Source organism: Pseudomonas sp. B21-047 (assembly GCF_024748775.1).
Classification (GTDB): domain Bacteria; phylum Pseudomonadota; class Gammaproteobacteria; order Pseudomonadales; family Pseudomonadaceae; genus Aquipseudomonas; species Aquipseudomonas capeferrum.
The window spans coordinates 1,936,018-1,989,357 of sequence record NZ_CP087169.1; the positions used below are offsets into that span (position 1 = coordinate 1,936,018).

Annotated in this window: 63 protein-coding genes and 3 tRNA genes (2 of these 66 cut by a window edge); 28 read left to right on the forward strand and 38 right to left on the reverse strand. The window is 61.3% G+C overall.

Going from position 1 to position 53,340, the window contains the following annotated elements; all coding sequences use genetic code 11:
* A protein-coding gene (serS, locus tag LOY26_RS08855) for a serine--tRNA ligase (protein ID WP_033696744.1) crosses the window boundary here: on the forward strand, positions 1-1,083 show its 3' portion. Its footprint begins 198 nt before the window's first position; the window shows 1,083 of its 1,281 coding nt (coding positions 199-1,281); its start codon lies beyond the left edge, outside the window; it ends in the stop codon at positions 1,081-1,083.
* Positions 1,084-2,475, forward strand: coding sequence for a siroheme synthase CysG (gene cysG / locus LOY26_RS08860; protein ID WP_258714606.1), 1,392 nt, complete (start codon positions 1,084-1,086; stop codon positions 2,473-2,475).
* Between the two features lie 34 nt (positions 2,476-2,509).
* Here the strand turns inward: cysG and LOY26_RS08865 are convergent, their stop codons facing one another.
* From LOY26_RS08865 to LOY26_RS08900, 8 genes are all read right to left on the reverse strand, one after another.
* Positions 2,510-3,472, reverse strand: a complete 963-nt coding sequence (locus LOY26_RS08865) for a glutathione S-transferase family protein (RefSeq protein WP_186660138.1) — start codon at positions 3,470-3,472, stop codon at positions 2,510-2,512.
* A 95-nt stretch (positions 3,473-3,567) separates the two neighbouring features.
* On the reverse strand, positions 3,568-4,569 hold the full coding sequence (locus LOY26_RS08870) for a glycosyl transferase family protein (RefSeq protein WP_186660136.1): 1,002 nt from the start codon (positions 4,567-4,569) through the stop codon (positions 3,568-3,570).
* Positions 4,566-4,901: a TusE/DsrC/DsvC family sulfur relay protein gene (locus LOY26_RS08875; protein ID WP_186660134.1), complete on the reverse strand. Its 336-nt coding sequence runs from the start codon at positions 4,899-4,901 to the stop codon at positions 4,566-4,568. The genes LOY26_RS08870 and LOY26_RS08875 overlap by 4 nt, the downstream gene beginning before the upstream one ends.
* Complete coding sequence (tusB, locus tag LOY26_RS08880; protein WP_186660131.1) at positions 4,898-5,194, reverse strand: sulfurtransferase complex subunit TusB; 297 nt, start codon at positions 5,192-5,194, stop codon at positions 4,898-4,900. The genes LOY26_RS08875 and tusB overlap by 4 nt, the downstream gene beginning before the upstream one ends.
* Positions 5,194-5,553: a sulfurtransferase complex subunit TusC gene (tusC, locus tag LOY26_RS08885; protein WP_258714607.1), complete on the reverse strand. Its 360-nt coding sequence runs from the start codon at positions 5,551-5,553 to the stop codon at positions 5,194-5,196. Before tusC ends, tusB begins: the two co-directional genes overlap by 1 nt.
* Before the next feature lies 1 nt (position 5,554).
* Positions 5,555-5,947, reverse strand: a complete 393-nt coding sequence (gene tusD / locus LOY26_RS08890) for a sulfurtransferase complex subunit TusD (RefSeq protein ID WP_033696753.1) — start codon at positions 5,945-5,947, stop codon at positions 5,555-5,557.
* Positions 5,948-6,064: 117 nt separating this feature from the next.
* Positions 6,065-7,444 carry a nucleobase:cation symporter-2 family protein gene (locus tag LOY26_RS08895; RefSeq protein WP_258714608.1) on the reverse strand — a complete coding sequence of 460 codons (1,380 nt, stop codon included), beginning with the start codon at positions 7,442-7,444 and terminating at the stop codon, positions 6,065-6,067.
* 189 nt (positions 7,445-7,633) lie between these two features.
* On the reverse strand, positions 7,634-8,305 hold the full coding sequence (locus tag LOY26_RS08900; protein ID WP_033696755.1) for a Bax inhibitor-1/YccA family protein: 672 nt from the start codon (positions 8,303-8,305) through the stop codon (positions 7,634-7,636).
* Positions 8,306-8,438: 133 nt separating this feature from the next.
* Here LOY26_RS08900 and LOY26_RS08905 point away from each other — a divergent pair.
* Positions 8,439-8,526: transfer RNA gene (locus tag LOY26_RS08905), tRNA-Ser, on the forward strand.
* Positions 8,527-8,717: 191 nt separating this feature from the next.
* On the opposite strand, the gene LOY26_RS08910 is transcribed toward LOY26_RS08905, so the two are convergent.
* Positions 8,718-8,897: a hypothetical protein gene (locus tag LOY26_RS08910; RefSeq protein ID WP_033696799.1), complete on the reverse strand. Its 180-nt coding sequence runs from the start codon at positions 8,895-8,897 to the stop codon at positions 8,718-8,720.
* Positions 8,898-9,105: 208 nt separating this feature from the next.
* On the reverse strand, positions 9,106-9,291 hold the full coding sequence (locus LOY26_RS08915) for a hypothetical protein (RefSeq protein WP_033696800.1): 186 nt from the start codon (positions 9,289-9,291) through the stop codon (positions 9,106-9,108).
* A gap of 399 nt (positions 9,292-9,690) precedes the next feature.
* Between LOY26_RS08915 and LOY26_RS08920 the strand changes: the two genes are divergently transcribed.
* Both LOY26_RS08920 and LOY26_RS08925 read left to right on the forward strand, forming a co-directional pair.
* Positions 9,691-10,044, forward strand: a complete 354-nt coding sequence (locus LOY26_RS08920; protein WP_186663850.1) for an SH3 domain-containing protein — start codon at positions 9,691-9,693, stop codon at positions 10,042-10,044.
* Between the two features lie 426 nt (positions 10,045-10,470).
* A complete protein-coding gene (locus LOY26_RS08925) occupies positions 10,471-10,665 on the forward strand; it encodes a hypothetical protein (protein ID WP_186660127.1) in 195 nt (64 codons plus the stop codon).
* A gap of 132 nt (positions 10,666-10,797) precedes the next feature.
* Here LOY26_RS08925 and LOY26_RS08930 read toward each other — a convergent pair whose 3' ends face one another.
* Positions 10,798-11,703 carry a LysR family transcriptional regulator gene (locus tag LOY26_RS08930; protein WP_186660125.1) on the reverse strand — a complete coding sequence of 302 codons (906 nt, stop codon included), beginning with the start codon at positions 11,701-11,703 and terminating at the stop codon, positions 10,798-10,800.
* A 98-nt stretch (positions 11,704-11,801) separates the two neighbouring features.
* Between LOY26_RS08930 and LOY26_RS08935 the strand changes: the two genes are divergently transcribed.
* Positions 11,802-12,563, forward strand: coding sequence for a TSUP family transporter (locus LOY26_RS08935; RefSeq protein ID WP_258714609.1), 762 nt, complete (start codon positions 11,802-11,804; stop codon positions 12,561-12,563).
* Between the two features lies 1 nt (position 12,564).
* Here the strand turns inward: LOY26_RS08935 and LOY26_RS08940 are convergent, their stop codons facing one another.
* The 4 genes from LOY26_RS08940 to LOY26_RS08955 form a co-directional block, all read right to left on the reverse strand.
* Positions 12,565-13,989: a GGDEF domain-containing protein gene (locus tag LOY26_RS08940; RefSeq protein ID WP_047581866.1), complete on the reverse strand. Its 1,425-nt coding sequence runs from the start codon at positions 13,987-13,989 to the stop codon at positions 12,565-12,567.
* 138 nt (positions 13,990-14,127) lie between these two features.
* Positions 14,128-15,957: an SLC13 family permease gene (locus LOY26_RS08945; RefSeq protein WP_186660121.1), complete on the reverse strand. Its 1,830-nt coding sequence runs from the start codon at positions 15,955-15,957 to the stop codon at positions 14,128-14,130.
* A gap of 138 nt (positions 15,958-16,095) precedes the next feature.
* The gene (locus tag LOY26_RS08950) at positions 16,096-16,482 is read right to left on the reverse strand and encodes a glycine zipper domain-containing protein (RefSeq protein ID WP_033696807.1); all 387 of its coding nucleotides are present in this window, start codon (positions 16,480-16,482) and stop codon (positions 16,096-16,098) included.
* Positions 16,483-16,556: 74 nt separating this feature from the next.
* The gene (locus LOY26_RS08955; protein WP_186663847.1) at positions 16,557-16,745 is read right to left on the reverse strand and encodes a hypothetical protein; all 189 of its coding nucleotides are present in this window, start codon (positions 16,743-16,745) and stop codon (positions 16,557-16,559) included.
* Between the two features lie 224 nt (positions 16,746-16,969).
* Between LOY26_RS08955 and LOY26_RS08960 the strand changes: the two genes are divergently transcribed.
* Positions 16,970-18,121 carry a GGDEF domain-containing protein gene (locus LOY26_RS08960; RefSeq protein WP_258714610.1) on the forward strand — a complete coding sequence of 384 codons (1,152 nt, stop codon included), beginning with the start codon at positions 16,970-16,972 and terminating at the stop codon, positions 18,119-18,121.
* A gap of 10 nt (positions 18,122-18,131) precedes the next feature.
* On the opposite strand, the gene LOY26_RS08965 is transcribed toward LOY26_RS08960, so the two are convergent.
* Positions 18,132-18,434, reverse strand: coding sequence for an RcnB family protein (locus tag LOY26_RS08965; protein WP_258714611.1), 303 nt, complete (start codon positions 18,432-18,434; stop codon positions 18,132-18,134).
* Positions 18,435-18,548: 114 nt separating this feature from the next.
* Between LOY26_RS08965 and LOY26_RS08970 the strand changes: the two genes are divergently transcribed.
* Positions 18,549-18,899 carry a hypothetical protein gene (locus LOY26_RS08970; RefSeq protein WP_186660115.1) on the forward strand — a complete coding sequence of 117 codons (351 nt, stop codon included), beginning with the start codon at positions 18,549-18,551 and terminating at the stop codon, positions 18,897-18,899.
* 55 nt (positions 18,900-18,954) lie between these two features.
* Positions 18,955-19,776 carry a bifunctional 2-polyprenyl-6-hydroxyphenol methylase/3-demethylubiquinol 3-O-methyltransferase UbiG gene (locus LOY26_RS08975; RefSeq protein WP_258714612.1) on the forward strand — a complete coding sequence of 274 codons (822 nt, stop codon included), beginning with the start codon at positions 18,955-18,957 and terminating at the stop codon, positions 19,774-19,776.
* Here the strand turns inward: LOY26_RS08975 and LOY26_RS08980 are convergent, their stop codons facing one another.
* From LOY26_RS08980 to LOY26_RS08995, 4 genes are all read right to left on the reverse strand, one after another.
* Complete coding sequence (locus LOY26_RS08980) at positions 19,777-20,544, reverse strand: SDR family oxidoreductase (protein ID WP_258714613.1); 768 nt, start codon at positions 20,542-20,544, stop codon at positions 19,777-19,779.
* Positions 20,545-20,567: 23 nt separating this feature from the next.
* Positions 20,568-21,635, reverse strand: a complete 1,068-nt coding sequence (locus LOY26_RS08985) for a phosphotransferase family protein (RefSeq protein WP_186663844.1) — start codon at positions 21,633-21,635, stop codon at positions 20,568-20,570.
* Positions 21,636-21,822: 187 nt separating this feature from the next.
* On the reverse strand, positions 21,823-22,140 hold the full coding sequence (locus tag LOY26_RS08990; protein ID WP_186660108.1) for an SCP2 sterol-binding domain-containing protein: 318 nt from the start codon (positions 22,138-22,140) through the stop codon (positions 21,823-21,825).
* A 56-nt stretch (positions 22,141-22,196) separates the two neighbouring features.
* Positions 22,197-22,907 carry a histidine phosphatase family protein gene (locus tag LOY26_RS08995; protein WP_033696819.1) on the reverse strand — a complete coding sequence of 237 codons (711 nt, stop codon included), beginning with the start codon at positions 22,905-22,907 and terminating at the stop codon, positions 22,197-22,199.
* A 198-nt stretch (positions 22,908-23,105) separates the two neighbouring features.
* Here LOY26_RS08995 and sohB point away from each other — a divergent pair, with 198 nt between their 5' ends.
* The 3 genes from sohB to trbK all read left to right on the forward strand — a co-directional run bounded on the left by sohB (position 23,106) and on the right by trbK (position 24,886).
* Complete coding sequence (gene sohB / locus LOY26_RS09000; RefSeq protein WP_186660103.1) at positions 23,106-24,125, forward strand: protease SohB; 1,020 nt, start codon at positions 23,106-23,108, stop codon at positions 24,123-24,125.
* A gap of 154 nt (positions 24,126-24,279) precedes the next feature.
* Positions 24,280-24,353 (forward strand) — tRNA-Cys (locus tag LOY26_RS09005).
* Positions 24,354-24,667: 314 nt separating this feature from the next.
* Positions 24,668-24,886 carry an entry exclusion lipoprotein TrbK gene (trbK, locus tag LOY26_RS09010; protein WP_033696822.1) on the forward strand — a complete coding sequence of 73 codons (219 nt, stop codon included), beginning with the start codon at positions 24,668-24,670 and terminating at the stop codon, positions 24,884-24,886.
* A gap of 262 nt (positions 24,887-25,148) precedes the next feature.
* Here the strand turns inward: trbK and LOY26_RS09015 are convergent, their stop codons facing one another.
* Positions 25,149-26,048 carry a DMT family transporter gene (locus LOY26_RS09015; protein WP_258714614.1) on the reverse strand — a complete coding sequence of 300 codons (900 nt, stop codon included), beginning with the start codon at positions 26,046-26,048 and terminating at the stop codon, positions 25,149-25,151.
* 178 nt (positions 26,049-26,226) lie between these two features.
* On the reverse strand, positions 26,227-27,294 hold the full coding sequence (locus LOY26_RS09020; protein WP_186660099.1) for an SDR family oxidoreductase: 1,068 nt from the start codon (positions 27,292-27,294) through the stop codon (positions 26,227-26,229).
* A gap of 73 nt (positions 27,295-27,367) precedes the next feature.
* Here LOY26_RS09020 and LOY26_RS09025 point away from each other — a divergent pair, with 73 nt between their 5' ends.
* Positions 27,368-27,763: a MerR family transcriptional regulator gene (locus LOY26_RS09025; RefSeq protein ID WP_186660097.1), complete on the forward strand. Its 396-nt coding sequence runs from the start codon at positions 27,368-27,370 to the stop codon at positions 27,761-27,763.
* Between the two features lie 105 nt (positions 27,764-27,868).
* Here the strand turns inward: LOY26_RS09025 and LOY26_RS09030 are convergent, their stop codons facing one another.
* Together LOY26_RS09030 and LOY26_RS09035 are read right to left on the reverse strand one after the other, a co-directional pair.
* Complete coding sequence (locus LOY26_RS09030) at positions 27,869-29,839, reverse strand: acyltransferase family protein (RefSeq protein WP_186660095.1); 1,971 nt, start codon at positions 29,837-29,839, stop codon at positions 27,869-27,871.
* Positions 29,840-30,057: 218 nt separating this feature from the next.
* Positions 30,058-30,267, reverse strand: coding sequence for a DUF6434 domain-containing protein (locus LOY26_RS09035; RefSeq protein ID WP_186660094.1), 210 nt, complete (start codon positions 30,265-30,267; stop codon positions 30,058-30,060).
* Positions 30,268-30,445: 178 nt separating this feature from the next.
* Between LOY26_RS09035 and LOY26_RS09040 the strand changes: the two genes are divergently transcribed.
* Entirely contained in the window at positions 30,446-30,670 is a 225-nt protein-coding gene (locus LOY26_RS09040; RefSeq protein ID WP_186660092.1) for a hypothetical protein, read from the forward strand.
* 341 nt (positions 30,671-31,011) lie between these two features.
* Here the strand turns inward: LOY26_RS09040 and LOY26_RS09045 are convergent, their stop codons facing one another.
* Positions 31,012-31,290 carry a hypothetical protein gene (locus LOY26_RS09045; protein WP_033696828.1) on the reverse strand — a complete coding sequence of 93 codons (279 nt, stop codon included), beginning with the start codon at positions 31,288-31,290 and terminating at the stop codon, positions 31,012-31,014.
* A gap of 507 nt (positions 31,291-31,797) precedes the next feature.
* Here LOY26_RS09045 and LOY26_RS09050 point away from each other — a divergent pair.
* Entirely contained in the window at positions 31,798-31,995 is a 198-nt protein-coding gene (locus tag LOY26_RS09050) for a hypothetical protein (RefSeq protein ID WP_186660090.1), read from the forward strand.
* A gap of 1 nt (position 31,996) precedes the next feature.
* Here LOY26_RS09050 and LOY26_RS09055 read toward each other — a convergent pair whose 3' ends face one another.
* Together LOY26_RS09055 and LOY26_RS09060 are read right to left on the reverse strand one after the other, a co-directional pair.
* On the reverse strand, positions 31,997-32,410 hold the full coding sequence (locus LOY26_RS09055) for a DoxX family protein (RefSeq protein ID WP_033696831.1): 414 nt from the start codon (positions 32,408-32,410) through the stop codon (positions 31,997-31,999).
* A 103-nt stretch (positions 32,411-32,513) separates the two neighbouring features.
* Positions 32,514-32,598 (reverse strand) — tRNA-Leu (locus tag LOY26_RS09060).
* A gap of 213 nt (positions 32,599-32,811) precedes the next feature.
* Here LOY26_RS09060 and LOY26_RS09065 point away from each other — a divergent pair.
* From LOY26_RS09065 to LOY26_RS09080, 4 genes are all read left to right on the forward strand, one after another.
* Positions 32,812-33,096 carry a hypothetical protein gene (locus tag LOY26_RS09065; RefSeq protein WP_186663839.1) on the forward strand — a complete coding sequence of 95 codons (285 nt, stop codon included), beginning with the start codon at positions 32,812-32,814 and terminating at the stop codon, positions 33,094-33,096.
* A gap of 83 nt (positions 33,097-33,179) precedes the next feature.
* Positions 33,180-34,340 (forward strand): nitrogen regulation protein NR(II), encoded by a 1,161-nt coding sequence (locus LOY26_RS09070; RefSeq protein ID WP_258714615.1) that lies wholly within the window; start codon positions 33,180-33,182, stop codon positions 34,338-34,340.
* Between the two features lie 5 nt (positions 34,341-34,345).
* Positions 34,346-35,791: an ATPase domain-containing protein gene (locus LOY26_RS09075; RefSeq protein ID WP_186663838.1), complete on the forward strand. Its 1,446-nt coding sequence runs from the start codon at positions 34,346-34,348 to the stop codon at positions 35,789-35,791.
* 11 nt (positions 35,792-35,802) lie between these two features.
* Positions 35,803-36,165, forward strand: coding sequence for a response regulator (locus LOY26_RS09080; protein ID WP_186660081.1), 363 nt, complete (start codon positions 35,803-35,805; stop codon positions 36,163-36,165).
* A 45-nt stretch (positions 36,166-36,210) separates the two neighbouring features.
* On the opposite strand, the gene csrA is transcribed toward LOY26_RS09080, so the two are convergent.
* From csrA to LOY26_RS09120, 8 genes are all read right to left on the reverse strand, one after another.
* The gene (csrA, locus tag LOY26_RS09085; RefSeq protein ID WP_004375914.1) at positions 36,211-36,408 is read right to left on the reverse strand and encodes a carbon storage regulator CsrA; all 198 of its coding nucleotides are present in this window, start codon (positions 36,406-36,408) and stop codon (positions 36,211-36,213) included.
* 253 nt (positions 36,409-36,661) lie between these two features.
* Complete coding sequence (locus LOY26_RS09090; RefSeq protein WP_186660079.1) at positions 36,662-37,684, reverse strand: DNA topoisomerase IB; 1,023 nt, start codon at positions 37,682-37,684, stop codon at positions 36,662-36,664.
* 57 nt (positions 37,685-37,741) lie between these two features.
* Entirely contained in the window at positions 37,742-38,833 is a 1,092-nt protein-coding gene (gene modC, locus LOY26_RS09095; RefSeq protein ID WP_033696840.1) for a molybdenum ABC transporter ATP-binding protein, read from the reverse strand.
* Position 38,834: 1 nt separating this feature from the next.
* The gene (gene modB, locus LOY26_RS09100) at positions 38,835-39,515 is read right to left on the reverse strand and encodes a molybdate ABC transporter permease subunit (protein WP_186660075.1); all 681 of its coding nucleotides are present in this window, start codon (positions 39,513-39,515) and stop codon (positions 38,835-38,837) included.
* Positions 39,515-40,273, reverse strand: a complete 759-nt coding sequence (gene modA, locus LOY26_RS09105; RefSeq protein ID WP_186660064.1) for a molybdate ABC transporter substrate-binding protein — start codon at positions 40,271-40,273, stop codon at positions 39,515-39,517. The genes modB and modA overlap by 1 nt, the downstream gene beginning before the upstream one ends.
* Before the next feature lie 107 nt (positions 40,274-40,380).
* Complete coding sequence (locus tag LOY26_RS09110; protein WP_186660062.1) at positions 40,381-41,457, reverse strand: nitronate monooxygenase family protein; 1,077 nt, start codon at positions 41,455-41,457, stop codon at positions 40,381-40,383.
* A 51-nt stretch (positions 41,458-41,508) separates the two neighbouring features.
* Positions 41,509-41,679 (reverse strand): hypothetical protein, encoded by a 171-nt coding sequence (locus LOY26_RS09115; RefSeq protein WP_077068364.1) that lies wholly within the window; start codon positions 41,677-41,679, stop codon positions 41,509-41,511.
* A 7-nt stretch (positions 41,680-41,686) separates the two neighbouring features.
* Positions 41,687-41,989, reverse strand: coding sequence for a DUF1883 domain-containing protein (locus LOY26_RS09120; protein ID WP_033696846.1), 303 nt, complete (start codon positions 41,987-41,989; stop codon positions 41,687-41,689).
* Between the two features lie 161 nt (positions 41,990-42,150).
* On the opposite strand from LOY26_RS09120, the gene LOY26_RS09125 reads away from it, so the two are divergent.
* From LOY26_RS09125 to LOY26_RS09165, 9 genes are all read left to right on the forward strand, one after another.
* The gene (locus LOY26_RS09125) at positions 42,151-42,510 is read left to right on the forward strand and encodes a hypothetical protein (protein ID WP_033696847.1); all 360 of its coding nucleotides are present in this window, start codon (positions 42,151-42,153) and stop codon (positions 42,508-42,510) included.
* Between the two features lie 144 nt (positions 42,511-42,654).
* The gene (locus tag LOY26_RS09130; protein WP_258714616.1) at positions 42,655-43,305 is read left to right on the forward strand and encodes a cytochrome c; all 651 of its coding nucleotides are present in this window, start codon (positions 42,655-42,657) and stop codon (positions 43,303-43,305) included.
* Positions 43,302-44,216, forward strand: coding sequence for a c-type cytochrome (locus tag LOY26_RS09135; RefSeq protein ID WP_033696850.1), 915 nt, complete (start codon positions 43,302-43,304; stop codon positions 44,214-44,216). The genes LOY26_RS09130 and LOY26_RS09135 overlap by 4 nt, the downstream gene beginning before the upstream one ends.
* A gap of 102 nt (positions 44,217-44,318) precedes the next feature.
* Positions 44,319-45,680 carry a UDP-glucose/GDP-mannose dehydrogenase family protein gene (locus LOY26_RS09140; RefSeq protein WP_258714617.1) on the forward strand — a complete coding sequence of 454 codons (1,362 nt, stop codon included), beginning with the start codon at positions 44,319-44,321 and terminating at the stop codon, positions 45,678-45,680.
* A gap of 48 nt (positions 45,681-45,728) precedes the next feature.
* Positions 45,729-46,568 (forward strand): UTP--glucose-1-phosphate uridylyltransferase GalU, encoded by an 840-nt coding sequence (galU, locus tag LOY26_RS09145; protein WP_033696852.1) that lies wholly within the window; start codon positions 45,729-45,731, stop codon positions 46,566-46,568.
* Positions 46,569-46,665: 97 nt separating this feature from the next.
* Complete coding sequence (gene gorA / locus LOY26_RS09150) at positions 46,666-48,021, forward strand: glutathione-disulfide reductase (protein ID WP_047581926.1); 1,356 nt, start codon at positions 46,666-46,668, stop codon at positions 48,019-48,021.
* Positions 48,022-48,309: 288 nt separating this feature from the next.
* Positions 48,310-48,873: an alkyl hydroperoxide reductase subunit C gene (gene ahpC / locus LOY26_RS09155; RefSeq protein WP_033696855.1), complete on the forward strand. Its 564-nt coding sequence runs from the start codon at positions 48,310-48,312 to the stop codon at positions 48,871-48,873.
* A 203-nt stretch (positions 48,874-49,076) separates the two neighbouring features.
* Entirely contained in the window at positions 49,077-50,639 is a 1,563-nt protein-coding gene (gene ahpF / locus LOY26_RS09160; RefSeq protein WP_033696856.1) for an alkyl hydroperoxide reductase subunit F, read from the forward strand.
* Between the two features lie 57 nt (positions 50,640-50,696).
* On the forward strand, positions 50,697-50,885 hold the full coding sequence (locus tag LOY26_RS09165) for a hypothetical protein (RefSeq protein WP_186659889.1): 189 nt from the start codon (positions 50,697-50,699) through the stop codon (positions 50,883-50,885).
* A 4-nt stretch (positions 50,886-50,889) separates the two neighbouring features.
* On the opposite strand, the gene LOY26_RS09170 is transcribed toward LOY26_RS09165, so the two are convergent.
* The 3 genes from LOY26_RS09170 to nhaR all read right to left on the reverse strand — a co-directional run.
* Entirely contained in the window at positions 50,890-51,537 is a 648-nt protein-coding gene (locus LOY26_RS09170) for a YceH family protein (RefSeq protein WP_033696859.1), read from the reverse strand.
* A gap of 88 nt (positions 51,538-51,625) precedes the next feature.
* On the reverse strand, positions 51,626-52,837 hold the full coding sequence (sstT, locus tag LOY26_RS09175; protein ID WP_258714618.1) for a serine/threonine transporter SstT: 1,212 nt from the start codon (positions 52,835-52,837) through the stop codon (positions 51,626-51,628).
* Positions 52,838-52,941: 104 nt separating this feature from the next.
* Positions 52,942-53,340: the 3' end of a transcriptional activator NhaR gene (nhaR, locus tag LOY26_RS09180; RefSeq protein ID WP_033696862.1), read on the reverse strand. The gene runs 495 nt beyond the window's last position; the window shows 399 of its 894 coding nt (coding positions 496-894); its start codon lies beyond the right edge, outside the window; its stop codon occupies positions 52,942-52,944.

Below are 53,340 nucleotides of genomic sequence, written 5' to 3' on the forward strand. Positions count from 1 at the left end.
GACATCGCGCCGCTGATGGCCGATGTCGAGCGCATGGCCAATGAGCTGGCAGCCGGCAAGGTCGAACTGGACGGCATCCAGGCTGAACTGGACGCCATCCTGCTGACCATCCCCAACCTGCCGGACGCCAGCGTGCCGGTCGGCGCCAGCGAAGACGACAACGTCGAAGTGCGCCGTTGGGGCACGCCGACAGCGTTCGACTTCGAAATCAAGGACCACGTCGCCCTGGGCGAGGTCAGCGGTGGCCTGGACTTCGAAGCCGCTGCCAAGCTGTCTGGCGCACGCTTTGCCGTGCTGCGTGGCCCGATCGCCCGCCTGCACCGCGCCCTGGCGCAGTTCATGATCAACCTGCACACCGGCGAGCACGGCTACGAAGAACACTACACCCCGTACCTGGTACAGGCACCGGCCCTGCAGGGTACCGGCCAGTTGCCCAAGTTCGAGGAAGACCTGTTCAAGATCACCCGTGAAGGCGAAGCCGACTTCTACCTGATCCCGACGGCCGAGGTTTCGCTGACCAACCTGGTCGCGGGTGAAATCCTCGATGCCAAGCAACTGCCGCTCAAGCTGGTCGCCCACACCCCGTGCTTCCGCAGTGAAGCCGGCGCTTCGGGCCGTGATACTCGCGGCATGATCCGCCAGCACCAGTTCGACAAGGTCGAGATGGTGCAAGTGGTCGAGCCGTCCAAGTCGATGGAAGCCCTGGAAGGCCTGACAGGCAACGCCGAGCGTGTGCTGCAACTGCTGGAGCTGCCGTACCGCGTACTGGCGCTGTGCACCGGCGACATGGGCTTTGGTGCGGTGAAGACCTACGACCTGGAAGTGTGGGTGCCAAGCCAGGACAAGTACCGCGAGATCAGCTCCTGCTCCAACTGCGGTGACTTCCAGGCCCGTCGCATGCAAGCCCGCTGGCGCAACCCGGAAACCGGCAAGCCAGAGCTGGTGCACACCCTCAATGGCTCTGGCCTGGCGGTAGGCCGCACCCTGGTGGCGGTCCTTGAGAACTATCAGCAGGCCGACGGTTCGATCCGTGTGCCTGAGGTGCTCAAGCCGTATATGGGTGGCGTCGAGGTCATCCGCTAAATGGATTACCTGCCACTGTTCCACAAGCTGCAGGGCGGCCGGGTACTGGTTGTCGGTGGCGGTGAAATTGCCTTGCGCAAGGCGCGCCTGCTGGCTGATGCCGGCGCCGCGCTGCGCGTGGTGGCGCCCGAGGTTGATGGCCAATTGGCTGCATTGGCCCGGGAAGGTGGCGGTGAGGTGCTGGTGCGCGGTTATCAGGCGTCCGACCTGGTCGGTTGCCGGCTGGTGATCGCGGCCACCGACGACCCTGGGCTCAACGCTCAGGTGTCGGCCGATGCCCAGTCGCTCAACCTGCCGGTCAATGTGGTGGATGCGCCGGCCCTGTGCACGGTGATCTTCCCGGCCATCGTCGACCGCTCGCCGTTGGTGGTGGCTGTCTCCAGTGGCGGTGATGCGCCGGTCTTGGCGCGCTTGATTCGCGCCAAGCTGGAGGCGTGGATCCCTTCGGCGTACGGCGAACTGGCCGGGTTGGCCGCGCGTTTCCGGCACCAGGTCAAACGCCTGTACCCGGACGTCAACCAGCGTCGCGGTTTCTGGGAAAACGTATTCCAGGGCCCGGTTGCCGAGCGCCAGCTGGCCGGGCAGGGCGCCGAGGCCGAGCGCTTGTTGCAGGCGATGGTCGATGGTGCGCCGGTGCAGCAGGGCGGTGAGGTGTATCTGGTGGGCGCGGGGCCGGGCGATCCGGACTTGCTGACCTTCCGTGCCTTGCGCCTGATGCAGCAGGCCGATGTGGTGCTGTACGACCGCCTGGTGGCCCCGGCCATCATCGAGATGTGCCGGCGTGATGCCGAGCGTATCTACGTGGGCAAGCGTCGCGCCGAGCATGCCGTGCCGCAGGACCAGATCAACCGTCTACTGGTCGACCTGGCCAAGCAGGGCAAGCGTGTGCTGCGGCTCAAGGGTGGCGATCCGTTCATCTTTGGGCGGGGTGGCGAGGAGATCGAGGAACTGGCCGAGCAGGGCATCCCGTTCCAGGTGGTACCGGGTATTACTGCGGCCAGTGGTTGCTCTGCCTATGGCGGCATCCCGCTGACCCATCGCGATTATGCGCAGTCGGTGCGCTTCGTGACCGGGCACCTGAAGGACGGGACCAGTAACCTGCCTTGGAATGACCTGGTGGCGCCGAACCAGACCCTGGTGTTCTACATGGGGCTGGTGGGCTTGCCGACCATTTGCGCCGAGCTGATTCGTCATGGGCGTGCGGCCAGCACACCTGCGGCGCTGGTGCAGCAGGGGACGACGCGTAATCAGCGGGTGTTCACCGGTACCCTGGCGGATTTGCCGAGCCTGGTCGCCCAGCATGAAGTGCATGCGCCGACCCTGGTGATTGTCGGGGAAGTGGTGCAGTTGCGTGAGAAGCTGGCTTGGTTTGAAGGGGCGCAACAAAGCTGAAATCGAACGGGGCCGCTTTGCGGCCCCGGCGTTATCAGCTATTAAGCCATATCCCACGCCCCGCCAAACGCTCCCGATCATGCGCCAGGCCAAAGTCCTGCAGCGGCCCCTTGGGCACGATCCCATTCGGGTTGATGGTCTTGTGGCTCATGTAATAGTGCTTCTGGATGTGCTCCATATCCACCGTCTGCGCCACCCCTGGCCACTGGTATAGCTCGCGCAGCCAGTTTGACAGGTTCGGGTAATCGGCCAGGCGCCGCAGGTTGCACTTGAAGTGCCCGTGATACACCGCGTCGAAGCGCACCAGCGTGGTGAACAGGCGCACATCGGCCTCGGTCAGGTACTCACCGGCCAGGTACCGCTGGCGGCTCAGCAGCGCTTCCAGATGAGCCAGCTCATTGAACACCTCGTCGAATGCCGCTTCGTACGCGTCCTGCGTCGTGGCGAAACCTGCGCGGTATACGCCATTGTTCACCGCCGGGTAGATCCGCTCGTTCAGTGCGTCGATCGTTGGGCGCAACGGCTCTGGGTACAGGTCCAGGCGATTGCCGGTCAACTCGTCGAAGGCACTGTTGAAGATGCGGATGATCTCGGACGATTCGTTATTGACGATGCGCTTCTCTTTCTTGTCCCAGAGCACCGGCACGGTGACACGCCCAGTGTAATGCGGATCATCTTGCGTATAGCGTTGGTGCAGGAACTCGAGGCCGTCGAGGTGATCGCCGCTGGAGCCCTGCTGCTGGTCGAAGGTCCAGCCGTTTTCTTGCATCAGCCAGCTCACCACCGACACATCGATAAGCGGCTCCAGGCCCTTGAGCGCACGCACGATCAGGGTGCGGTGGGCCCATGGGCAAGCCAGCGAGACGTACAGGTGATAGCGGCCGGCTTCAGGCGCGGGCAGGGAGTTGCGGCGCTGGGCGTTTTCGCGTTTGAAGGCGCCGTCTTTGCCTGTTTCATACCACTGGTCGTGCCAGCGGCCGTCGATCAAAAGGCCCATGCTGAGCTCCTCGGAACAAAGTTGTTTGTCGTTGGAGCCCAGTCTAGGGAAAATCGTTCGAACAAATAGCGCAAAGACTCGGGGTCTTTGATCGATTAAATCGATGTGTTGCGTTCGCTCCAGTAACGGCGCGCGGTGGCGAAGGCGTCTTCACGATGCTGGCCAAGGCCGCGCAGGGCCAAAGCCATAGTGGCGACCACCGCCATTTCGCCGTAACTGTCCTCGGCATCACCTTGCCACACGGCAAGCAGCTGCTGCGGTTGCAGGCTAGGCGGTTTGACGTGACGCCGTTCGCTCAGGGCTGGCCACTCTTCATCCCAGGCCTCGCCAGCGCTGGTGCCGTAGAGGTGGCTGATGACGTCGGGGTTGACTTCGATTTCGCCGCCGTCGCCCTTGATCACCACGGCGTGGTCGCCGAGCAGGCGGCTGGCTTCGCGGTGCACCGCCTGGTAGCCCGGGTGGAAGATGCTCTGCAGGCCGCAGCGTGCGCCCAGCGGGTTGAGTACCCGTGCCAGCGAATGAATCGGCGAGCGCAGGCCCAGGGTGTTGCGCAGATCAATCATGCGTTGCAGCTGCGGCGCCCAGTCTTGTAGCGGGAAGAACGCCAGGCGCTGCTGGTCGAGCGCGGTACCGACTGTGGACCAGTCACGGCACAGTGGGATGTGCAGCAGTGCAAGCAGTTGTTCGGTGTACATGCGCCCGGCGGTATGGGCACCGCCACCATGCATCAGGATACGCACGCCGTTGTTGGCCAGGCACTTGGCGGCCAGCAGGTACCAGGGCAGGTGACGTTTCTTGCCGGCATAGGTGGGCCAGTCCAGGTCCACGGCAATATGCGGGGCCTGCAGGTGCGCGCGCAGGGCCTCGGTGAAGCCGGCCAGTTCCTCGGCGCTTTCTTCCTTGTGGCGTAGCAGCATCAGGAAGGCACCCAGTTGAGCGTCTTCGACCTTGTCCTCCAGCAGCAAGGTCATTGCTGTATGGGCTTCCTCGCGGGTCAGGCCGCGCGCGCCGCGCTTGCCTTTGCCAAGTATGCGCACGAATTCGGCGAACGGGTGTTCGGCGGGGGTTTGCAGGGTGAGCGGGCGTGGTTCGATCATATGCAGTTGGTCGGCTTGGGCAGGCCCGCCAGCTTGGCGGCAAGTTTGGCGGGAGTGCCGTTGAACAGGCGGTTCAGGTGCGCGCTGTTGCCCTTTTCGGGCCCCAGCTTGAGGGCGGTGTACTTGATCAGTGGGCGTGTGGCCGGGGAGAGCTGGAATTCCTGGTAGAACTGGCGCAGCAGTTCGAGGATTGCCCAGTGGTCCTCGGTCAACGGGATACCTTCGCGTGCGGCGAGGGCATTGGCAACGGCAGGGGACCAGTCTTGCAGGTCGACCAGAAAACCGTCTTTGTCCAAGGCAATCGCCTGATCACCAACATTGAGGGTACTCATAACCAGCTGTTGACCTTGTCGTAATGCAGTGACAGCTGGACGAATGCGGCGTAGTCCACGGGCGTGGCCAGGTGGTTGGCAACTGCGCGGGCTTGTAGGTCTTCGTCGAGGGCGAACAGGCGCTGGCTGAGGTTTGCGCCCTGCAACAGGCGCTGTGGTTCGCTGCCGGTGTGCAGTGCATAGACCGCATCGCCACACAGCAGCAGTGCATCGTCGGCACCTAGCAGGCGCAGGCAGCTGGCCAGCCGGTTGTCGCCAAAGGGCGAATGGGCAATTACATGCAGGGTCGTCATCAGAGCGTTACCACCTGGTCGAAACGGGCGATCAATGCAGCCAGGGCCGCGTCGTCCAGCACTTGTACGGGCAGTTTCAGGGTGTCGGCTGCCAGGCCGCGCTGGCGCAAGCTGTGGCTGCAGGCGAACAGTGCTTCTACGCCGAACATCGGCAAGGCCTGCAGGTTGGCGCCAAGGTTTTTCTGTTGCAGGGCGGTGGGCTGCTGGCCTGGGGCAAGCTGGAACACACCGTCATCGAGGAACAGCATGCCCAGCGGCAGGTCGAACGCGCCCCCGGCCAATGCGATGTCCAGCGCTTCGCGGGCCGATGGGCCGTTCCAGGGGGCCTGGCGGCTGATGATCAACAAGGACTTGGCCATTTCAATCGCCTCCGAAGCAGATCAGGCGATCGGCACTCTGCGCCGCCTCGTGCAGTTGGCCGAGCCCCGACAGCTCCCAGGGCTTGGGCAGGTTCGCGGCCGGGCGTTGATAGCGGCTGGCCTCGGCTTCGTCGAGCACGCCACGGCGCAGGGCGGCGGCAATGCACACTACAGCGTCCAGTTGGTGGCTGTCGATGAAGGTGCGCCATTGGGCGGCGACATCCAGCTCATCCTGAGGGGTGACCACATTGGCCGAGGCACTGTGTACCCCGTCCTGGTAGAAGAACAGCCGGGCAATCTCATGCCCGCCGGCCAGCACCGCCTCGGCAAAGCGCAGCGCGCGGCGCGAGGAGGGCGCATGGGCCGGGGAAAATACCGCGATAGCGAATTTCATGGACAACTCATGCAAGGGAATGCCGCCATGATAAAGCAAAAAAGCCCATCCCCGCTTATGCAACGGCCTTGTGGCCTTGCGCAAAGGGGTGGGCTTTTCAGCTGAGGCGCCGAATGATCAGGCGCGCTCTTTACTCTCTGGCAGGAACCAGTTCAGTACCAAGGCGCAGATACCGCCGGTAGCGACGCCGGACTCCAGCACATTGCGGATCGCCGCTGGCATGTGGGCCAGAAACTCTGGCACCTGAGCCACACCCAGGCCCAGCGCCAGCGATACCGCGATGATCAGCAGGGCGCGGCGGTCCAGCTGAGTGCTGGCCAGAATGTTGATGCCCGAGGCCGCTACCGCGCCGAACATGACCATGGCCGCACCACCGAGCACCGGCTCCGGTACCGCCTGGATCACCCCGGCAACCGATGGGAACAAGCCCAGCAGCACCAGCATGACAGCGATCCAGATGCCGATGTGACGGCTGGCGATGCCGGTCAGCTGAATGACGCCGTTGTTCTGGGCAAAGATCGAGCTGGGGAAGGTGTTGAACAGGCCAGCCAGCAGCGAGTTGGCGCCGTTGACCAGCACCCCGCCCTTGATCCGTTGCATCCACACCGGGCCTTCGACTGGCTGGCGCGAGACCTTGCTGGTAGCCGTGACGTCACCGATGGCTTCCAGCGACGTCACCAGGTAGATCACCAGCATCGGAATGAACAGCGCCCACGAGAAGCTCAAGCCAAAGTGCAAAGGTGTTGGCACCTGGAACAGCGCGGCCTCGTGCATGCCGGTGAAGTCCAGGCGGCCCAGGTAGCCGGCCAGTGCATAACCGACCGCCAGGGCGATGACGATGGCGCAGCTGCGCATCCAGACCACCGGGATGCGGTTGAGGATGACGATGATCGCCAGCACCACACCCGACAGCAGCAGGTTCTCGCCATTGGCGAAAGTGCCATTGGCCATCGCGCCAAAGCCGCCGCCCATGCTGATCAGGCCGACCTTGATCAGGGTCAGGCCGATCATCAGCACGACGATGCCGGTCACCAGCGGGGTGATCAGGCGTTTGACGAACGGCAGGATGCGCGACACGCCCATTTCCACGAAGGAGCCCGCAATCACCACGCCGAAGATGGCTGCCATCACGCCTTCAACCGGCGTGCCTTGCTTGACCATCAACGCGCCACCGGCAATCAGCGGCCCGACGAAGTTGAAGCTGGTGCCTTGGACAATCAGCAGCCCCGCACCGAACGGCCCGAAGCGCTTGCACTGGACGAAGGTGGCGATACCGGAGATCACCAGCGACATCGACACGATCAGGTTGGTGTCACGTGCCGAGACGCCAAGCGCCTGGCAGATCAGCAGGCCCGGCGTGACGATTGGTACGATGATCGCCAGCAGATGCTGCAGCGCCGCCAGCAGGCCGATCAGCAGCCGCGGCTTGTCCTCAAGGCCAAGCACCAGTTCATTGGCAGGCGCCGATGCGCCTGGGCTGTGTTCTTGTGAGCTCATTGCACAAAGCTGCCCTGGGAGAAAAAAGGAGCGCATTCTACGGGCTGAGGCGCGTCAGGGGTAGTGGCAAGCACGATGGCAGCATGATCGGTGGCTATTCACTCAATAAGCTGACTTTTAGGTCAATCTCTGCTCATGAAAAAGCCCGCCGAAGCGGGCTTTCCTTTTACTGCATTCGACCAATCGCAATCAGTCGTCGCGGCCCATGATGCCGAACAGCTGCAGCAGGCTGACGAACAGGTTGTAGATCGATACATATAGGCTGATGGTCGCCATGATGTAGTTACGCTCACCGCCATGGATGATCGCGCTGGTCTGGAACAGGATGCAGACCGACGAGAACAGCACGAAGCCAGCGCTGATCGCCAGTTGCAGGCCGCTGATCTGGAAGAAGAAGCTGGCAACCACTGCACCCAGCAGCACGAAGAAGCCTGCGGTGATGAAGCCGCTGAGGAAACTCATGTCCTTGCGGGTGATCAGCACGTAGGCCGACAGACCACCGAACACCAGCGCGGTCATGGCGAAGGCCGAGCTGACCACTTCAGCGCCACCGGCCATACCCAGGTAGCGGTTGAGGATAGGGCCGAGGATGAAGCCCATGAAGCCGGTGAGGGCAAAGGTGGACACGATGCCCCAGGCCGAATCACGCAGTTTGTTGGTGAGGAAGAACAGCCCGTAAAAGCCGATCAGCACCACGAAAATATTCGGGTAGCCGACGCGCATCTGCTGGGCGACGAAGGCCATGACACCGCTGAAGGCGAGGGTGAGTGCCAGCAGGCTGTACGTGTTGCGCAGGACCTTGCTGATCTCCTGCTGCTCGACCTGCTGGCCGTGGTGTACGGCGTAATCCTGTTCGCGCATGGCGACACTCCTTGGTAAACCTGTGGTTTCAGACGTTCAGATGCTAGGAGTCTATCAGAGCTCCTGCAACCGGCGACATAGAGAGTTTGACAGCGTGTTTCATTACGGTATTATGGCGGCCGCAAAACGAGCTGGAAGCGTGGCCGAGTGGTTTAAGGCAACGGTCTTGAAAACCGTCGATGGGCAACTATCCTAGAGTTCGAATCTCTACGCTTCCGCCATATTCAAAGCCCTGATTATTCAGGGCTTTTTGCGTTTCTGAGGCATGCAGAAACTGCCCTTGGGAACCTTCTTTGCTTCTCGATCTGCAACCTGCGCCCGGCGCCAAGTCGCCCCCTGCACAAGCTTGCGCCTCGACCTATCATCAAGTGCAGCGAAAGCTGCCCCTGCGAAGGCGGAGGCAGAAGGCGAGTCAGCGTTGGGCTTTTTGCTGCTGCATGCGCTGCAAACGCGAAACCGCGATCTGCACGGCCGCTGCCACGAGGCAGAGCAAGCCGATTTTCCAGCTGCCCTCAAGCCCGAAGTGCTCGGCTAGCTTGCCGGCGATGAGCACGCTAAAGAAGATGGCGGCAGGTAGGATCAATTTATTCATGGGCGCTTCCAGCGGCGAATGGCATAAGGCGTACAGGGTACACAATTCGCGTCGTGAGGCTTGGTCATCTTTGCCTGGCTGAACCTTTCGCAGGGTTACTTTTGTGCCAGTTACCGAGAGCCTACGGGGCAGGCGCAGGCGTGACCGACGCGCCCTTCAGCAATGTTCGTGAAGGGCGCGCACCCGCCGTACACGAAAATGCTTGGGCTCACTGCAATGTTGGCGGTCTGATCGTACCTTGCATATTGCTCAACACCGCCTCGATTCGCGCGATCTGTTGCGCAAGCTGATCCGCTTCCTTGTCATTGCCTTCCTGCCTGAGGCGGTCACGCGCCCGGCGCAGTGTCAGCAGGTTTTTCTGTAGTTTCAGGGCTGAGGAGTCGAACGGGTCCATGCTTTTCTCATGCGGTAGGCGTCCGTGCCGTTGTAGGAAAACTGGACCGTATCAGCTCGATTTTGCCGATGAAACTGATGTTTCATACAGGACCACGCTGCTGCCTAGAGTTGTCCTACGAACCACAGGACAAAATCCTACAAATCTTGAATCTGTCCATTTCAAGAAGTGTGTTTCAGATGGCGCTCAATACCGCGGATTGACGGGTATTGAAGCGAGTTCGATAGCGTCATCAGTTACAGTGATCTGTAGCAGGCGCGCCGTGAGCTTCGAAATCTTGTGTAGCAATTACAGGCCCTGAAGCGGGCCGCTGGCGAGGTTAATGGGCCACGGCTTTAGCAAATGCATATCAGATAGCATCTGCTACGATCTCTGATTTCCCTGGCCAAGGAGAGGCGTATGCATTACATCGTGATCGAGCCCCACCGCAGCGAATACCCGCACCCGCTTCGTTTCGTCAAGGGCACGCTGCTGGATATCGGCCCGCGTTATGAGGGGGAGCCGGGTTGGCAGGACTGGTACCTGTGCTCGTGCACCGGCCAGGAACCGGGCTGGGTGCCGGCCCAGCTCATCGAGCCGATCAGCGTGGGGCGGGGCAGGGCGCTTGATGACTACTCGGCCCATGAACTGGACGCCGACCCGGGGCAGTTGGTGCAGATACTTCGCCCGCTCAATGGTTGGATATGGTGCCGGCGCCAAGGCGATGGCGAGCTGGGCTGGTTGCCAGCAGAGAAGCTCAAGCAACTGAGTTGATTCAACTTGTTTCGACGAAATGTAGCGCACCTGCGGTGCATCTGATCTGCTTTTTTTCTGCAAACCTGAATCTGTAACCGTATCAGGCCAAGTAAGACAATATGCCCATCCCCGCATCACACTGTAGAGGTTCCGATGGGCAAGCTGACGCTGTTCCTGGGTGGTTTTCTGCTCCTGACCATTCTGATAGGTCTTTTAGGCACCATCCCGCCAAGCTGACATTCACCACACTTCCCCCTCTGCGGCCCGTCTGATTCGCCAGATGGGCCCGCACGTGCGCGCCCTTCGCCAATCCCGCCCGATCGCCATCGCTGGACCAGCGGTAGCTGCAAGTCATTCTCAAGTGTAAATGGCTCGTGTAGTCTCCCGCCGCCGCCATACGGCCCGCATGGACGGGCCGGTCTTTTGCCTTGGAGTCGAACATACATGGAATGCAAGAAAGGCACTTCAGCCATGCTGGAGTGGCGTTGCCGTTTTCTCGCTGAAGGCGCCCTCGACGAGGAGGGCTACGATGAGGCGCTACGCAGTGCCGGCGTGCTGGAACAGTCGGGAGTGATCAGCACCCCCGAATGGATCAAACTGGTCAAGCTGGCCAATTCGGCGTTGCTGCATGTGCGATAAGTCGTTCTTTGCGCTGGGAAATCTGTCCACAAAAAACGTGGGTAGGTCTGTGGATAAAATGCTGTAAGCCAAGCCGGAAGCGGGCTCTGTTAAATTGAGCAGAATTTGAACAGTCCTTTTCGGGGGCTTGGGTCAGGCCGACAGGCCGGCGCGGCGCAGGGCCTGCAACAGCTCACGCACCCGTGCGGGCAACTCGCCAGCGGGGTAGACCGCGTGCATTTGCGGGTCCTGGCCTGTGCTTGAAGTCAAGTGGTATTGCGGGCACACCCGCACCAGGCGCCCGGCTTCAACCTGGGCTTCGCCAACCCAGGCTGCCAGGCGCGCGATACCGCCCCCTGCCAAGGCGCTGTGGTATACGGCTTCGCCCGAATCCAGGCGAAGCCGTGGCGTCGGGCGCAGGCTGGTGATCTGGCCATCACGGCAGAAGTGCCAGGCTTTGAGTATGCGCGGGGCGGTATGCAGAATCAGTGCGTGGTCTTCCAACTGATCGGGGTGTTGCGGGTTGCCCGCCATGGCCAGGTAACCTGGGCTTGCATAGAGATGGCGGCGGTAGCTCCACAGCGGATAGCCGATCAGCTCGCTGGATTGCGGAAAGGCACCGCGCACCACGAAGTCGAATTTGTCCAGCAGTGGGTCCAGGGCGGCATCGCTGTACTGCACGTCCAGGGTCACTTGTGGATGGCGTTGGGAAAACGCGGCAAGTACCCGTGGCAGCACATGTTCAGCGAGCAATTGCGGCACGGCAAAACGGATCCAGCCTTGCGTACTGCCGCTGAGCGCGGCCAGCTCATCGGCTGCATCACGTTGCGCATCCAGCAAGCGTTCGGCATGGGGCAACAAGCGCTCGCCGGCTTCGGTGAGGGTCACGGCATTGGCGTTGCGGTTGAGCAGTTTGCTGCCGGCATTGTCTTCCAGGGTTTGCACCGCACGCGTCACTGCACTGGGTGAGCGGCCCAGGGCGCGCGCTGCGGCAACGAAGCTGCGCTTGTGCGCCACACTGACGAACGCCTGAATCTCCCGCAGCATGTCCAATGCCATTGCCTAGCCCTCGTTGCAGTTTTCGCAATGTGGCATTTCAACACAAGGGCGGCACTTTGATTAGCCTTGCAGCCTGACTCACTGCCTGGAGCTGCATCATGATGGATATCGCCGTACTTTCTGTATTCGCCTTTGCCGCCGGTTTGATCGACGCCGCCGTGGGCGGTGGTGGGCTGATTCAGATTCCGGCGTTGTTCAACGTGCTGCCCACCGCGCAACCGGCGGCCTTGCTGGGCACCAACAAGCTGGCCTCGGTGTGTGGTACGGCCTTTGCAGCGCGCTCGTTCATTCGCAAGGTCACGCTGGACTGGGGGCTGATTGTGCCCGCAGCGCTCAGTGCCTTCCTCATGTCGTTCGTCGGCGCCGCCACAGTATCGCTGGTGCCGCCCAGCGTGATGCGCCCGGCAGTGCTGGTGATGATCGTCCTGATGGCGATCTACACCTTCTGCAAGAAGGACTTCGGCACCTTGCACAAGCCCACGCAGATCGGTCGCAAGGAGCAGTGCCTGGCGGTGCTGATCGGCGGCGCGATCGGTTTCTACGATGGGCTGTTCGGGCCAGGCACCGGCAGCTTCCTGATCTTCCTGTTCATTCGCTTCTTCGCCCTGGACTTCCTGCATGCCTCGGCTTCGGCCAAGGTGGTGAACATCGCGACCAACCTGGCGGCGCTGGTGTTCTTCGTGCCGTCGGGCAACGTGTTGTACGCCATCGCCTTGCCGATGGCGGCATGCAACATTCTCGGCGCTTTGACCGGCACCTGGCTGGCGGTGCGCAAGGGGGCAGGGTTCGTGCGCGGGCTGTTCCTGATTTTGCTGTGCGTACTGATCGCCAAGCTGTCCTGGGACTTGCTGGTCGGGTGAGTCAGACCACCTGGCGCTGTGCCTCGGCCTGTTCGACACGGTTGCGGCCATGGGCCTTGGCCCGGTACAGCGCCTGGTCGGCGCGCGCCAGCAGTTCGTCCAGGCTCGGTGCCGGGGTCTCCGCGGCGCAGCCGTCCAGGCCGATGCTCACGGTAATCTGCAGGCGATGGTCGGCCTGCACCACATGCAGGTCCTGCACCGCCCGGCGCAGGCGTTCGGCGGTGAATTTGGCACGCTCCGGTGCAAGGCCCGGGAGGACCACGACAAACTCTTCGCCGCCCATGCGCGCGAACAGCTGCCCTTCGTGCAACTGGTCTTGCAGGGTACGGGCGAACTGGCGCAGCACTTTGTCACCGACCGCGTGGCCATGCGCGTCATTGATCGCTTTGAAATGGTCGATGTCCAGCATCATCAAGGTCAGCGGCAGTGCCGGGCCGTGTTGCTGGCGGCTGTCGAGCAGGGCGTTGGCACGGCGGGTGAACGCGCTGCGGGTCAGTACACCGGTCAGGTGATCGATGGTGGCCTGATGCGCCAGGCGCGCCAGCAGGCTGCGGTTGGCCTGGCTGACACAGGCCACCACCAGCGGGCCGAGCACCAGCATGGCGATGCCCAGGCGCGCCGACATCAGCGTAGTGACCCCCGGTTCGCTTTGCGGCACGCTGAAGTGCATGAGGTTTTGTGCGACCGCGACGATCAGCGTGCTGCCAGCGGTGAGCGTCAGCAGCGAGACCAGAAACGGCGGGTAAGTCCAGGCACACCACAACAGTGCGGCAATGGGGAAGGCAATGGCGCCTGGCCCACCAAAGGCAATGCTGAAGGCCAGCGAAGCAAGCAGCACCAGCAGGGGCGGCAAACGTACCGGCTGGGCGCCGCTGCGCATCAGGGCGCGTACCGAGGGGGCGGTCAGCAGCACTGGCAGCACCAGTACGCCGGTCGAGAACTGTTCGCTGAACCAGGCCAGCCAGGTGGCCTGCAGGGATTGCTCGAACCAGGGGGCGGCCATGACCGAGGCCAGGCTCGCCGCGACCATGGCACCGGCCGCGCAAGCGGCAAACACGCTGAGCACGCCATGCGGACTGCGCATGCGGCGGTGCAGGCGCGGCACGCGTGCCAGCAACTGCCACACGCTGAACACCATGCCGAGGTTGCACAGGTTGAACCACAAGGCCGGCATCCAATCGCTGCCGCACAGCAGGTCGGCCGCCACCATGGCCAGCCACACCAATGTGAAACCAAGGGCATTGGCCTGACGGGGGTAACGCAACAGCACGCCGACCAGTACCGCATTGACTGGCCAGAACAGCGACAGGGACTCGATCGGGCGTGCCAGGATGCCGCCCAGGGTCAAGGCAAAGGTCAGGCAAAGCAGAGCGACGTAGGACAACAAGCGCGATTGGGCTGGAAAAACCATGAACTCGACCGGCAAGCGGAAACGAAATCCAGGACAACGCCTTGAAGCACCTGGGGCAATTACGTATCAGTGTGTTTCCACAGGGCAGTGGGTGTCAATCTGCCGCGATCCGGCTGGATAATGGCAAATTGCCTGCACCCCCTGTCGATTTCATCACAAGCCGAAGAACCACGGCACCATCAGTACGGTGACCAGCATCACCAGCAAGGTAAAAGGGACGCCGACTTTGACGAAGTCACCGAAGCGGTACTGCCCAGGCCCGAGCACCAGGGTGTTGACGGGTGACGAGACGGGCGTCATGAACGCTGCCGATGCGGCGAGGGCCACAGTCATGGCGAACGGGTAGGGCGACATGCCCAACTGCGTGGCGGTGCTGATTGCTACCGGTGCCATCAGCACGGCGGTGGCGGTGTTGGAGATGAATAGGCCGATCACTGCGGTCACGGCAAACAGACAGGCCAGAATGGCCCTGGGCCCGGCGTCGCCGAGCAAGCTGACCAGGCCGGTCACTGCCAGGTCGATACCGCCGGTTTTCTGCAGGGCCAGGGCGAAGGGCAGCATACCGACGATCAGTACCAGGCTCTGCCAATGGATGGCCCGGTAAGCGCTGTTCATGTCGATGCAGCGGCCCGCGCCCATCAACAGGCAGCCGATCAAGGCGGCGATGACATTGGGCACCGCGCCGCTGACCATCAGGCCGACCATCACCGCCAGGCTCAGCAAGGCCTGAGGTGCGCGCCTGCGGGCCGGGGCGACCTGATCGACTTCGGCAGGCAGGCTCAACACCAAAAAGTCGTGGGGGTTGCTTTGCAGTTGACGCACGGCTTTCCAGGGGCCGACCACCAGCAGCGTATCGCCCAGGCGCAGCTTTTCTTCCACCAGTTGCTCTTCGATGGCGGCCTGTTCACGGCGCAAACCCACCACGTTGAGGCCGAAGCGGCTACGGAACGCCAGCTCGAGGATGCTCTTGCCGACCAACTGCGAGCCGGGAGGCAGCGACACTTCGGCCATGCCCAGCTCCTGGGACTGGTCGATGAAGTACGCCGCCTTGAAGTGCAGGGGTTCCAGTTGCATGGTCTGGCACAGGCTGCGCAGGTCGTCGCGGTTGGCGAACAGGTCGAGCAACAGCACGTCACCTTGGTGCAGCACGGTGTTGGAGTCGGCCGCGATGACCCGCGTGGTGAACTTGTGCTGGCGTTCGATGCCGATCACGTTGGCGCCATGCCGGGTGCGCAGCTCCAGCTCGCCCAGGGTATGGCCGATCAGCGGCGAGTGGGGGCGGATGCGCAGGCGCCGCTCGCGGCCGTTGAGCTTGTAGTCCAGCACCAGGTCGAGCAGCGTACGGCGGGTTTCCACGCGGCCGTCCTTGCGCACTTCACCATTGAGCCAGTGGCGTGTCAGCAGCATGTAGCCGATGCCCAGCACAAGCACCACCAGGCCGAACGGGGTAAAGCTGAAGAAGTTGAAGCCCTGCTCGCCATGGCGCACCAGTTCACTGTGCACCACCACGTTGGGGGGCGTGGCCACCAGGCTGAGCATGCCGCTGATCAGGCCGGCGAAGCTCAAGGGCATCATCAGGCGGCTGGGTGACAGTTTGAGGCGCGCGGCGATGCTCAGCACCACCGGTATGAAGATCGCCACCACCCCGGTCGAACTCATCACCGAGCCCAACCCCGCTACCGCCACCATCAGCAATACCAGCAGGCGCGCTTCACTGTTGCCGGCCCGCTCGCTCATCCACTCGCCAATGCGGTAGGCGATGCCGGTGCGTACCAGGCCTTCGCCGATCACGAACAGGGCAGCGATCAGCACCACATTGGGGTCGCTGAAGCCGGCCAGGGCCTGTTCCACGGTAAGGATGCCCGATAACGGCAGGGCGAGAATCACCATCAGCGCGACCACGTCCATGCGCGGGCGGTTGATGATGAAGAGGACGACGACGATGGCCAGCAGGCCGAGGACCCAGAGCAGCTCTTGGTTCATGGGGAGGGGGTGTTCCTTCACACGGGGGCACGGTAGACAGTAGCAGCCAGTGTGCCAGCTTGCGGTGAAGGGTGTGTTGACGTGTTGCAGGGTTTCACAAGCAAAAGGGGCTGCCGAGCAACCCCTTGGTCACCTGGATCAGTGGCGGTGACGGCGGTGCTTCTTGCCGTTGTTGTCGCCCAGGTGGTTGCCGATGGCACCCCCTGCAGCACCGCCCAGGCCGGCACCGATGGTCGAACCGGCAGAGCCACCGACCTTGCCGCCCAGCAGCGAACCACCCGCCGAACCCAGGCCACCGCCGATGGCGGCTTCGGTGCGGTTGCCCTTGCGTGCGCCTACCGCACTGCCGGCCGCGCCGCCGACACCGGCACCAATCGCAGCGCCGGTGCTGCCGCCGATCTGTTGACCGACAACGTTACCCAGTACACCACCCAGGCCACCGCCAATGGCGGCGGTACCGTCACCGGCGAAAGCGCCCTGGCACAGCAGCAGGCCGAGAGCAAGGGAAGGCAGAGTCAGACGCATGGTACGAACCTCAAAAGGAATCATCAGGTAAAGGTGCCGCGCAACGGGCGGCGGGTCAGGGGTGCAAAGACGCTTCAGCGGTAGTAGCGGTCACCGCGGTATTGACGGTGGTCATCGTCATCGTCGCGGTCATGCCGATGATGGTGGCGCTGGCCACGGTCGCGATCACGCCAGCCATCGTCGTCGTCATGGTAGCGATGGCTGTGGCAACCAGCGGTCAGCAGGATGGCGGCAACCAACGAGAAGCTTGCAAGGCGGGTCATCACGATATAGGTCCTTGATCCGCAAAGGTTTACGGGGCACTTCCTGAGACTGGGAACGGTCCATTTGGTTTCCTTGGCAGGCAAAATTTTGTCAGGCGCGCGATCGGCGGCGTGCCTGCCGGCTGCTGTTCTGTCCCGCTCGGTCATGGCCGAGCCGCGGGTCGGCCACTAAACTGCACAGCAAGCCGCAGCCAAGACGGCAAACTGCCACACGGTGAATCACGATGATCGCCCACACCCCCACGTTGTTCGCCGCCGTTGCCCTGGTTGCAACCATTCTGGCCTTCTGCCTGCTGCTGGTCGGGCGCAGCAACCGCCGCGACAACCTGATGCTGACCGGTTGCGGGCTGCTGGTGCATGCCTTGGCCTATGTGTGCTACACGCTCTATGCCCAAGCGCCGTTGTGGGTCAGCTATGGCTTGGGCAACAGCCTGCTGTCCCTGGCCTTGGCGTTCTATTCGGCCAGCCTGTTCCGGGTGCGCGAGCAAGCGATCCCGTGGCGGATGATCTTCGTCATTCCCGCCGTCATGCTTTTGGGGCTGATGCTGCTGCTCGATACCCTTGAGCCCCGCATGTTGCTGGCGACGCTGGTGCTGATGCTGCAGTGTTCGATGATCCTGTATTGGGCGCGGCGTTACGTCGAGCGGCCGGGTAGGGCGCACCTGCTGCTGCAGATCGGTGCGCTGATCAGCCTGGTCGGGCTGGGCATGCGCGCCGTGGCTGTGGCCAATGGCACGGCCGTGGAAATGCGCTACGACACCAGTAACCTCAAGCAAAGCATTTCGGTGGCAATCGGCACGGCCACGGTGATGATGTATTCGATCGGGCTGGTGCTGATGGCAAAGGAACGCAGCGAATCACGCCTGCAGCACCTGGCCCTGCGCGATGTGCTCACGGGTACCTACAATCGCCGGGCGATCCTCGAGCGCTTCGTCGTCGAGCTGGACCGCGCCCGGGACGCGCAGAGCAGCCTGGCCGTGGCCATGATCGACATCGATCACTTCAAGCGCATCAACGACCTGTACGGGCACCTGGCCGGTGACGAGGTGCTGTGCCATTGCGTGCGCCAGTTGCAGCAACGCTTGCGTCAGGGAGATAGCCTGGGCCGCTATGGCGGCGAGGAATTTTTGCTGCTGTTGCCCGAAACCGACCGCGTTGGCGCAATGGCGGCGCTGCAGGGCTTGCGTGAGGCCATTGCCCGCAGCCCCGCACGCTTTGCCAGCGATGAAATCGAGCTGCGTTTCAGTGTCGGATTGTGGTGCAGTGTGCCCGGCGCCAACGACAACACGGCCAGCCTGCTTGCCCAGGCCGATGCAGCGCTGTACCAGGCCAAGGCCGCCGGGCGCAACACGGTGCACATGGCGGCCTATGTGTAGCTCGGCAGGGTCAGGACGCGGGGTGGATGGCCAGGACCACACCATTGGTGATCTGCACCAGCACATAGTGCTCGCCCATGCGCACCCAGTGGCTTTCCTTTTCGGGGGCCGGCAGGCCTTTGGCTTTCCAGTCTTTTACCGTCTGGTCATCGCGTTTGTATTGGTCGGGGGCCTTGTCACCTACCTTGAGTTCGCGGTTGTGGGTTTCCGGCCCGGTGATGCTTTCTTCGGCTGAGGGCACGGCAGAGGCGGCCAGCGGTAGGCAGGGCAGGGCGGCGAGCAGCAGTGAAGGCAGCAGGTGATGCAGTTTCATGGCGGTTTCCTTGTGACGGCATGTCCTTACTGCGACAGCGGCGTGCCGCCAACAATTCACTCGCGGTGCCTGCCAGTGCTAGAGTCGCCTTCTTTTTTGCCCTGAGGGTTGAACATGCGAGCAATTCTGCCGATGGCCGCGGTACTGATGCTGGTCGGTTGTGCTTCTGCGACCATGGAAACGGCACGTGGCGGCAAGCCGACCGCGCAGCTCGATTCGCACAAGGCGCCCGCGCTGGTGGCCCAGTGCATCCAGTTCAGCTGGCAGGAAGAGGCGGTGTTCGGGGTTGATGCCAGTGGCTACCTGGAGCCGCGCAAGCAGGGTGGTTTCACGGTGTATACCCGCGATGCCGAAGCGTTCGTGGATATCTATCCGCAAGCAGACGGAACGCGGGTCGACTACTACGCGCAAAACAATGACAGTGTGGCCCTGCAGCGGCGCGCGGCGGCGGCGACCTGCCTGTAATGATGAAGGCCTGACCAGGGCTGCCGAGACCCGACACGTAGACAAGGACGTAAGCATGGACCGATCACTGCAACTCAACCGCAGCAGTTGGGACGAACGAGCCCCCTTGCATGCGGCCTCGAAAGACTATGAGGTCGAACGGCTCGTCGAGCACCCGGCGCATCTTTCCGAAACCGTTCGCTTCGACCTGCCGTTGCTAGGCGATATCAGCGGGCTCAACACCGTTCATCTGCAGTGCCACATCGGTACCGATACCCTCTCGCTCGCCCGCCTGGGCGCGATGGTCTGCGGCCTGGATTACTCCGGGGCTTCGCTGGCCGAGGCGCGGGCACTCGCCGAGCGCTGCGCGGTGCCGATCGACTATGTAGAGTCGGATGTCTATGCCGCCGACCAGGTGTTGCCCGCAGGTAGCTTCGACCTGGTCTATACCGGCATCGGCGCACTCTGCTGGCTGCCCCACATCGAACCGTGGGCGCGTACGGTGGCAGCCCTGCTCAAACCGGGTGGGCGGTTGTTCCTGCGCGATGGCCACCCGATGCTGATGGCGGTCAACGAAGACCATCAGGACCGCCTGTTGATCGAGTATCCGTACTTCGAGCACGACACTCCGACGGTCTGGCATAACGACCAGACGTACGTCGAAACCGATCAGCGCCTGGTCCATACCGAGACCCATGAGTGGAACCACGGCCTGGGCGAGGTGATCAGTGCGTTGCTGGCGCATGGGCTGCAACTGACAGCTCTGGTCGAGCACCAGAGTATCCCTTGGGAGGCGCTGCCGGGCCAGATGGACAAAGGTGCCGACGGCGAGTGGCGCTTGCGCCAGCAGCCGTCACGCCTGCCTTTGAGCTACACCCTGCAGGCAATCAAGGCCTGATCAGGCCAGGTAACCGCCGTCGACGTTGAGTGCGGTGCCGGTGGTGTAGCTGGAGGCATCGCTGGCCAGGTACAGCACCGCGCCGGCCATTTCCTTGGGGTCGGCCACGCGCTTGAGCGGGATCTGCTGCAGGGCAGCGTTGAGGATGGCGTCGTTCTTCACCAGTGCCGAGGCGAACTTGGTGTCAGTCAGGCCTGGCAGCAGCGCATTGCAGCGGATGCCGAACTGCGCACATTCCTTGGCGAAGACCTTGGTCATGTTGATCACCGCCGCCTTGGTCACCGAATAGATGCCCTGGAAATGCCCCGGCGAGACGCCGTTGATCGACGCCACATTGATGATGCTGCCGCCGCCGTGTTCGCGCATCAGCTTGCCGGCTTCCACCGACATGAAGAAGTAACCACGAATGTTGACGTCCACGGTCTTCTGGAAGGCGTTCAGGTCGGTGTCCAGCACGTTGCAGAACTGCGGGTTGGTGGCGGCGTTGTTGACCAGGATATCCAGGCGCCCGAACTGTTCGCGGATACCGGCGAACACCTGCTGGATCTGCTCCATCTCGCCGATGTGGCAGGCCACTGCAGTTGCCTTGCCCCCCGCGGCAATGATCGCCTCGGCGACCTGCTGGCAGCCGTCCAGCTTGCGGCTGGAGACGATCACGTGGGCGCCCTGCTGAGCCAGCAGGTGGGCAATGGCTTCACCGATGCCGCGGCTGGCGCCGGAAACGAAGGCGATCTTGCCGTCAAGGTCGAACAAGTGGGTCTTGGACATGCTGTTTTCCTTGTTGTCTGTCGTCAGAGCGTGGTGTTGGCGATGACCTTCAAGGCCATCTGCTCCAGCAGCCGGTTCATGTGGATGAACTGAGCGAAGCGCTTGTCCTGGGTCTGGCCGTGGTAGTAGCGGTAGTAGATCTGTTGCACGATGCCGGCGAGGCGGAACAGGCCATAGCAATAGTAGTAATCGAAGTTGTCCAGGCGGATACCGGCGCGCTCGGCGTAGTAATCGACGAACTGGCGACGGCTCAGCATCCCAGGGGCGTTGCTGGGTTGGCGGCGCATCAGTTGCATCGGCGCCGGGTCACCCGCTTCGATCCAGTAGGCCAGGCTGTTGCCCAGGTCCATCAGCGGGTCGCCAATTGTGGCCATCTCCCAATCCAGCACGCCGATGATGCGCATCGGGTTGTCGGCGTCGAGGATCACATTGTCGAAGCGGTAGTCGTTATGCACGATGCCGGGGCGCGGATGGTCGGCGGGCATCTTCTCGTGCAGCCAGGCGATGACCTGCTCCCAGCGTGGCGCATCCTCGGTGATAGCTTTTGCATAGCGGCTGGTCCAGCCCTCGACCTGGCGCTGCACATAGCCTTCCGGCTTGCCCAGGTCGGCCAGCCCGCAGGCCTGGTAATCGACTTGGTGCAGTTCCACCAGGCGGTCGATGAAGCTTTTGCACAGGGCTTCGGTCTTGGCAACGTCAAGGTTGAGTTCAGCGGGGATGTCCGAGCGCAGGATGATGCCCTTGACCCGCTCCATCACGTAGAACTCGCCGCCTATCAGGCGCTCGTCGGTGCAGTGCACGTACGCCTTGGGGCAGTACGGGAAGCCATCGTTGAGCTGATTGAGAATGCGGAACTCGCGGCCCATGTCGTGGGCCGACTTGGCCTTGTGGCCGAACGGCGGCCGGCGCAGTACAAAGTCGCGGCCCGGGTAGCTGACCAGGTAGGTGAGGTTGGAGGCGCCGCCAGGGAACTGGCTGATGCTCGGCAAACCCGCCAGGCCGGGGATATGGGCCTTGAGATAAGGGTCGATGACGGCCGCGTCGAGTTCTTCGCCGGGGCGTACCTGGGTGGACTGATCGGTGAGCGTCATGCGTTTTCCTTATAATCGATCGCAAGGACTATTGGCTAATTTAATGGCCTGCGGGAACTGGAACAAGCGTCCTAGTAGTCATATAGACAAGGGTGTTGCAAGTGGATCAATCGCCTTGATGGGGTGGGCAAAAAAAAACCGAAGCCGGTCAGGCTTCGGTTTTTTCATCGCTCGGCGTGCCCGTCACTCAGGAAGGGAACAGCTCGCTCAGTTTCATCGACAGCATCATGTCGCCCTCGACGCGCAGCTTGCCGCCCATGAAGGCCTGCATGCCGTCGGTCTCGCCACTGACGATACCCTTGAGGGTCTCGCTGTCCAGCACCAGGGTGCAGTTGGCGTCTGGGTTCTCGCCTTCCTGGATGTCGCAGGTACCGTCTTTGACGATCAGCGCGTACTTTTTGCCTTCGTCGGTGATGTCGAAGCCGAACACCAGGTCCAGGCCGGCGGCAGCGGCTGGGTTGAACTTCTCTTGCATCTTCTTAACGGCATCAGCTACGGAGGTCATGGCGCATTCCTTATAGAGTGATTTTCACGTCCCCGCAGGGACACAACAAGCCGGGCTCATCGGTAGGTGATGAGCTCCGGCGCCCTCAACAGCTGCACATGGGCTTGGCTGTTGAAGGAAGCCAGTGCCACGTCGCGGCCGCGGAACTTCAGCTGGCTGAGCGACGTGTTGATAATTTGCCAGTTCAGTGCGAAAGCCTGGCTGGGGGTAATGCAGGTGACCAGGTGGAGCAGGGCGGCGATGGTGCCGCCGGAGGTGAAGATGGCGATGTTGTCGCCACTGCCTGCGGCTTCGAGCACACGTTGCAAGCCCTTCTGGACGCGGGCGGTGAAGGCCTGCCAGGTCTCCAGGCCGTCGTCGGCATGCTCGCCATCGTGCCAGCGCTGCACCATCAAGGCGAACAGGCGCTGGAATTCACTGCGGTGCTGCGCGCCATTGCGCAAGATGTGCAGGGCGTTGGGTTCGTGCTCCATCAGCCCCGGCAGCAGGGCGTGGATCACCCCGTCGGCATCGAATTCATTGAACGCCGCGTCGGTCTCTACAGCCGGTACCGCGCAGCCACTGGCGTGCAAGGCCTCCAACGCCAGGCGTGCGGTATCCTGCTGACGGCGCAGGTCGCCGGCCACGCAACGATCCAGCCGCACACCGAGCTGAGCCAGGTGTTCGCCCAGGGCCTGGCTCTGACGCACACCGACGGCTGAGAGGACGTCGTAGTCTTCGGCACCAAAGGAGGCTTGGCCATGTCGGATCAGGTAGAGGTTGCCCACGAAGGTATCCGGCCTGTTGGAGGTTGCTGCGAGGTTAGGATGTGCCACACAGGCTGTCAACGAAAAAACATACAAGCGTTTGAAAAGGTTGTTTGAACTGTGTTGCCAGCGTTTACACCGGCTGGCAGCGCCTCAGGCGCACCGGTATGCTTGTAGCAGTTACGCGCTGAACTGGCGCCAGTCTTTGAAGGAGTCAACGTGGAGTTTCTTGCCGAATACGCAAGCTTTCTCGCTAAAACCGCCACCTTGGTGATCGCCATCCTGGTGGTGTTGTCGGCTATTGCCGGTTTGCGCGGCAAAGGGCGGCGCAAACCGGGCGGGCAGCTGCAGGTCACGCGCCTGAACGAGTTCTATAAAGAGCTGCGCGAGCGCCTGGAGTCGGGTTTGCTCGACAAGGCCCAGCTCAAGGCCTTGCGCAAGCAGCAGGCAAAGGCGGAAAAACAGCAGAAAAAAGCCAAGGCTGAAGAAAAGAGCCGGGTCTTCGTGCTCGATTTCGATGGCGACATCAAAGCCTCGGCCACCGAGAGCCTGCGCAACGAGATCACCGCCCTGCTGACCCTCGCCACCCCGCGTGACGAGGTGGTGCTGCGGCTCGAAAGCGGCGGTGGCCTGGTGCACAGCTATGGCCTGGCCGCTTCGCAACTGGCGCGTATTCGCCAGGCAGGCATCCCGCTGACCGTGTGCATCGACAAGGTGGCTGCCAGCGGTGGTTACATGATGGCCTGCATTGGCGAGAAGATTGTCAGCGCACCCTTTGCCGTGTTGGGTTCGATTGGTGTGGTGGCGCAACTGCCCAACGTCAATCGTCTGCTGAAGAAGCACAACATTGATTTCGAGGTGCTCACCGCCGGCGAATACAAGCGCACCCTCACGGTGTTCGGTGAAAACACCGAGAAGGGCAGGGAGAAGTTCCAGGAAGACCTGGACATCACCCACCAGCTGTTCAAGGATTTTGTCGCCCGCTATCGGCCACAGCTGCACATGGACGAAGTGGCCACCGGCGAAGTCTGGCTGGGCGTGGCAGCGCTTAACCGCAAGCTGGTGGACGAGCTGCAGACCAGCGACGAATACCTGAGCGACCGCGCCCGCAACGCCAACCTGTTCCACTTGCACTTTGCTGAGCGCAAGAGCCTGCAGGAACGCATCGGCATGGCCGCCAGCGGCACGGTGGAGAACACCGTGGTGGGACTTTGGAGCAAACTCGGCCGCTTGCGCTAACACCTTGAACCCCTTGAAATTTTTTTCTGTTCAGGGGGTTGCAAGGTTCATTGAATGCAGACATAATGGCGCCCATCGAAACGCAGCGAACTTTGAAAAAGGTTCAGTGTTTCAAGGGGATAGCAAAGCGAAAGCGGCTAACTCCAAACTTTGAGGCCGAGTAGCAAAGTGGTTATGCTCCGGATTGCAAATCCGTCTACGCCGGTTCGATTCCGACCTCGGCCTCCATTATTCGAAAGCCCCGCAGATTAACGTCTGCGGGGTTTTTCTTTGTGGGTCGAAAAAGACAGGGGTTCCGAAACTACAGAGGTGGAGTTCCGAAACTTCAGCCTTTTGAGGGCTTGGCGATGGCGCCGACGCGGCGGTAAACGCGCGCCATATCGTCCCTGCGCATGGAATTGATGATGCAGGTGCCGCCATCTCTGGTGAGGCGTTATGGTTGGATAGGGTAGGGCGCTGGCTGGTTGTTGGCACTGCGCCACGTTTTGCAGGGCATTTCGATTTTTGGTATAACGCCCGCCCATTTCACAGGAAGGAACCTCATGAAGCGCACCCTTACCACAATGCTCGCTGCTGCACTCGCTATGGGCTTGGCCGGCTGCAAAGAAGAAGCCGCCGATACTGCCGCCTACGAGCCCACTGCCGAACACTGCCAGCCGGACTACCTCAAAACGCTTCCAGACAACAAGGCCCGGGAAGACCTGGTCGAAAAGTGCATGACCGGTGGCTCGTACAAGAAGTCAGAGCCGAAGACCTGGTAACGCCCGTCCTTCGTCAGTCATCGCCGCCTCATCAGGTGGCGTTTTCGTTTTCCGGGAGGGTGAATCCGTCTACACCGGTTCGATCCGACCTCGGCCTGCACATTCAAAAGCCCCGCAGGTTAACGTTTGCGGGGTTTTTCTTTGTGGGTCGAATAGAACGAGCCTTTCCGAATCTGGCCATTGCTTGGTGGGGCTTACGCGCTCACCCGTTCGGCGATAGATGCGCTTGGTGTGTGCGCCGAGTGCTGACTCCAAAAGCGAATTACACCGTAGACGGCTGTACTGTCTTCTTGCCTAATCGGATCAATTCGTTTGAGAAACACAGTCCAGTGAGGATGAGCCCGGCCCCCCAGTACAACGTGTCTCGCGGTACCTCATTAAGGACCACGAACGCCAGAAGTGCGGCAAACAGCGGTTCAGTCAGTTCCAGTGCCTGAACTTGTGATGGCTTTAAATACTCGATGGCCTTGGTGGTGCAGAAGAAACCGAGGATGGTCGGCAATGCAGCCAGGGCCACCAAAGCCATGACCGCCACCCGTGACAGCTCTCCCATGATGAACCCATTGGTTGCAGCCGGCATCAGCAGGTAAAGACTCCCGAAAAACAATAGCTGCCGAGTGAAATGCAGTCCTCCAGAAACGCCCATGCGCTTCATGGCAACCGAAAACGCACCATAACCGCAGCCTCCAATCGACGCGAGCACTGCGCCTTGCAGCGAAAAACCTTGTTCCAGGTCTGCTCCAAAAACCACGGCAATACCGGCTATCGTCAATCCGGCACCTACCGCTGCGTTGGCGGTGATTGGGTCCTTGAGGACTATCCGGCCCAGTAATAACGAAGAAATGGAAGCACTTGCCATCAGGATCACCACCACGCCCGCTGCGGCGTAATGGTTATAGGCCGAGGTTTCAAAGTGGAACAACACAAAAATGCCGAGAAAGGCGCAGACGGCTGCATGGAGCCACTTAGCCGTATGCCAGGGCCGCTTGAGGAACAGCAGCAAGACTGACAGCAGTAGGCAGCCGAGTACGGTCTTTATCAGGGCGATACTGCTGGGGCTGAACCCACTGTTCATCAGCACCTTGCTGAATACTCCGATTGTTGCATTCAGTGCAGCGGCGCAAAGTGCAAAGAGGACACCTTTGCCGAATTGAGATTGCATCAGTACATTCCTTGTTAATGTATGCTGGATTGCTCGTAGGCGAGCCTAAGTGTCGATCCTTTTAACCAACCAAACGGTCTGAAATTAACTATTTGGTCTGCGAAGAAAATAGAGTGCCTAAAGGGCAGCAATAAATGCCAATGTGCGTAGAGGGCAAGCATCTCTGTAAAGGGCTAGATTATGGCTTCGTCACGTAGTCCTTGACGTAGCGCACCGTGTTCTCGATAGCACGTGTCATGTTGGGATGGGTTAATTGATACTTCCGTTCCAGTTGTCTACTCATACCCATATCGAAGCGCTGCACCTGAATAAAATTTAATGACTCGGCGCTGATCGCGAACCGGGTCGCCAGTCCGGGAATGGTCAATAGCGACCTGAGCAACCCTATTGGTACATGGCGGCGGGGTGCCTTGACGTCTAGCGTTTTTGCGATCTGCAGAAGCATCCCTTGTAAGCTCGGTGTTCGCTCATAGAGCGCCAGGACCTGACGGTTGGCCATGAAGGGGTCGAAGGCCACGCAAATCATCATCTTCACCAGGTAATCGACGCTGACTAATGGTAACCAATGCCTGACAGAGCCGGGTACAGCTTTGAACTGGCCTTGTGCCAGGTTTCGAATCAGTTCGGAAAACGGTTGGCCTTCCAAGATATGTCCGTTCTCGCTGTGGCCACACACCGTAGCAGGATGAACAATCGTGTAATCCGCGTCTGCGTCTTGCATGTAGCGGATGACAGCAAAATGGGATTCGAGTTTGCTGCCTTCATAGCCACCTACACGGGCGTAGACCGCAGGCCAGTCTGTGTTCTCAGGGCATGTGATATCAACTCCGATACTGTTGAGGTGGGTGAGGTTTTGTAGCATGAAACCGCCCACCATCAGCAGTCGGATGCGTTGGCTAGCCGCAAGCTTGGCCACGTTCAGAGCACCTTGAACATTAATTGCGCGAGCACGCTCCAGTGTCAGTCCCCAGGAGAATTGCGCAGCGAGGTGGAAAATCACAGTGGCCGAAGACACGTTTTGCTTGGCTGCCTCGCTGAGTCCAAGCCCCTCCCTGCTGATATCGCCCTCAACGGCATGGATAAGCGCAGGGTTACCTCCCAGTTGGCCTACCTGTTCCCTGAGACGCTTTATGTTTCCAGGGGTGCGCATAAGCACCCAGGTCTTGTGCCCTTTCGCCGTAAGACGGCTCAGTAGATGTTGGCCCACAAACCCACTGCCACCTGTGATGAAGCATTCCGCACTCATGACTGAATCCTTGTTTAGCTGATCGGCGCAGGCTAAGGTGTAGAGCCTACTCTACAGTCAAGGATTTTTTACCGTGAACATTGGTGAGTTGGAGCGCCGGAGTGGGATCAGCCGCCACGCATTGCGCTATTACGAACAGCTCGGCCTTATCGTGCCCCATCGACAAGCCAACAACTACCGCAGCTACAGCGAACAGACCGTTGTCGATTTAGCCTTCATTCAGAGTGCGCAGAGCGGAGGTTTTTCACTCGCAGAGATTGGGGAAATTCTTGCGGCCAGGCGGGGTAATAACATCGATTGCGCGCGCGGTGTGGTTTTGGTAGCCGCCAAGATGGCCGAGATTCAAACGAAGATCACCACGCTGCAAGCCGCTTATGTTTTTCTAAGTGCGGAGCGTGCGAAGCTTGAAGCCAGTGCTTTGGCCAACGGACAGACTATTCCTCAACTGCCTGACCATGGTCATGTCTAAGACTCAATGTGCAAGAGCAAGGCATCCCGGCCAGGTCAGACTGTAAAAGTGCAAGCCCGCCGAGGTGGCGGGCTTGCAGAGATGGCAGTTTAAATGCTCATCCGTTCAATCTTCGACGTGTTGCCCAACAGATCGAGCGGATTGCCCCAGGGCCGCGATAGGCTGGGGTACTTGACCGGATTCTACAACGGACCGGCCAATGATCTCAGAGCCGACCATGCTGATGTGGCCGCTGTCAAAGTAGAGAAGCGTATCTTTGTCGTAAGCCGAGCACGTTCCGTTTTTGCAGATTTGCGGCCGGACATCGAACGTGGTTACGTTGGCGTACTGGCTTGCGAGTTCCTTGAGATAGAGGTTGACTTCGCTTTCGCCTTGATCTGGAATCATCGCGGTTGCTGGACAGTTCATTCCTGGGATGCGAATGGCTTTTGCCGTACACATGCGGTCCAGGCCTACGAATACGGGGACATTTAGGGCAATGATCACCTGATTGTGGTTGCCGGCCAGTTCAGCGATGGTATCGGCGAACTTTTCCTTCCCGCCTTTCACTGCATAGGCTGCCCATGATGCTCCGAGGATTACGGTTCTATAGTTCTTGGACTCGGCGAACGCTCGCTCATTGAAATCATTGCAGGACTTGGCGCGATCCGGACCAAGAAGGCCTTTCGTATCACGCACCGGAGGGCACGACGAATGAGAGATATTTCGGATGGAGAAGTGAGCGCTTTCTCCTACGGCCTTCAGATACCCAACGTAATGCGCTGCGTTTGAGTCGCCCCAAAGCAGTGTTTGCGCAGGCACTGTCTTATCACCATTGACGCACTGATCCTCGGTCCATTTTTTCGGATCGTACTGCATCATCTGGCAGTTGAATGGGAACCGGCTCGCAGGTTTCGTGTTGTAGTCGTGTAAAGAGATTTCTCTCTTGTATGCCGCTCCTGCTGCGGTTGGCCAATAACCATTGTTCTTCACCAAGACGTATCCCAGTACCATTACACCCGCGCTGGTCGCAATGATCGGCCCAGCCTTGGTGATCAGCCACATTGGAGTGCGAGCCCTGAAAGGCGTCTCTATCAGGTGATACGAGATGAGGGTGAGTAGACACATCAGCAGTGCGCAGGCGATGCCACCTGACAGCGTCGGCTCACCGTATGCGTAACGGTAGAACGCCAGAACAGGCCAGTGCCAGAGGTAAAGCGAGAATGAACGCAGCCCCACATAACGGGCGACTGGGTTCCCAAAAATTCTGGATAGAATGTTTCTTTGGTTAGTGCCTGAAAGGATCAGCAGTGCCGCGCCCAGGGACGGAATAATCGACCGAACGCCAGGGAAACCATTCTTCTCGTCAAGATAGAGAATCGATCCGGCAACCATGGCCAGGCCCACTGCACCTGCCACGTTGGCAGCGGAGGCAGGGATGCGTCGCGAGTCCTGCCACAGGAACAGAAGGGCACCGACCAGAAGTTCGCCTGCCCTGGAAGGCAGCATGTAATAAGCGAACGAGGGGTCGCGAGCCAGGAAGTACTCACTCACCGCGAAGGAACCGATAGCGAGAATGACGCCGGCTGCCACCAGCAGGCGCTTACCTCCGACCTTCATGGCGATGATCATCAACGCCGGCCATATCAGATAGAACTGCTCTTCGACGCCGAGCGACCACATGTGCAGCAGTGGCACGGTGTCGGACGAAGCGGCGAAGTAGCCCGTGTCCAGGAAGAGCCAATAGTAGATGTTAGCTGCAGAAAGGGTAGCGCCGATGGCCGACTCCGAAAGAGACTTGACGTCGGCAGGCAAGAGTAAGAACGAGCCAGCGATTAACGTGACGATTGTTACAAATGCAGCTGCAGGTAGGATCCGACGGACACGGCGACCGTAAAAGTCAGCGAAAGAGAAGTGGGGCCCTTTTCCGTAGATGATCCCTGTGATCAGGAAGCCGGAAATGACGAAAAAAACGTCAACGCCGACGAAGCCGCCAGGGAGCCATTGCTTGTTGAAATGGAAAATTGTGACAGCCAAAACGGCCAGAGCCCTGAGCCCGTCTATGTCCGGTCGATAGGCTAAGTGTTTGCCTTGCATTTCTGAATTCCCTGTCATGGGGGCTGAATAAACGGCGGATGATACCTTTTTGCCTGCATTCGCGGGCATTTTTGTGCTTGGTGAAATCGGCGACGGATGTGCCCTGTCTATCTCCATAAATCGCGAGGCGACACTTCCTGCAATCGGCAAGTCGTTTTCCAGCATCGTGTCGAATAGCTAGACGGTATGGCGGATGAGTTAATAAATCGGTATTGCCGTCATAGCTTTCTTCGACGCAGCCATTCATCAGCAACGTCGCCCAGTGTTACGGGCTCGCCGCCCTTGATCCAGGCCATGAAGGTGCGATCGAACTTGAAGCCATCGCCGCATTCGCCGACCATGAACTGCCGGACCTTCTGCGTGTTGCGGTAGTTCTTGTCCAGCGGGGTTGCACGGGTGATCGGCCCTGCGTGCCAGTCAAAACTCATTCCCTGCTCCTTGGGTGGCGAAGTCGCCCGCAGCGTAGCACTGCTCGTGCTGCAGAACACTGACGGTGTAAGCACCCTCTGTGCCCGCACACGGGTAGGCAAATTTTAAGTAGCGCTTATGTAGCCGGAGGAGGAGTATTGATGGCTTCCCGGCGCAATGTCGGAGGGAGTCATCTCAATGGATCGCAAGCCCAGCAATCAGGAAGTCGCAGTAGCGATCGGCATAAGCGAAGCGGAAGTCCTACGATACCGAAGCGAAACGTTGTTGCTCGGCGATGGCTCATGGCTGATCCACTTCACGTTCGTGATGCCCAAAGAGCTTCGGTTCGGCTTGACCGGGAGCTTTTCCCACATCTTGAAAGCGCCGCCGCCTTCCGGTGACCGGCGGATGGAGGCTCTTTAGCTGCTGGCAGTTGGGGCGGGCAGGGGAATTCACCCCGTCAGTGACGGATGAGGCGTATAGTGACAAACGAGTTGCTGCATTCCAGTGACTTCCCTATCGAGGTTCAGTCATGAATGCCTCCCATCAGTCCCCCACGCACAAAGCCCACCTGCGGCTCGACGAGCAGATCAAAGTATTCCTCTCAAAAGGCGGGTCCATCCAGGAGGTGGCTTCCGGTATTGGCGCTTCCGATCGCGTCGGCCCCAGGCAGCCTTCGGCCAGGTGGTCCAATTCGAAGGGCTAGGCCTTGCGTTTGAGACGTTAAAGCAAAACCGGCCAGTGGCCGGTTTTTTTGTGGGCTTTCAGCTGTCTGCTGATGGGCGTGTGGGGAAATGCTGAGGATACAGCGCCCTGTCCACCTCCAGCTTTTCAGCGTCGCCAATACGCTTGCGCACTTCGGCGTAGAACTGCTGGCTCTGATTTTGGAACCTGATAAAGTCGCGGTCGCACTCCGCCTGCGCGGCCATCAGCTCCAGGCCGGCAAGCCCCTGGGTGGACTTGCGCGACAGGACATAGGCCTGCCAAGCGTTTTCAACCTTCAGCAGCCCTCTAGCGAACGCTTTTGTCTCGATTGTCGCCATTGGAACACCCTCTTTGAGCCAAATAGGCTCGTCGGTGTGGATCGCCAGAGCGACGATGGGCAAGCGCGTTGAAACGCCGATTACCAAGGCATCGGATAGCTGAGCTTAGCGTGTTTTCTGGGTGACGCCGCATAGTGGTTGGAGCGAGGAAAGGGGCTAGGCCCAACATGGCGTCAGGCAGTTATTAAGCGGCAAAAGAAAAGCCCGCCGACAATGGGCGGGCTAAAGAACGTACGGAGCAAGGCCAGTGTGCCAAGCAGGTTGTCGATAATATGTGAAGAGGGTGTCATACGGCTGTCGTTTGCTGCGGGTATTCAAGCCAGGTGCTTCCCCGTCATCAACAAACCCCCCGCGCAAAAAAAGCCCGCCATTAAATGGCGGGCAAGGAACGCTTGAAGGGAGAGCCTGCAGACTGCCCGCGCCCGGTTAACCCAGCATTAAGCGGCCATCCATTGACCTTGCCCACTGTTCAGCCTATATAGGCCTCCCGCCAATCCAGGAGCCAGCATGCGCGACGAAGACGACCTGCACGAACCCGAGCATGACCACCTGCTCGACCACGAATTCCTCTACGACGACATCGAGCACGAAACAGATGCCCAAGGCGCGCTAGACGAAGTCGAAGAAGATGAGGAAACGCTGGATGATCTCGATGACGAGGACCGTGATCACCCAGCCTGGCACGACGACTGCGAAGACGATTGAGTCAACGGCGGTCCAGCGAGAAACGCCCGGGGCCGCTCACTGCCAGCAACAACAAGCCGCCAATGATGCTCAAGTTTTTCAGGAACTGAGTCATGTTGGCGCTGCGTTCGGGGTCGACCATGTTCCAGAACGGGTGGCCGATCAGCGCGGTGCCCAGCACGAACAGTGCGAACAGAAATGCCAGTGGGCGGGTATAGAACCCCAGAATCAGCACGATGGCGACAAAGAACTCCATCACCACTGCAACTGCTGCGGCAAGCATTGGCGCAGGCGCGCCTAGTGATGTCATGTAGCTGACCGTACCTTCAAAACCAGTCAGTTTGGCCCAGCCGGATACAACAAACAGAATCATCAACAGTATGCGGGCAATCAGGATGATGACGTCGCGTTGACCATCGAACAGGGAGTAGCGCATGGCGGCGTTCCAGTGGACGGGGACAAACTCCACTCTAGCAGTTGCGCCGGGAATTTCCGCAGGACGAAAAAAGGCGCCACAAGGGCGCCTTTTCGAAGGAATTTGGTGCGAGTGGCGGGACTCGAACCCGCAAGGCTCACGCCGACAGATTTTAAGTCTGCTGTGTATACCAATTCCACCACACTCGCACTTGAATGGGTCTGAGCGACCGGCATGCTTCTAAGTCAATGCTTTTAAGTAGAAGAGCCTTGCATTCAAGCGCGCTTTATAACCCATTGTTATAGTTGAGTCAACCGCAGCACCTATGATCAAGGGTGTGAAGGGTGCTCGAATGGGTGATTGACACCTTGCTGTCATTACGCCACTGTTGCCCCTCATTTGGATCCAATGGTTATGAAGCGATGACTCGGGCCAGTTCGTCCGATGCTAGCGGTCGTGTGGTGCGCCCGCGGTTTATATGGCGTCTGTTGTTCGCCCTGGTGACACTGCTGGGGGCGTTTCTCTATGTGAGCCTCATCAGCCTCGGCGGTTATTTGTTGATGCTAGGGTTTGACGCCGAGCACCCGCAACCCCAACGGATGATGGCTTTGGCGGGCGGCGGCGGCATTCTGCTGGTGGGCCTGTGGCTGCTCAAGGTGGCGCTGCCGCGTCGAGTGAGCCCTGTACTGGTCGACCGTGACCGCTGACAAACAGTTGCCACAGGGCGGATGCAGGGTGACACTGCTGGTTAGGCCTATTTTCTACCTCCCGCTGTGCCTGTGGAGTTTGCATGGTTTCAGCTGACTGCCTCGATCACCCCGTCATTCCCGCTCACCGCTATGAACAACTGGTTCAGTCGGTGGTGGACTACGCCATCTACATGCTCGACCCGGATGGGCGCGTGGTTTCCTGGAACGCTGGCGCCGAACGGATCAAGGGCTACCGCGCAGATGAAGTGATCGGCCGGCATTTCTCGTTGTTCTTCACCCCTCAGGATTGTGCCGAAGGGCGCCCCGAACGCCTGCTGCGCCAAGCGCTGGAGCAGGGGGTGGCGCAGGATGAGGGCTGGCGCGTGCGCAAGGACGGCTCGCAATTCTGGGCGATGGCCGCGCTGGACGTGATCCGTGACGATCTCGGGCAGATCGTCGGCCTGGCCAAGGTTACCCGGGATATCACTGACCGGCGCGATTCTGCGCTGCAGCTCGATGCTGTGCGTGCCCAGCTGTTCCAGGCGCAGAAGCTCGAAGCCCTTGGTCAACTGACCGGTGGGCTGGCGCATGATTTCAACAACATGCTGACCATCATCCTGAGCTCGGCACGGCTGGCCATGAACGCTCAGGACCCGGCGCGTGTCCAACGTATGTTGCAACACATTGTCGACGCCGGGCAGCGGGGTACCGAACTGACCCAGCAACTGCTCAGTTTTGCCCGACACCGCAAACTCGATGTCAGCCGCGTCGCGCCCTTGGAACTGATCGCCGCCACCCGTGGGCTGCTGGAACATTCGCTGCCCAGTGACATCGACCTGGAGCATCACCTGCCGTCAACCTTGCCATCAATAGAAGTGGATGCAGGGCAGTTGCAGATGGTGCTGCTGAACCTGTTGTTCAATGCCCGCGATGCTATCCCGGGCAGTGGCCAAATCCGTATGGCGGCCGAGGTTGTCGAGCTTGTCGGTGAGGTGGAGGGGTTGCATGGCAGCTTCGTGTGCTTCGAGGTGCAGGACAGCGGAAGCGGGATCGCCCCTGACGTGCTGCCACGCATTTTCGAGCCGTTCTTCACCACCAAGGCATTCGGCAAGGGAACCGGCCTGGGCCTCAGCCAGGTCTATGGCTTCGCCAAGCAGAGCAATGGCGCCATCAGCGTCGACAGCGTGCTCGGCAGGGGCACCTGCATGCGTCTTTATTTACCCACGTCTGACCCACAAGCAGATCGCCAACTCGACAGGTAGAAACCATGGCACAGGCACTCAAGCGGCTGGTGACGGGGATCGAAGGGCTCGATGCGCTGCTCAGGGGGGGGCTGGTGGCGGGGGCGTCGTACATCATTCAAGGCCCACCCGGCGCGGGTAAAACCATTCTCGCCAATCAGTTGGCCTGTCACCACGTGCAGACTGGCGGCAGGGTGCTGGTGGCGACGTTGCTCAGTGAATCCCACGAGCGGCTGTTCCAGTACCTGGGTACCCTTGAATTTTTCGACCCGAGCCTGGTTGGCGACCAGATCCAGTTCGTCAGTGCCTTCGACGCCCTCGAGCAGGAAGGGCTCGATGCCGTGGTCAAGTTGCTGCGCCAGGAGATCGGGCGCCAGCAGGCCAGCCTACTCATCGTGGACGGTGTGCTCAATGCCCGCGTGCGTGCGCAGACGCACCTGGACACGAAAAAATTCGTCTCGGAACTGCAAGGCCACGCAGCTTTTGCCGGCTGCACCGTGTTGCTGTTGACCAGTGCACGGCTGGACGAAGGCAGCCCGGAACACACGATGGTCGATGGGGTGATCGAGCTGGGCGAGCAACTGGTCGGCAGCCGTGCCGTACGCCACATTCAGTTGCGCAAGACGCGTGGCAGCGCAGCCTTGTCGGGCCGTCACGAATGCCTGATCGACGAAGCGGGCATGCATGTGTTTCCGCGACTGGAGTCGCTGCTCGGTCACCTCAGTCAGAAGGGCAACGCCACGCTGAGCCGGGTCTCTTCAGGCATCATGAGCCTGGATGAAATGTGCGGTGGCGGGCTGGCCGCTGGCTCGGTCAGCCTGTTGATGGGGCCTTCCGGTATCGGCAAGACGTCCCTGGGCCTGGCATTTCTGGGCGCATGTACCGAGCGGGCGCCAGGGGTGCACTTCGGTTTCTATGAAACGCCCGAACGCTTGCGCCTCAAAGCGGCGTCGCTGGGCTACGATTTTGCCGCACTTGAGCGCGAAGGTGCCCTGCAGTTGTGCTGGCAGCCCACCACGGAGGGTTTGCTGGACCAGGTTGGCGCGCGCTTGCTTGAACGTGTCGAGGCGCAAGGCAGCAAGCGTGTGGTGATCGACAGCCTGGGTGCCTTCAGCCGTCTGGCGATCGACCCGACGCGGCTCAACGCGTTTTTCCGCGCCTTGACTGCTGAGCTGCGAGCACGTGAAGTCAGTGTGCTGTTGACCTGGGAAATGCGTGACATCTTCGGTTCGGAAATCACTGCGCCGATAGCGGACCTGTCGAGCATCGTCGACAACCTGATGCTGATGCGCTTCGTCGAGCTGCAGTCGCAGCTGCGGCGCATGCTGTCGATCCTCAAGGTGCGTGACAGCCACCATGACCCTGCGTTGCACGAGCTGCTGCTCGGCCCCCAGGGCATCACCTTGCGCAAGGCCTTCGAGGGCGCCAGCGGCGTGCTCTCTGGGGCCCCTGTGCCGCAGGGGAGCGGGTGACGGGCCCTCTGATGAACACCATTCTGATCGTCGATGACGAATACCTGATCGCCGACATCCTCGGCTTCGCCCTTGAGGATGAAGGTTATCTGGTGGAGAAGGCGAGCAATGGCCTCAAGGCCCTGGAAGCGCTCAAGGAAAAACGCGTCGAGCTGGTGATCACCGACTACATGATGCCCCTGCTCAATGGCGAAGAGCTGGTGCGCTCGATGCGCGATGAGCTGCACCTGAGCGACCTGCCGGTCATCTTGATGAGCGGCGGCCAGGTTAGCCAGGCCAGCCACGGGTGCCCGGAACTGTTCGCCGCGGTATTCGACAAACCCTTCGATATGGACAGGATGATCGCCAAGGTGCGCGAACTGCTGGGCACCTGAGGCACCGTCGATCAAGCGCGTCCGTGCGGCTTGAGGTGGGGTCGCTCAGTGCGAGTCGTCGTGTTTTTCCGGGGCCGGGCTGCCAGCCTGGATACGCTTGAAGATCTCTTCGCGGTGCACCTGGACATCTTTCGGTGCGTCGATACCAATCCTCACCTGCATCCCTTTGACGCCCAGAATGGTGACTTTGATGTCATCGTTGATGACGATGCTTTCGCCAACCTTACGGGTGAGTATCAGCATGTAGTTCTCCTTGGTAATGTTGAAATCCGTCGGGCTATTTGCCGCGGCGGTGGGAGCCAGTCCCTCTTCCTTCTCATTAAAGACGCTTTCGGCGGATAGGAATTCCCCGACAGACAAATTCTGTTGCGTGTCTTCAGTTGCAGGCGCCGATAGTTACCGCAAGCGGATTGTCGGCGAAGGTGCTCGGTGGCAAGAATAGGGGGGTTCAGCCCGTATGGGAAATTTCTCTGCATCATGGCCTAAATAGACAGTGTCAATGATCGTACTGTTCCTCTAGTGCCTGAAGAAATAACAGCAACGCGACTTCCTCCGGGTCCAGGCCCTTGCGGTTACGCTTGCGCGGCAAACTGGCCAGCCGCCCGAGGGCAAAGTGTTCCAGCACCGCCGGGTGGATGTAGCAGCGTCGGCACACCGCCGGGGTGTTGCCCAGGCGTGTGGCGACCTGTTTGACGATGGCCGCGACCTGGCGCTTCGCTTCGCTTTCCGGCTCCCATGCCAGCGGCCTGAGCAGGTCCAGCGCCAGGCTGCTGCCGGCCCAGGTGCGGTAGTCCTTGGCAGTGAAATCGGCGCCAGTGAGTTCCTGCAAAAACTGGTTGATCTCGCTGGAGCCGACGCTGCGGCGTTGGCCGTCTTCGTCCAGGTACTGGAACAGCGCCTGGCCCGGCAGCTCCATGCAACGCTTGAGCAGGTTTGCCAGGCGCCGGTCATGCAAGGTGACGTCGTGCTCGACGCCGCGCTTGCCGCGGAACTGGAAGCGGATGCTGCCGCCTTGCACCTTGACGTGGCGGTTGCGCAGCGTGGTCAGCCCGTATGACTGGTTGTCGCGCAGGTATCGCTGGTTGCCGATGCGGATCAGGGTGTGGTCCAGCAGGCTCACCACCAGTGCCATGACCTTTTCCCGGTCCAGGCCCGGGCGGGCCAGGTGCGTTTCCAGTTGCAGGCGCAGTTTCGGCAGTGCCTGAGCAAAGGCCAGCATGCGCCCGTATTTGTGCTGGTCACGCAGTTCGCGCCATTGCTCATGGTAGCGGTACTGCTTGCGGCCACGGGCGTCGCGGCCAGTAGCTTGCAGGTGACCCTGCGGGTCGGCGCAGATCCACACTTCGCTGTACGCCGGCGGAATCACCAGCGCGGCGATGCGCGCGAGGGTGTCGGCGTCGCGCACCCGTTGGCCCTCGGCATCAAAGTAGATGAAGCGGTCGCGCCAGCGCCGCCGGCTCAGGCCCGGTTGGCTGTCGTCAACGTAATGCAAGGTGCGGGGCAGGGGGCAGTCGAGCATTGGCGGCAGGCCTCGATCAGGTCACTGATCAATGGACAACGGCCGCGTGGTGGTTGCTCAGCCCAACAATGCCACCGACTTGATCTGGGCAAACAGTGCCTGGCCTGGGTGCAGGCCCAACTGGTCTGCCGAATAGCGAGTGATACGCGCCAGCAAGGCATTGCCGCCGGCATCCAGGCTGACCAGGACATGGGCCGGGTTGTCTGCCGGGCGGCTTTCACGCACCCGCACCGGCAACCGATTGAGGATGCTCGAGGCGCTGTCTGCGGCCAGGGCCAGGCTTACATCGCGGGCCTGAACCTTGACCCGCAGGGTACTGCCCATGACATGCGCAGGGTGGGCGATGCGCAAGAGTGGCGCGCTACTGCCGGGCAGGCGTAGGTCGAGCAAATCGTAATGAGGGTCATGACCGACCACCAGGCCTTCGAACACCACCCCGGCGTCCTCGCCCTGGGCCAATGAAAGGTCGAGGCGCGCCAGCGTTTCGCCGATCGGGCCGCTGGCCACGGCCTGGCCTTGCTCCAGCAACACCAGGTGGTCTGCCAGCCGCGCCACTTCGTCCTGGGCGTGGCTGACATACACCAGCGGGATTTCCAGCTCGTCATGCAGGCGCTCCAGGTACGGCAGGATCTCGCGCTTGCGCGGCCCGTCGAGGGCCGCCAGTGGCTCGTCCATCAGCAACAGCCGTGGGCTGCTGAGCAGCGCACGGGCAATGCCGACGCGCTGGGCCTCGCCGCCGGACAAGGTGGCCGGGCGGCGTGCCAGCAGGTGGCCGATGCCCAACAGTTGGCAGGCCTGATCAAGGCTGACCTTGCGCTCGCCCGGCGCAATTCGCCGCCAGCCGAACTCCAGGTTGCTGCGTACCGACAGGTGCGGGAACAGGCTGGCTTCCTGGAATACGTAGCCCACCGGTCGCAGATGCGGCGCCTGGAAATAGCCGCTCGCGCTGTCTTCCCAAACCTCGCCGTTGATCTCGATATACGCGCTGGCAGCCCGCTCCAGCCCCGCCAGGCAGCGCAGGCATGACGTCTTGCCCGAGCCGGAGTGGCCGAACAGCGCGCTGATACCGCGCCCTGGCAGCAGCAGGTCGACATCCAGGGTAAAGTCGTCGCGCGCCAACTCCAGGCGCGCCACAATCGATCCAGTCATTTCAGCTCCAGCCAGCTTTGCCGCGGCGCCCAGCGTATAGCAATAGCAGCACCAGGAACGAAAACACCAGCATGGCACCGGCCAGCCAGTGGGCTTGCGAATATTCCATAGCCTCGACGTGATCGAAGATCTGCACCGAGACCACGCGGGTCTTGTCGGGGATGTTGCCGCCAATCATCAGCACCACGCCAAACTCACCCACGGTATGGGCGAAACCCAGGATGCTCGCGGTGACGAAGCCGGGGCGGGCCAGCGGCAGTACCACATGAACGAAGGTGTCCCAGGGGCTGGCGCGCAGGGTGGCTGCCACTTCCAGTGGCCGTTGGCCGATAGCGCCAAAGGCATTTTGCAGCGGCTGCACCACGAACGGCATGGAATAGATCACCGAGCCAATCACCAACCCCGTGAAGCTGAACACCACGCTACCCAGGCCTAGTGCCTGGGTAGCCTGGCCAAGCCAACCGTGCGGGCCGAGGGCGATCAGCAGGTAAAAGCCGATCACCGTCGGTGGCAGCACCAGCGGCAACGCCACCACGGCGCCCACCGGCCCGCGTAACCACGAACGCGTGCGCGCCAGCCACCAGGCGAGGGGCGTACCGAGGACCAGCAGAATCAGGGTGGTCAAGCTGGCCAGTTTGACGGTCAGCCAGATTGCCCCCAGGTCACTGGCGTCCAGTGGCATCAGATTTCATAACCGTAGGACTTGATCACCGCTGCGGCTTTCGGGCCCTTCAGGTACTCGACCAGCGCCTTGGCGGCGGCATTGTCTTTGCCCTTGTTGAGGATCACGGCGTCCTGGCGGATGGGGTCGTGCAGCGCGGACGGCACGATCCAGGCCGAGCCGCTGGTTACCTTGCCGTCCTTGTAGATCTGCGACAGGGCAACGAAGCCCAGCTCGGCATTGCCGGTGGATACGAACTGGAAGGCCTGGGTGATGTTCTGGCCTTCGACGATCTTGCCCTTGGTGGCCTCGGCCAGGTTCAGTTTGTCCAGCACCTGCGTCGCGGCCAGGCCGTAAGGGGCGGCTTTAGGGTTGGCGATGGACAGGTGCTTGTAGGCGTTCTTTTTCAGCACTTCACCTTTGGCGTCCACGTAACCTACCTTCGCCGACCACAGGGCCAGGGTGCCGATGGCGTAGGTGAAACGCGAACCGGGTACGATTTCGTTTTCTTGCTCGAGCTTGGCTGGGGTGCTGTCATCGGCGGCGAGGAACACTTCGAACGGCGCACCGTTCTTGATTTGTGCGTAGAACTGCCCGGTGGCACCGTAGGCTGCAACCAGCTTGTGGCCGGTGTCTTTCTCGAAGTCCTTGGCGATGGCCTGGATCGGTGCTGTGAAGTTAGCTGCGACCGCGACCTGAACCTCGTCGGCCCAGGCAGTGTTGAGGCAGATCAGGCTGGCCAGGGCAGTGGCAGCCAGGTGCAGTGGGCGGATTCGCATGAAGACAGCTCCTTGGGATTATCGTTATAGCGTTAACTATATAGCGATACGCCATTGGCCGGGAAGGGCATGAGGGCAACTGTGTTATAGACGTTCGCCAACCGGGTTCAGCGCCCGATTTGTTGCAGGGCCTTGTCGGCGATATCCCGGGTCAGCTCACCTGCCGGCAGGTGCCTGCCCAGGCGCAGCGCCTGGCCTGACCAGAGGTTGCTGAAGTCGCTGTTGCCCTGGGGGTCGGTGATTGCGCGCAGCGGCATCAGCGCGCCACCCGCCAGCGGAAAGCGCGGTGCCAGCTCGCTCATCGGCCCCAGTTCGCGCATGACGCGATTGATGATGCCCCGCGCCGGGCGGCCGGTGAACAGATTGGTCAGTGCGGTTTCGCTGGCCGGCGCGGTGTCCAGAGCGTGGCGGTGAGCGGCAGAAACCTTGGCCTCAGGGCAGAACAGGTAGGCCGTGCCGATCTGCACGGCCGACGCGCCGAGGGCCAGGGCCGCGACCAGGCCGCGGTGGTCGCCGATGCCGCCGGCTGCAATCACCGGCACCTTGACCGCATCGGCAATCTGCGGCACCAGGGCGAAGGTGCCAATCTGGCTGGTGATGTCTTCGCTGAGGAACATGCCACGATGGCCGCCGGCTTCATAGCCCATGGCGATGATCGCGTCGCAGCCGTGGCGCTCCAGCCACACCGCTTCTGCCACCGTGGTGGCGCTGGACAGCACCTTGGCGCCGGTTGCCTTGACCCTCTGCAGCAACTGCGGCGCGGGCAGGCCGAAATGGAAACTCACCACTTCAGGGTGCAGTCGCTCGACCAGTTGGCAGCTTTGCTCATCGAAAGGCGCACGGTTGGAGGCCGGGGTGGGGGCCTCGAAGTCGGCACCCACTTCGCTGTAGTAAGGCTTCAATGCCTGCTTCCAGCGCGCATCGCGCTCGGCATCGGGCAGCGGTGGCTGGTGGCAGAAGAAGTTCAGGTTCAGCGGGCGCCCAGGGCAGGCGGCGCGAAATGCCTCGATCTCTTCAGCGATCTGCGCGGCGGTGAGCATGGCGCAGGGCAGCGCACCGAGGCCGCCCGCAGCGCCCACGGCAATGGCCATGGCCGAGCCGGTCGCACCGGCCATCGGCGCCTGGAGAATGGGCAGCTCGATGCCCAGCAGATCGAGGATGCGACGGTCAGGCCACTGGCTCATGCGATTCTCCTTGCGGGCAGCGTGATCGGTACGGCAGTGCACGTAGGGCGTTTACAGGGCCTTGCTGACCTGGATGTCGCTGATCTTCACGGCATCGTCGCCGTGGATCTTTTGCAGCGCTTGCAGCGCCTGCTCCACGGAAGCCTCGGGCATGAACGCGAATTCAAAGCGGCGCTCGCCGTCGAGTTTGTATTTGATGACGTACTTGATGGTCTGGGTCATGGCGGTCTTATCTGAGTTTCGACGACGAGCGACGGATGATCTTGATCTTGTGGGTCAAGGTCGGTTTGCGCGTTACCGAGATCGGGCGAGTGGTCACGGTATCGAGGGTGATGTTCCAGAAACCGGTACTTGGCACGGTGATCTTTGCCGGGAACTGGTCAAAAGCACCCCCGTGGTAGGTGTGCCGGCCGCCATTTTTGAAACTGCGGAAGTTGGCGTCGTTCATCAGGCGGATGTTGCAGCGCTGGGAGCACTCGATGACGACGATATCGTCTTCGTTCAGGTGCTCGCGCTGGTGTACGAATTTCATGTGATGCTCCGCAAGGTTTGGATCTGCAAAGGCGAAAGATACCACGATGTAGCGTTACACTGCCGCGCCTGTTGGCCAGGCGTAGATAAATCTGCCAAAGCAGGGAGCAAAACAGCCCGGCGGTGGTCGAACGGGATTCTTGAAAGGCAGAGGTGCTGCAAATGAAATGGATGGTAGCGGCGTTGTCCCTGACGCTGGGTGGCTGTGTCAGCGTTTCGGAGCTTGAACAATCGCGCGAAACAATGGATGTGATCTCTGGCAAGACGCCGCGTGAATACGCAGATTGCATCAAGCAGAAGCTGGCCGATACCCGTGATCCGTTGGTCGAGGAGCCGCGAGGCGACGGCCTGCGCCTGATCGTGCCGCAGAAGCTCACGTCCGGGGCCGGGCCTGCGGCGTTGGTCGATATCGACAAGCGTGGCAGCGGCAGCAGCATCAAACTGCGTGAGCGGTTGAACAACTTCCCGCTGCGCCTGGGCGACGTGCGTACGGCGACGACGCAGTGCATTTCTGGCCATTGATCTGGCGCAATTGATTCGCGGTTAAAAAGCCAATAACCCTCGCTTGGCGAGTCTGGTGTTGTTGCGATTTGCCTTACGGGTCTAGTATCCATTTGCTTATGTTTTTTAAGCCTAAGCTTATAACAAAAGAAATGGAGATTCGTGATGACACCGTTGAGTCGAGTCGTGATCGGCAGCTTGCTGATCCTGGCCTGGCCCACGGCGCATGCCGCCGATGGCCAGAAAATCTTCACCCAGGGCGGGGCTAACCCCGCCGCCATGGCCTGCCTAGGTTGCCATGGGCCAGACGGCAAGGGCATTGCCGCCGCCGGGTTCCCCCGTTTGGCCGGGTTACCCGCCGGCTACCTGAGCAAACAGTTGCACGACTGGCGTGATGGCACGCGCAAGCAGCCGGTCATGGAACCGCTCGCCAAGGCTTTGAGCGAAGACGAGATCAAGGCGGTCAGCGCGTACCTGGCCAGCCTACCGGCCGAGCCTGCGGCTGACCTGCGCCGCCAGCAGATTGCCGATGACCCCACCACGCGCATGGCCCTGTACGGTGATTGGGGGCGACAGATACCCGGTTGTGTGCAATGTCACGGCCCTGGTGGCAGTGGGGTAGGTGAGCATTTTCCGCCCTTGGCAGGCCAGCCTGCGGCTTACTTGATGGCGCAGCTCAATGCCTGGCGCGACGGCAGCCGCAGCAATGACCCCAACCAACTGATGGTGGGCGTGGCCAAGGCGATGACCGATGACGAGGTCAAGGCCATTGCCGAGTTCTTCGCCCGCCCCGCCAGCCAGGAGGTCACGCCATGAAGCCCTTGATTCCCGCCGCGCTGCTGTTGGCCATGGGCAGTGCCCAGGCCGCCCCGATCGCCATGGAAGACCAGTCGCAGTTGAAGGTGCCAGGCGTGCAGGCCGCGCCGCAGTTCGTGCCGCCCGCCGAAAGCGAGTTGCCGGACAATGCCTTTGGCAAGATGGTCCGCGAGGGCCATGCCTTGTTTGTCGATACCCGACGCAAGATGCCGGAAGCCGTGGGTAACGGTTTGAACTGCAGCAACTGCCACCTCGACCAGGGGCGGCTGGCACACTCCGCGCCGATGTGGGGCGCGTACCCGATGTACCCGGCTTATCGCAAGAAAAACGACAAGGTCAACACCTACGCCGAGCGCATCCAGGGGTGTTTCCAGTTCAGCATGAACGGCAAGCCACCGGCGGCGGACAGCCCGCAGATGACGGCGCTGTCGGTGTATGCCTACTGGCTGTCGACCAAGGCACCCACAGGCGTCGAGATCGCGGGTCGCGGCTATCCGGACGTGGCGCAACCCCAGGGTGGCTACGACTTCAAGCGCGGCCAGCAGGTTTACCGTGAGCAATGTGCGATTTGCCATGGTGACAACGGCGAAGGGCAGAAGGTGGCCGGTGAGTACGTGATGCCGCCGCTGTGGGGCAAGGACTCCTACAACTGGGGGGCCGGTATGCACCGGATCAACACGGCAGCGTCCTTCATCAAGTACAACATGCCACTGGGCAAACCGGGCAGCTTGAGCGATCAACAGGCCTGGGATGTGGCGGCGTGGATCAACCGCCACGAACGGCCGCAGGACCCGCGCTTGGTGGAGGGGTCTGTGGAGAAGACGCGGCTGAAGTTTCATGCCAATGACGGGGTGAACCTGTATGGCCAGCAAGTCGAGGGGGTGTTGATCGGGCAGGGAACGGGTAGCTGACGGGTTTGCTGCGCCGGCCGCCTTCTTTTGTCATCTGCCCGTCACCGCCCTGCAACCACCTTCGGGTTGCAATGACCGCCATCATCCTCAAGGAGCGCGGCCATGGAACTCTGTGTGATCGGGGCGGGGTATGTCGGCTTGGTAACGGCGGCCTGTTTTGCCGAAATGGGCAACCGGGTGACCTGCCTGGAACGTGATCCGCAGCGCTTGATGCAGTTGCGCCAGGGCCAGTGCCCGATCCACGAGCCAGGCCTGCCGGCACTCTTGCATAGCGGCATGCAGGCGGGCCGCCTGCTGTTCAGCGATGATTGGCAGCAAGCGCTGGCCAGTGCCGAGGTGGTGTTTATCGCCGTGGGCACGCCCAGCCAGGAGGACGGTTCGGCCGATCTGCAGCATGTGCTGGGCGTTGCCGACAGCCTGGGGCGCCACCTGACACGCCCAAGCCTGGTGGTGAACAAGTCGACAGTACCGGTAGGTACTGCAGAGCGGGTGGCCCGGCACATTGCAGTCGGTTTGCGCGCGCGTGGCGCAGGCTTTGCTGTCGAGGTGGCGAGCAACCCCGAGTTTCTCAAGGAGGGCAGCGCCATCGATGACTTCATGCGCCCCGACCGCATCATCATCGGCAGCGACAGTGCGGCGGCCGGCCAGTGCCTGCAGCGGCTGTATGCACCCTTTGTGCGTAACTGCGAACGCATTCTGTTGATGACGCCCCGCGCCGCCGAGTTCAGCAAATACGCCGCCAACGCCTTTCTGGCCACCAAGGTTTCCTTCATCAATGAGCTGGCGGGGCTTTGCGCACAGCTGGATGTGGACATCGAGCAGGTGCGCCGGGGCATCGGCAGTGATCGGCGCATCGGTAGCCATTTTATCTATGCCGGGTGTGGCTACGGCGGTTCGTGCTTCCCCAAGGATGTCCGGGCCCTGCTTCGCACTGCCGAGCAGCAGGGCTACCAGGCCGCGATTCTGCAGGCGGTGCAGGCACGCAACGACGAACAGAAGACCTTGCTGTTCAAGGCGCTGCACCAGCACTTTGGCGGCTTCATGCGTGGGCGTAGCGTCGCGCTCTGGGGGCTGGCCTTCAAACCGGGCACTGACGACCTTCGCGAGGCGCCCAGCTTGGTGCTGATCGATGCGTTGCTTGCGGCGGGGGCCCGGGTACAGGCCTGCGACCCGGTGGCACTTGGCGGCATGCAGGGGCGTTATCCGCAGGCCGTGGCCAGCGGTCAGTTGCGCCTGAGCGAAGACCCTTACGCCTGTGCCGAGGGCGCAGACGCCCTGGTGCTGGTGACCGAATGGAAGCAGTTTCGGCAGCCGGATTTCGTGCGTGTGCGGGGGCTTATGCGTATGCCAGTGCTATTTGATGGGCGCAATATTTACGATCCCTTGGAACTATCTACACTGGGTTATCTCTATCATGGCATCGGTCGGCCTCAGGTGGGGCATTGTAAGGTGACTGCCGCCTGATTAGACTGCGCCGAATTCCACAGGCCTAGCCTTTGTTTAAGGACGTATATGATCAAGAAATGCTTGTTCCCGGCCGCCGGTTACGGCACCCGCTTCCTGCCCGCTACCAAAGCCATGCCCAAGGAAATGCTGCCGGTGGTCAACAAGCCACTGATCCAGTATGGCGTTGAAGAAGCGCTGGATGCCGGCCTGAACGAGATCTCCATTGTGACCGGCCGTGGCAAGCGTGCCCTGGAAGACCACTTCGACATCAGCTACGAGCTGGAAAACCAGATCAAGGGCACCGACAAGGAAAAGTACCTGGTCGGTATCCGTCGTCTGCTTAACGAGTGCTCCTTCTCCTACACCCGTCAGACCGAGATGAAGGGCCTGGGCCACGCGATCCTCACCGGCCGCCCGTTGATCGGTGACGAACCGTTCGCGGTGGTGCTGGCTGACGACCTGTGCGTCAACCCGGAAGGTGACGGTGTACTGACCCAGATGGTCAAACTGTTCAAGCAGTACCGCTGCTCGATCGTCGCCATCCAGGAAGTCGACCCGCAGGAAACCAACAAGTACGGCGTAATCGCCGGTGAGATGATCCGCGACGACATCTACCGTGTCACCAACATGGTCGAAAAGCCTGCACCGGAAGACGCGCCTTCGAACCTGGCGATCATCGGCCGCTACATCCTGACCCCGGACATCTTCGATATCATCGCCAACACCGAGCCTGGCAAAGGTGGCGAAATCCAGATCACTGACGCCCTGCTGCAACAGGCCAAAGATGGCTGCGTGATTGCCTACAAGTTCAAGGGCAAGCGTTTCGACTGCGGTGGCGCCGAAGGCTACATCGACGCGACCAACTTCTGCTTCGAGAACTACTACAAGACTGGCAAGGCTTACTGATAAGCCCCGCTGGTCTGCAAGCCACCCCTCGGGGTGGCTTTTTTGTTTGCGGCGGCCAACGGCGGTATGCTGGGTGCCAGCCTAGGAGACTGAATAAATGGCCTACGATTTTGATCTGTTCGTGATTGGTGCCGGGTCCGGCGGTGTGCGCGCAGCGCGTTTTGCCGCGGGCTTCGGCGCGAAGGTGGCGGTAGCCGAAAGCCGCTACCTGGGCGGTACCTGCGTCAACGTCGGCTGTGTGCCGAAAAAACTGCTGGTGTATGGCGCGCATGTCGCCGACGAGCTGGAACAGGCCGCAGGCTTCGGCTGGACCCTGGAAGAAGGGCATTTCGACTGGGGCACCCTGATTGCCAACAAAAACCGGGAAATCGAGCGCCTCAACGGTATCTACCGCAACCTGCTGGTCAACAGCGGGGTGACCCTGTTGCAGGGCCATGCACGCCTGACTGGCGCCAACGAGGTGGAAGTCGACGGCCAGCGCTATACCGCCGAGCACATCCTCATCGCCACCGGCGGCTGGCCGCAGGTGCCGGACATCCCTGGCAAGGAACTGGCCATCACTTCCAACGAAGCGTTCTACCTCAAGGCGTTGCCGCGCCGCGTGCTGGTGGTGGGCGGTGGCTACATCGCCGTCGAGTTTGCCGGCATCTTCCAGGGCCTGGGGGCCGATACCAGTTTGCTGTACCGGGGCGATCTGTTCCTGCGCGGGTTTGATGGTTCGGTGCGCACGCACTTGAAGGAAGAGCTGGAAAAACGCGGCCTCGATCTGCAGTTCAACGCGGATATCCAGCGCATCGACCAGCTGGACGACGGCAGCCTCAAGGCCACCCTCAAGGATGGCCGCGAGCTGGTTGCCGACTGCGTGTTCTACGCCACTGGGCGGCGGCCGATGCTCGACAATTTGGGCCTGGAGAACACGGGCGTCGAGCTGGATGCACGGGGCTACATTCGCGTCGATGAGCAGTACCAGACCACCGCGCCGTCGATTCTGGCCATTGGCGATGTGATCGGTCGCGTGCAGCTCACCCCAGTGGCGCTGGCCGAAGGCATGGCCGTTGCGCGGCGCTTGTTCAAGCCCGAGCAGTACCGCCCGGTGGACTACCAGAACATCCCCACTGCGGTGTTCAGCCAGCCGCCGATCGGCACCGTTGGCCTCACCGAGGAACAGGCGCTGGAGGCCGGCCATAAGGTGCAGATCTTCGAGAGCCGTTTCCGGGCCATGAAGCTGACCTTGACCGACATCCAGGAAAAGACCCTGATGAAGCTGGTGGTCGATGCCGAGACCGACAAGGTGCTCGGCTGCCACATGGTCGGGCCGGATGCCGGCGAGATCGTGCAGGGCCTGGGGATTGCGCTGAAGGCGGGCGCGACCAAGCAGCAGTTTGACGAGACCATCGGCGTGCACCCGACCGCGGCTGAAGAATTCGTGACGATGCGCACCGTTACCCGCTAAAAGCACCTCCGGCCTTTGTAGGAGCGGCCTTGCGTCGCGATGGGCTGCGAAGCGGCCCCTGGATCTGTGTTTCGACGCCGAAATCCTGGGGCCGCTTCGCAGCCCATCGCGACGCAAGGCCGCTCCTACACAAAGCAACCGCCGCTCAGCGCTATCTCTTCTATTAATAGACCCTGGTTATAGCCAAAACCAATCGCCAGCATCAGGTTTGCCAATGAGCCTTTCTGGGGGCCAGCGGTTAGGATTCTCTCCGTCAACTGATTTCAACCCCATGAAGGAGCGTCTCTCATGCCTATCATCAACAGCCAGGTCAAACCGTTCAACGCCACCGCCTTCCACAACGGCGAATTCGTTCAGGTAAGCGAAGCCGACCTGAAAGGCAAGTGGTCTGTCGTGTTCTTCTACCCGGCCGACTTCACCTTCGTTTGCCCGACCGAGCTGGGTGACCTTGCTGACAACTACGCAGAGTTCCAGAAGCTCGGCGTGGAAATCTACGGCGTGTCCACCGACACCCACTTCACCCACAAAGCCTGGCACGACACCTCGGAAACCATCGGCAAGATCAAGTACCCGCTGATCGGTGACCCGACCCACGTCATCTCGCGCAACTTCGACGTGCTGATCGAAGAAGCCGGCCTGGCCGATCGCGGTACCTTCGTGATCAACCCGGAAGGCCAGATCAAGATCGTCGAAATCAACGACGGTGGTGTAGGCCGTGATGCCAGCGAACTGCTGCGCAAGGTCAAGGCTGCCCAGTACGTCGCTGCCCACCCAGGCGAAGTCTGCCCGGCCAAGTGGAAAGAAGGCGAAGCTACCCTGGCGCCATCCCTGGACCTGGTCGGCAAGATCTGATCGTCGTCCGATAAGTGCCTGCGCGACGATCATGCTGCGTTGAAACTCATCGCCGTTCGGCACTTCACGAACGAATAGACGTTATGCGCCAGTCGAGGGCGGTAAGCAGCCGCCAAAGCTGAAGTACTTACCGCCCCGCCAAACGCCCGGGCGCTGTTGCCTGGGCGTTTTTGTATCTGCAGATTGAAAAAGGAATCGCCCGTATGTTGGACGCCACGCTTAAATCGCAACTGAAAACCTACCTGGAGCGGGTCACCCAGCCGATCGAGATCGTTGCTTCCCTCGACGACGGCGCGAAATCCCGCGAATTGCACGACCTGCTGGTGGAAATCGCCGGCCTGTCGAACCTGATTACCCTGCGCGCGGACGGGACCGACGCTCGTCGACCATCGTTCTCGCTCAATCGCCCTGGGGCTGACATCAGCCTGCGTTTCGCCGGCATCCCCATGGGCCATGAATTCACCTCCCTGGTGCTGGCGCTGCTGCAAGTCGGTGGCCACCCGTCCAAGGCCAGCGCCGAAGTGATCGAGCAGATCCAAGGGCTGCAAGGCGAATTCACCTTTGAAACCTACTTCTCGCTGTCGTGCCAGAACTGCCCGGACGTGGTCCAGGCGCTGAACCTGATGGCGGTGCTCAACCCCAACGTGCGCCACGTGGCCATCGACGGCGCGCTGTTCCAGGACGAAGTCGAATCGCGCAAAGTCATGGCGGTACCGAGCATCTACCTGAACGGTGAAGTGTTCGGCCAGGGCCGCATGGGCCTGGAAGAGATTCTGGGCAAGATCGACACCAGTGCCGGCAGCCGCCAGGCCGAAAAGATCAACGCCAAGGACGCTTTCGATGTATTGATCGTCGGCGGTGGCCCGGCCGGCGCTGCGGCCGCGATCTATGCCGCGCGTAAAGGTATCCGTACCGGTGTTGCCGCCGAGCGTTTCGGCGGCCAGGTGCTCGACACCCTGGCCATCGAGAACTTTATCTCGGTGCAGGAAACCGAAGGGCCGAAACTGGCCACTGCGCTGGAAGAACACGTCAAGCAGTACGACGTCGACATCATGAACCTGCAGCGCGGTGAAGCGCTGATCCCGGCCACCGATGGCGGCCTGCACGAAGTGCGTCTGGCGGGCGGTGCGTCGCTCAAGGCCAAGACCGTGATCCTGGCCACCGGTGCACGCTGGCGCGAAATGAACGTGCCGGGCGAGCAGCAATACCGTGCCCGGGGCGTGGCTTACTGCCCGCACTGTGATGGCCCACTGTTCAAGGGCAAGCGTGTGGCGGTGATCGGCGGCGGCAACTCGGGCGTGGAAGCGGCCATCGATTTGGCGGGCATCGTCGCCCAGGTGACCCTGATCGAGTTCGACAGCCAGTTGCGTGCCGACGCCGTGTTGCAACGCAAGCTGCACAGCCTGCCGAACGTCAAGGTGATCACCCGCGCACTGACCACCGAAGTGGTCGGCGATGGTGAGAAGGTGACGGGGTTGCGCTACAAGGATCGCGCCAGCGATGAGCTGCATGACCTGGCGCTGGAAGGCATCTTCGTGCAGATCGGCCTGTTGCCCAATACCGACTGGCTCAAAGGCACCGTCGAACTGTCGCCGCGTGGCGAGATCATTGTCGATGCCAAGGGCGCGACCAACATCCCCGGCGTGTTTGCCGCGGGTGATGTGACCACCGTGCCGTACAAACAGATCGTCATTGCGGTGGGTGAGGGCGCCAAGGCTTCGCTGGCGGCCTTCGACCACCTGATTCGGGCTTCGGCCCCGGCGTAAGTCAGCAGCAGCCTGAGGGTGTCTATCATTACCCCAGACACCCTCAGGAACCTCACCATGACCCTGATCAGCCGCGAACCCTGGTGGCTAGTGCCACCCAAGCCCGGGCAGAAAGAGCAGGACCTGCACTGGGGCTACCTGGAAATCTACGCCGACGGCCGCACCGTGTTCGTCGACCAGCGCCCCAGTGAGCGGGAGCTGGCCGAGCGCAAGAGCTGTCGCAATTTCCCCGACCCCGAGCACTAATGGCTCAGCCTTCGAGTTCGGCCAGGCGCGCCTCCAGCGCTGCAATCCGGGCTTCCAAGGCCTCCATGCGCTCTTCCGAAACACTGCCACCGCTGCTGCGGGCACCGCCTTCCTGCTGGCGTGCGGCCATGATCGCTTCGATTTCTGCCGGGTCGCCCAATGCATGGGTATAGCGGTCTTCGCGCTGGCCTGCCTGGCGCGGTAGGTGCAGGGCAAGGTCCCTTGAAATCAGGCGTTCCAGCTGGTGCTGGATCTGCTCGGTGTCATCGAATTCATGCAGGCGGTTGCTGCGGCTGAGCAACTCGTTGAGGGTTTGCGGGCCGCGCAAAAACATCAGGCCCATCAGCACCAGTTGCGCCGGCACCAATTCCAGGGCCTTGTCCACCCGCTGCTCCCAGCGGTCGGCGCGGCTGCCCATCTGCAAGCGGGTCATGCCTTGGCCTTCGAGCGCCCGCAGGGCCTGGCCGACCTGGCCTTGGGTGAGGTTCATCACCGGTTCCCGGCTGGTCTTCTGGTTGCAGGCCAGGACCAGGGCATTGAGGGTCAGTGGGTAGCTTTCCGGGCTGGTGGCCTGCTTTTCGATCAGCGAGCCGAGAATGCGGATCTCGGTGCTGTTGAAACGGCCTTCACCTACGGTTTCGTGTTCGGACATGGCCCTGTCTCATTGCGAGGAAAAGGCCACTAGCGTAGGTAAAGCCGTTGATTAAGGCAATTGGGGCCGCAACACGGCCCCGACAGCCTCACGCCCCGCGTCGCTCCTCAGCCTGGCACGCCGCCGCCGTGAACAGCACGTCGGTCGACGAATTCAGCGCAGTCTCCGCCGAGTCCTGCAGCACACCAATGATGAAGCCCACCGCAACCACTTGCATGGCAATCTCGCTGGGGATGCCGAACAGGCTGCACGCCAGCGGGATCAACAACAGCGAACCACCTGCCACGCCCGAGGCGCCGCACGCACAGACAGCCGCCACCACGCTGAGCAGCACGGCAGTCGGCAGGTCGACCGGGATACCCAGGGTATGCACCGCGGCCAGGGTCAGTACGGTGATGGTGATCGCTGCGCCCGCCATGTTGATGGTCGCGCCCAGCGGGATCGACACCGAATAGGTGTCTTCATGCAGGCCAAGGCGCTCCGACAGGGCCAGGTTGACCGGGATGTTGGCCGCCGAGCTGCGGGTGAAGAACGCCGTGATACCGCTCTCGCGCAGGCACAGCAGGGTCAGCGGGTACGGGTTGCGGCGAATCTTCCAGAACACGATCAGCGGGTTCATCACCAGGGCCACGAACAGCATGCAGCCAATCAGCACGGCCAGCAGGTGCAGGTAGCCGAGCAGGGCTTCGAGGCCTGACTGGGCGAGGGTGGCGCTGACCAGGCCGAAGATGCCCAAGGGCGCGAAACGGATGACCACGCGCACGATCAAGGTAACCCCGTTGGACAGGTCCTCGACCACGGTGCGGGTGGTTTCGCCGGCATGGCGCAGCGCCACGCCCAGGCCAATCGCCCAGGTCAGCACACCAATGAAGTTGGCATTGAGCAAGGCGTTGACCGGGTTGTCGACGGCGCTCAGCAGCAGGTTCTGCAGGACCTCGGCGATACCGCCCGGCGCACTCAGCGTGGTATCACCGGCACTCAGCACCAGGTGGGATGGGAACAGCATGCTGGCCACCACGGCCACCACCGATGCGGAGAAGGTGCCCAGCAGGTACAGCCACAGGATCGGGCGTATGTGGGTTTCCTGGCCGTGGCGGTGGTTGGCGATCGAGGCCATGACCAGAATGAACACCAGAATGGGTGCCACCGCCTTGAGGGCGCTGACGAACACCTTGCCGAGGAACGCCAGGTCGAGGGCGACGTCGGGTGCGAGCAGCGCCAGGGCGATGCCGGCCAGCAGGCCGATGACGATCTGCGTCACCAGGCTGGTGCGGTTGAGAAGGCGGAAGAAGGGGGTCATATGCAGCGATATCCCGGCATGTTCAAAAAGGGCGAAACTTTACCATAGACCTTTGTCGGGCAGGTTCGCGGTCTTCAGGGTTCACGCGCGAAGCGGCGAGCACATCACCAGTGGAACAACTCCCGTCGCGCCCCCTCGGTAATGGCGACGATCCCTGGGTGCTTGACCTTGCGCTCCACCGAAATGGCATAGAACGATTCATGCACCGCTTCGGTCTGCCCGATCAGTTGCACGCCATACTGGCGGCACACTTCCTCGGCGATCACGCTGGGCGCCACGAAGATGCCGCTGCCCGATTGGCCAAACGCCTGCATCAAGGCGCTGTCGTCGAACTCGCCAACGATCCGCGGCTGTACCTGCTGTTCCCCCAGCCAGCGCAGCAAACGGCTACGCACCACGGTCTCCTGGCCCGGAATCAACAGCGGTGCATCGTCCAGGCAGGCAGGGAAGGGCCCGGCAAGGCGTTGCGCCAACGCCTGGGTGGCGAAGAAACTCAGGCCACA

Bases quoted from the DNA above. Each gene is read 5' to 3' on its own strand.
- LOY26_RS08865 (WP_186660138.1), bottom strand. From the start codon at position 3,472: ATGGGCCTTTTGATCGACGGCCGCTGGCACGACCAGTGGTATGAAACA.
- modA (WP_186660064.1), bottom strand. From the start codon at position 40,273: ATGCGAATCCGCCCACTGCACCTGGCTGCCACTGCCCTGGCCAGCCTG.
- LOY26_RS08960 (WP_258714610.1), top strand. From the start codon at position 16,970: ATGATCGCCCACACCCCCACGTTGTTCGCCGCCGTTGCCCTGGTTGCA.
- tusB (WP_186660131.1), bottom strand. From the start codon at position 5,194: ATGACGACCCTGCATGTAATTGCCCATTCGCCCTTTGGCGACAACCGG.
- LOY26_RS08985 (WP_186663844.1), bottom strand. From the start codon at position 21,635: ATGACGCTCACCGATCAGTCCACCCAGGTACGCCCCGGCGAAGAACTC.
- tusC (WP_258714607.1), bottom strand. From the start codon at position 5,553: ATGGCCAAGTCCTTGTTGATCATCAGCCGCCAGGCCCCCTGGAACGGC.
- LOY26_RS09130 (WP_258714616.1), top strand. From the start codon at position 42,655: ATGACACCGTTGAGTCGAGTCGTGATCGGCAGCTTGCTGATCCTGGCC.
- LOY26_RS08975 (WP_258714612.1), top strand. From the start codon at position 18,955: ATGGACCGATCACTGCAACTCAACCGCAGCAGTTGGGACGAACGAGCC.
- LOY26_RS08930 (WP_186660125.1), bottom strand. From the start codon at position 11,703: ATGGCATTGGACATGCTGCGGGAGATTCAGGCGTTCGTCAGTGTGGCG.
- LOY26_RS09055 (WP_033696831.1), bottom strand. From the start codon at position 32,410: ATGCGCTACTCCCTGTTCGATGGTCAACGCGACGTCATCATCCTGATT.
- LOY26_RS08895 (WP_258714608.1), bottom strand. From the start codon at position 7,444: ATGAGCTCACAAGAACACAGCCCAGGCGCATCGGCGCCTGCCAATGAA.
- LOY26_RS09020 (WP_186660099.1), bottom strand. From the start codon at position 27,294: ATGAGTGCGGAATGCTTCATCACAGGTGGCAGTGGGTTTGTGGGCCAA.
- tusD (WP_033696753.1), bottom strand. From the start codon at position 5,947: ATGAAATTCGCTATCGCGGTATTTTCCCCGGCCCATGCGCCCTCCTCG.
- LOY26_RS09165 (WP_186659889.1), top strand. From the start codon at position 50,697: ATGACCCTGATCAGCCGCGAACCCTGGTGGCTAGTGCCACCCAAGCCC.
- LOY26_RS08980 (WP_258714613.1), bottom strand. From the start codon at position 20,544: ATGTCCAAGACCCACTTGTTCGACCTTGACGGCAAGATCGCCTTCGTT.
- LOY26_RS09125 (WP_033696847.1), top strand. From the start codon at position 42,151: ATGAAATGGATGGTAGCGGCGTTGTCCCTGACGCTGGGTGGCTGTGTC.
- LOY26_RS08950 (WP_033696807.1), bottom strand. From the start codon at position 16,482: ATGCGTCTGACTCTGCCTTCCCTTGCTCTCGGCCTGCTGCTGTGCCAG.
- LOY26_RS09110 (WP_186660062.1), bottom strand. From the start codon at position 41,457: ATGAGCCAGTGGCCTGACCGTCGCATCCTCGATCTGCTGGGCATCGAG.
- LOY26_RS09170 (WP_033696859.1), bottom strand. From the start codon at position 51,537: ATGTCCGAACACGAAACCGTAGGTGAAGGCCGTTTCAACAGCACCGAG.
- LOY26_RS09075 (WP_186663838.1), top strand. From the start codon at position 34,346: ATGGCACAGGCACTCAAGCGGCTGGTGACGGGGATCGAAGGGCTCGAT.
- LOY26_RS09050 (WP_186660090.1), top strand. From the start codon at position 31,798: ATGCGCGACGAAGACGACCTGCACGAACCCGAGCATGACCACCTGCTC.
- LOY26_RS08965 (WP_258714611.1), bottom strand. From the start codon at position 18,434: ATGAAACTGCATCACCTGCTGCCTTCACTGCTGCTCGCCGCCCTGCCC.
- LOY26_RS09035 (WP_186660094.1), bottom strand. From the start codon at position 30,267: ATGAGTTTTGACTGGCACGCAGGGCCGATCACCCGTGCAACCCCGCTG.
- csrA (WP_004375914.1), bottom strand. From the start codon at position 36,408: ATGCTGATACTCACCCGTAAGGTTGGCGAAAGCATCGTCATCAACGAT.
- LOY26_RS09090 (WP_186660079.1), bottom strand. From the start codon at position 37,684: ATGCTCGACTGCCCCCTGCCCCGCACCTTGCATTACGTTGACGACAGC.
- LOY26_RS08870 (WP_186660136.1), bottom strand. From the start codon at position 4,569: ATGATCGAACCACGCCCGCTCACCCTGCAAACCCCCGCCGAACACCCG.
- galU (WP_033696852.1), top strand. From the start codon at position 45,729: ATGATCAAGAAATGCTTGTTCCCGGCCGCCGGTTACGGCACCCGCTTC.
- LOY26_RS08900 (WP_033696755.1), bottom strand. From the start codon at position 8,305: ATGCGCGAACAGGATTACGCCGTACACCACGGCCAGCAGGTCGAGCAG.
- LOY26_RS08990 (WP_186660108.1), bottom strand. From the start codon at position 22,140: ATGACCTCCGTAGCTGATGCCGTTAAGAAGATGCAAGAGAAGTTCAAC.
- LOY26_RS09135 (WP_033696850.1), top strand. From the start codon at position 43,302: ATGAAGCCCTTGATTCCCGCCGCGCTGCTGTTGGCCATGGGCAGTGCC.
- LOY26_RS09140 (WP_258714617.1), top strand. From the start codon at position 44,319: ATGGAACTCTGTGTGATCGGGGCGGGGTATGTCGGCTTGGTAACGGCG.
- LOY26_RS09115 (WP_077068364.1), bottom strand. From the start codon at position 41,679: ATGACCCAGACCATCAAGTACGTCATCAAATACAAACTCGACGGCGAG.
- LOY26_RS09040 (WP_186660092.1), top strand. From the start codon at position 30,446: ATGGATCGCAAGCCCAGCAATCAGGAAGTCGCAGTAGCGATCGGCATA.
- LOY26_RS08915 (WP_033696800.1), bottom strand. From the start codon at position 9,291: ATGGACCCGTTCGACTCCTCAGCCCTGAAACTACAGAAAAACCTGCTG.
- LOY26_RS08945 (WP_186660121.1), bottom strand. From the start codon at position 15,957: ATGAACCAAGAGCTGCTCTGGGTCCTCGGCCTGCTGGCCATCGTCGTC.
- sstT (WP_258714618.1), bottom strand. From the start codon at position 52,837: ATGACCCCCTTCTTCCGCCTTCTCAACCGCACCAGCCTGGTGACGCAG.
- LOY26_RS09070 (WP_258714615.1), top strand. From the start codon at position 33,180: ATGGTTTCAGCTGACTGCCTCGATCACCCCGTCATTCCCGCTCACCGC.
- LOY26_RS09015 (WP_258714614.1), bottom strand. From the start codon at position 26,048: ATGCAATCTCAATTCGGCAAAGGTGTCCTCTTTGCACTTTGCGCCGCT.
- LOY26_RS08875 (WP_186660134.1), bottom strand. From the start codon at position 4,901: ATGAGTACCCTCAATGTTGGTGATCAGGCGATTGCCTTGGACAAAGAC.
- LOY26_RS09045 (WP_033696828.1), bottom strand. From the start codon at position 31,290: ATGGCGACAATCGAGACAAAAGCGTTCGCTAGAGGGCTGCTGAAGGTT.
- LOY26_RS09120 (WP_033696846.1), bottom strand. From the start codon at position 41,989: ATGAAATTCGTACACCAGCGCGAGCACCTGAACGAAGACGATATCGTC.
- trbK (WP_033696822.1), top strand. From the start codon at position 24,668: ATGAAGCGCACCCTTACCACAATGCTCGCTGCTGCACTCGCTATGGGC.
- LOY26_RS08935 (WP_258714609.1), top strand. From the start codon at position 11,802: ATGATGGATATCGCCGTACTTTCTGTATTCGCCTTTGCCGCCGGTTTG.
- LOY26_RS08925 (WP_186660127.1), top strand. From the start codon at position 10,471: ATGGAATGCAAGAAAGGCACTTCAGCCATGCTGGAGTGGCGTTGCCGT.
- LOY26_RS08955 (WP_186663847.1), bottom strand. From the start codon at position 16,745: ATGACCCGCCTTGCAAGCTTCTCGTTGGTTGCCGCCATCCTGCTGACC.
- LOY26_RS09080 (WP_186660081.1), top strand. From the start codon at position 35,803: ATGAACACCATTCTGATCGTCGATGACGAATACCTGATCGCCGACATC.
- LOY26_RS08970 (WP_186660115.1), top strand. From the start codon at position 18,549: ATGCGAGCAATTCTGCCGATGGCCGCGGTACTGATGCTGGTCGGTTGT.
- LOY26_RS09065 (WP_186663839.1), top strand. From the start codon at position 32,812: ATGACTCGGGCCAGTTCGTCCGATGCTAGCGGTCGTGTGGTGCGCCCG.
- modB (WP_186660075.1), bottom strand. From the start codon at position 39,515: ATGCCACTGGACGCCAGTGACCTGGGGGCAATCTGGCTGACCGTCAAA.
- gorA (WP_047581926.1), top strand. From the start codon at position 46,666: ATGGCCTACGATTTTGATCTGTTCGTGATTGGTGCCGGGTCCGGCGGT.
- cysG (WP_258714606.1), top strand. From the start codon at position 1,084: ATGGATTACCTGCCACTGTTCCACAAGCTGCAGGGCGGCCGGGTACTG.
- modC (WP_033696840.1), bottom strand. From the start codon at position 38,833: ATGACTGGATCGATTGTGGCGCGCCTGGAGTTGGCGCGCGACGACTTT.
- ahpF (WP_033696856.1), top strand. From the start codon at position 49,077: ATGTTGGACGCCACGCTTAAATCGCAACTGAAAACCTACCTGGAGCGG.
- LOY26_RS08920 (WP_186663850.1), top strand. From the start codon at position 9,691: ATGCATTACATCGTGATCGAGCCCCACCGCAGCGAATACCCGCACCCG.
- LOY26_RS09030 (WP_186660095.1), bottom strand. From the start codon at position 29,839: ATGCAAGGCAAACACTTAGCCTATCGACCGGACATAGACGGGCTCAGG.
- ahpC (WP_033696855.1), top strand. From the start codon at position 48,310: ATGCCTATCATCAACAGCCAGGTCAAACCGTTCAACGCCACCGCCTTC.
- LOY26_RS08910 (WP_033696799.1), bottom strand. From the start codon at position 8,897: ATGAATAAATTGATCCTACCTGCCGCCATCTTCTTTAGCGTGCTCATC.